Source organism: Saprospira grandis str. Lewin, from assembly GCF_000250635.1.
Classification (GTDB): Bacteria; Bacteroidota; Bacteroidia; order Chitinophagales; family Saprospiraceae; genus Saprospira; species Saprospira grandis.
Genome location: NC_016940.1, coordinates 807,399 through 865,069 on the forward strand (window position 1 = coordinate 807,399; position 57,671 = coordinate 865,069).

Annotated in this window: 47 protein-coding genes and 1 tRNA gene (1 of these 48 only partly in view); 23 read left to right on the forward strand and 25 right to left on the reverse strand. The window is 43.3% G+C overall.

Features of this window, described 5'->3' with window-relative positions; all coding sequences use genetic code 11:
• Together nth and SGRA_RS03460 are read right to left on the reverse strand one after the other, a co-directional pair.
• On the reverse strand, positions 1-213 hold the start of the coding sequence (gene nth / locus SGRA_RS03455; protein ID WP_015691179.1) for an endonuclease III. Its footprint begins 471 nt before the window's first position; 213 of the gene's 684 nt are visible here — the first part of the coding sequence; it begins with the start codon at positions 211-213; its stop codon lies beyond the left edge, outside the window.
• 262 nt (positions 214-475) lie between these two features.
• Positions 476-1,348: a sigma-70 family RNA polymerase sigma factor gene (locus SGRA_RS03460; protein ID WP_002659956.1), complete on the reverse strand. Its 873-nt coding sequence runs from the start codon at positions 1,346-1,348 to the stop codon at positions 476-478.
• Positions 1,349-1,744: 396 nt separating this feature from the next.
• Here SGRA_RS03460 and SGRA_RS03470 point away from each other — a divergent pair, with 396 nt between their 5' ends.
• The 5 genes from SGRA_RS03470 to SGRA_RS03495 all read left to right on the forward strand — a co-directional run bounded on the left by SGRA_RS03470 (position 1,745) and on the right by SGRA_RS03495 (position 7,853).
• A complete protein-coding gene (locus tag SGRA_RS03470; protein ID WP_002659955.1) occupies positions 1,745-2,119 on the forward strand; it encodes an START-like domain-containing protein in 375 nt (124 codons plus the stop codon).
• A gap of 77 nt (positions 2,120-2,196) precedes the next feature.
• Positions 2,197-3,252: an SPFH domain-containing protein gene (locus tag SGRA_RS03475; RefSeq protein WP_015691181.1), complete on the forward strand. Its 1,056-nt coding sequence runs from the start codon at positions 2,197-2,199 to the stop codon at positions 3,250-3,252.
• A gap of 72 nt (positions 3,253-3,324) precedes the next feature.
• Positions 3,325-5,739: a penicillin-binding protein 1C gene (gene pbpC / locus SGRA_RS03480; RefSeq protein WP_041329832.1), complete on the forward strand. Its 2,415-nt coding sequence runs from the start codon at positions 3,325-3,327 to the stop codon at positions 5,737-5,739.
• Between the two features lie 286 nt (positions 5,740-6,025).
• The gene (locus SGRA_RS03485; protein WP_015691184.1) at positions 6,026-6,991 is read left to right on the forward strand and encodes a polymorphic toxin type 23 domain-containing protein; all 966 of its coding nucleotides are present in this window, start codon (positions 6,026-6,028) and stop codon (positions 6,989-6,991) included.
• Positions 6,992-7,397: 406 nt separating this feature from the next.
• Positions 7,398-7,853 (forward strand): hypothetical protein, encoded by a 456-nt coding sequence (locus tag SGRA_RS03495; RefSeq protein WP_015691186.1) that lies wholly within the window; start codon positions 7,398-7,400, stop codon positions 7,851-7,853.
• Between the two features lie 7 nt (positions 7,854-7,860).
• Here SGRA_RS03495 and SGRA_RS03500 read toward each other — a convergent pair whose 3' ends face one another.
• From SGRA_RS03500 to SGRA_RS22735, 4 genes are read right to left on the reverse strand one after another with little or no spacing between them, the layout of a single operon-like run.
• A complete protein-coding gene (locus SGRA_RS03500; RefSeq protein ID WP_015691187.1) occupies positions 7,861-8,418 on the reverse strand; it encodes a hypothetical protein in 558 nt (185 codons plus the stop codon).
• Positions 8,419-9,279, reverse strand: a complete 861-nt coding sequence (locus SGRA_RS03505) for an ATP-grasp domain-containing protein (protein WP_015691188.1) — start codon at positions 9,277-9,279, stop codon at positions 8,419-8,421.
• Positions 9,272-10,378, reverse strand: coding sequence for an IS3 family transposase (locus tag SGRA_RS03510; RefSeq protein WP_015691189.1), 1,107 nt, complete (start codon positions 10,376-10,378; stop codon positions 9,272-9,274). Before SGRA_RS03510 ends, SGRA_RS03505 begins: the two co-directional genes overlap by 8 nt.
• A 27-nt stretch (positions 10,379-10,405) precedes the next feature.
• Positions 10,406-10,591, reverse strand: a complete 186-nt coding sequence (locus SGRA_RS22735; RefSeq protein ID WP_148268257.1) for a hypothetical protein — start codon at positions 10,589-10,591, stop codon at positions 10,406-10,408.
• Between the two features lie 344 nt (positions 10,592-10,935).
• Here SGRA_RS22735 and SGRA_RS22740 point away from each other — a divergent pair, with 344 nt between their 5' ends.
• Positions 10,936-11,307, forward strand: coding sequence for a hypothetical protein (locus tag SGRA_RS22740; protein WP_148268258.1), 372 nt, complete (start codon positions 10,936-10,938; stop codon positions 11,305-11,307).
• A 165-nt stretch (positions 11,308-11,472) separates the two neighbouring features.
• Here the strand turns inward: SGRA_RS22740 and SGRA_RS03520 are convergent.
• A tRNA-Phe gene (locus SGRA_RS03520) sits at positions 11,473-11,545 on the reverse strand.
• 373 nt (positions 11,546-11,918) lie between these two features.
• Here SGRA_RS03520 and SGRA_RS03530 point away from each other — a divergent pair.
• Positions 11,919-13,364 carry an IS4 family transposase gene (locus SGRA_RS03530; protein WP_015691192.1) on the forward strand — a complete coding sequence of 482 codons (1,446 nt, stop codon included), beginning with the start codon at positions 11,919-11,921 and terminating at the stop codon, positions 13,362-13,364.
• Between the two features lie 89 nt (positions 13,365-13,453).
• Here SGRA_RS03530 and SGRA_RS03535 read toward each other — a convergent pair whose 3' ends face one another.
• Entirely contained in the window at positions 13,454-14,260 is an 807-nt protein-coding gene (locus SGRA_RS03535) for a hypothetical protein (protein WP_015691193.1), read from the reverse strand.
• 9 nt (positions 14,261-14,269) lie between these two features.
• On the reverse strand, positions 14,270-15,067 hold the full coding sequence (locus tag SGRA_RS03540; protein ID WP_015691194.1) for a UDP-2,3-diacylglucosamine diphosphatase: 798 nt from the start codon (positions 15,065-15,067) through the stop codon (positions 14,270-14,272).
• Between the two features lie 426 nt (positions 15,068-15,493).
• On the opposite strand from SGRA_RS03540, the gene SGRA_RS03545 reads away from it, so the two are divergent.
• Positions 15,494-16,384 (forward strand): hypothetical protein, encoded by an 891-nt coding sequence (locus SGRA_RS03545; RefSeq protein ID WP_015691195.1) that lies wholly within the window; start codon positions 15,494-15,496, stop codon positions 16,382-16,384.
• 440 nt (positions 16,385-16,824) lie between these two features.
• Here the strand turns inward: SGRA_RS03545 and SGRA_RS03550 are convergent, their stop codons facing one another.
• On the reverse strand, positions 16,825-18,714 hold the full coding sequence (locus SGRA_RS03550; protein ID WP_015691197.1) for an MG2 domain-containing protein: 1,890 nt from the start codon (positions 18,712-18,714) through the stop codon (positions 16,825-16,827).
• Between the two features lie 352 nt (positions 18,715-19,066).
• Between SGRA_RS03550 and SGRA_RS03555 the strand changes: the two genes are divergently transcribed.
• Positions 19,067-19,972 (forward strand): NAD(P)/FAD-dependent oxidoreductase, encoded by a 906-nt coding sequence (locus SGRA_RS03555; RefSeq protein ID WP_015691199.1) that lies wholly within the window; start codon positions 19,067-19,069, stop codon positions 19,970-19,972.
• A gap of 708 nt (positions 19,973-20,680) precedes the next feature.
• Here the strand turns inward: SGRA_RS03555 and SGRA_RS03565 are convergent.
• From SGRA_RS03565 to SGRA_RS03575, 3 genes are all read right to left on the reverse strand, one after another.
• Positions 20,681-22,126 (reverse strand): IS4 family transposase, encoded by a 1,446-nt coding sequence (locus SGRA_RS03565; protein ID WP_187288190.1) that lies wholly within the window; start codon positions 22,124-22,126, stop codon positions 20,681-20,683.
• A 194-nt stretch (positions 22,127-22,320) separates the two neighbouring features.
• Positions 22,321-23,052, reverse strand: coding sequence for a DUF3226 domain-containing protein (locus tag SGRA_RS03570; RefSeq protein ID WP_015691203.1), 732 nt, complete (start codon positions 23,050-23,052; stop codon positions 22,321-22,323).
• Complete coding sequence (locus tag SGRA_RS03575) at positions 23,045-27,712, reverse strand: AAA family ATPase (protein ID WP_015691204.1); 4,668 nt, start codon at positions 27,710-27,712, stop codon at positions 23,045-23,047. Before SGRA_RS03575 ends, SGRA_RS03570 begins: the two co-directional genes overlap by 8 nt.
• 759 nt (positions 27,713-28,471) lie before the next feature.
• Here SGRA_RS03575 and SGRA_RS03585 point away from each other — a divergent pair.
• The 12 genes from SGRA_RS03585 to SGRA_RS03645 all read left to right on the forward strand — a co-directional run bounded on the left by SGRA_RS03585 (position 28,472) and on the right by SGRA_RS03645 (position 38,416).
• Entirely contained in the window at positions 28,472-29,095 is a 624-nt protein-coding gene (locus SGRA_RS03585) for a hypothetical protein (protein WP_015691206.1), read from the forward strand.
• Positions 29,096-29,102: 7 nt separating this feature from the next.
• On the forward strand, positions 29,103-29,708 hold the full coding sequence (locus SGRA_RS03590; protein ID WP_015691207.1) for a hypothetical protein: 606 nt from the start codon (positions 29,103-29,105) through the stop codon (positions 29,706-29,708).
• Positions 29,709-29,717: 9 nt separating this feature from the next.
• Positions 29,718-30,263 (forward strand): hypothetical protein, encoded by a 546-nt coding sequence (locus SGRA_RS03595; protein ID WP_015691208.1) that lies wholly within the window; start codon positions 29,718-29,720, stop codon positions 30,261-30,263.
• A 1-nt stretch (position 30,264) separates the two neighbouring features.
• Entirely contained in the window at positions 30,265-31,050 is a 786-nt protein-coding gene (locus SGRA_RS03600; protein ID WP_015691209.1) for a class I SAM-dependent methyltransferase, read from the forward strand.
• A gap of 202 nt (positions 31,051-31,252) precedes the next feature.
• A complete protein-coding gene (locus SGRA_RS03605; protein WP_015691210.1) occupies positions 31,253-31,621 on the forward strand; it encodes an RNA recognition motif domain-containing protein in 369 nt (122 codons plus the stop codon).
• Between the two features lie 227 nt (positions 31,622-31,848).
• Positions 31,849-32,112 carry a hypothetical protein gene (locus SGRA_RS03610; RefSeq protein ID WP_015691212.1) on the forward strand — a complete coding sequence of 88 codons (264 nt, stop codon included), beginning with the start codon at positions 31,849-31,851 and terminating at the stop codon, positions 32,110-32,112.
• On the forward strand, positions 32,109-32,702 hold the full coding sequence (locus SGRA_RS03615; protein WP_015691213.1) for a hypothetical protein: 594 nt from the start codon (positions 32,109-32,111) through the stop codon (positions 32,700-32,702). The genes SGRA_RS03610 and SGRA_RS03615 overlap by 4 nt, the downstream gene beginning before the upstream one ends.
• Positions 32,703-32,751: 49 nt before the next feature.
• Positions 32,752-32,976 carry a preprotein translocase subunit SecG gene (secG, locus tag SGRA_RS03620; RefSeq protein ID WP_015691214.1) on the forward strand — a complete coding sequence of 75 codons (225 nt, stop codon included), beginning with the start codon at positions 32,752-32,754 and terminating at the stop codon, positions 32,974-32,976.
• 157 nt (positions 32,977-33,133) lie between these two features.
• Positions 33,134-34,387, forward strand: coding sequence for a hypothetical protein (locus tag SGRA_RS03625; RefSeq protein ID WP_015691216.1), 1,254 nt, complete (start codon positions 33,134-33,136; stop codon positions 34,385-34,387).
• A 43-nt stretch (positions 34,388-34,430) separates the two neighbouring features.
• Positions 34,431-35,600 carry a TlpA family protein disulfide reductase gene (locus SGRA_RS03630; protein ID WP_015691217.1) on the forward strand — a complete coding sequence of 390 codons (1,170 nt, stop codon included), beginning with the start codon at positions 34,431-34,433 and terminating at the stop codon, positions 35,598-35,600.
• A 226-nt stretch (positions 35,601-35,826) separates the two neighbouring features.
• Entirely contained in the window at positions 35,827-36,546 is a 720-nt protein-coding gene (locus tag SGRA_RS03640) for a YdcF family protein (protein WP_015691219.1), read from the forward strand.
• 358 nt (positions 36,547-36,904) lie between these two features.
• The gene (locus SGRA_RS03645; RefSeq protein ID WP_015691220.1) at positions 36,905-38,416 is read left to right on the forward strand and encodes a GH3 auxin-responsive promoter family protein; all 1,512 of its coding nucleotides are present in this window, start codon (positions 36,905-36,907) and stop codon (positions 38,414-38,416) included.
• A gap of 73 nt (positions 38,417-38,489) precedes the next feature.
• Here the strand turns inward: SGRA_RS03645 and SGRA_RS03650 are convergent, their stop codons facing one another.
• The 10 genes from SGRA_RS03650 to SGRA_RS03700 form a co-directional block, all read right to left on the reverse strand.
• Positions 38,490-39,641 carry a vWA domain-containing protein gene (locus tag SGRA_RS03650; RefSeq protein ID WP_015691221.1) on the reverse strand — a complete coding sequence of 384 codons (1,152 nt, stop codon included), beginning with the start codon at positions 39,639-39,641 and terminating at the stop codon, positions 38,490-38,492.
• Between the two features lie 283 nt (positions 39,642-39,924).
• Positions 39,925-40,779 (reverse strand): DMT family transporter, encoded by an 855-nt coding sequence (locus tag SGRA_RS03655; protein WP_015691222.1) that lies wholly within the window; start codon positions 40,777-40,779, stop codon positions 39,925-39,927.
• A 75-nt stretch (positions 40,780-40,854) separates the two neighbouring features.
• Positions 40,855-42,282, reverse strand: a complete 1,428-nt coding sequence (locus SGRA_RS03660; RefSeq protein WP_015691223.1) for a hypothetical protein — start codon at positions 42,280-42,282, stop codon at positions 40,855-40,857.
• Positions 42,283-42,647: 365 nt separating this feature from the next.
• The gene (locus SGRA_RS03670) at positions 42,648-44,027 is read right to left on the reverse strand and encodes a hypothetical protein (protein ID WP_015691225.1); all 1,380 of its coding nucleotides are present in this window, start codon (positions 44,025-44,027) and stop codon (positions 42,648-42,650) included.
• Positions 44,002-44,745: a type III pantothenate kinase gene (locus tag SGRA_RS03675; RefSeq protein ID WP_015691226.1), complete on the reverse strand. Its 744-nt coding sequence runs from the start codon at positions 44,743-44,745 to the stop codon at positions 44,002-44,004. The genes SGRA_RS03670 and SGRA_RS03675 overlap by 26 nt, the downstream gene beginning before the upstream one ends.
• Positions 44,746-44,873: 128 nt before the next feature.
• Positions 44,874-45,398 (reverse strand): 50S ribosomal protein L9, encoded by a 525-nt coding sequence (rplI, locus tag SGRA_RS03680; RefSeq protein WP_015691228.1) that lies wholly within the window; start codon positions 45,396-45,398, stop codon positions 44,874-44,876.
• A gap of 35 nt (positions 45,399-45,433) precedes the next feature.
• Positions 45,434-45,703 (reverse strand): 30S ribosomal protein S18, encoded by a 270-nt coding sequence (gene rpsR / locus SGRA_RS03685; RefSeq protein WP_002659924.1) that lies wholly within the window; start codon positions 45,701-45,703, stop codon positions 45,434-45,436.
• Between the two features lie 51 nt (positions 45,704-45,754).
• Entirely contained in the window at positions 45,755-46,132 is a 378-nt protein-coding gene (gene rpsF, locus SGRA_RS03690) for a 30S ribosomal protein S6 (protein WP_015691229.1), read from the reverse strand.
• 127 nt (positions 46,133-46,259) lie between these two features.
• A complete protein-coding gene (locus tag SGRA_RS03695; RefSeq protein ID WP_015691230.1) occupies positions 46,260-47,552 on the reverse strand; it encodes an amidohydrolase family protein in 1,293 nt (430 codons plus the stop codon).
• 295 nt (positions 47,553-47,847) lie between these two features.
• Positions 47,848-50,874, reverse strand: a complete 3,027-nt coding sequence (locus tag SGRA_RS03700) for an amidohydrolase family protein (protein WP_015691231.1) — start codon at positions 50,872-50,874, stop codon at positions 47,848-47,850.
• Positions 50,875-51,432: 558 nt separating this feature from the next.
• On the opposite strand from SGRA_RS03700, the gene SGRA_RS21210 reads away from it, so the two are divergent.
• Complete coding sequence (locus tag SGRA_RS21210; RefSeq protein WP_015691233.1) at positions 51,433-51,954, forward strand: hypothetical protein; 522 nt, start codon at positions 51,433-51,435, stop codon at positions 51,952-51,954.
• A 21-nt stretch (positions 51,955-51,975) separates the two neighbouring features.
• On the opposite strand, the gene SGRA_RS03715 is transcribed toward SGRA_RS21210, so the two are convergent.
• Positions 51,976-52,467 (reverse strand): hypothetical protein, encoded by a 492-nt coding sequence (locus SGRA_RS03715; protein ID WP_015691234.1) that lies wholly within the window; start codon positions 52,465-52,467, stop codon positions 51,976-51,978.
• A gap of 42 nt (positions 52,468-52,509) precedes the next feature.
• Positions 52,510-52,896: a hypothetical protein gene (locus SGRA_RS03720; protein WP_015691235.1), complete on the reverse strand. Its 387-nt coding sequence runs from the start codon at positions 52,894-52,896 to the stop codon at positions 52,510-52,512.
• A gap of 243 nt (positions 52,897-53,139) precedes the next feature.
• Between SGRA_RS03720 and SGRA_RS03725 the strand changes: the two genes are divergently transcribed.
• Positions 53,140-57,168 carry an AAA domain-containing protein gene (locus tag SGRA_RS03725; protein WP_015691237.1) on the forward strand — a complete coding sequence of 1,343 codons (4,029 nt, stop codon included), beginning with the start codon at positions 53,140-53,142 and terminating at the stop codon, positions 57,166-57,168.
• Positions 57,169-57,671: the final 503 nt, after the last annotated feature.

Below are 57,671 nucleotides of genomic sequence, written 5' to 3' on the forward strand. Positions count from 1 at the left end.
CGTGCTGGCCTTTTCAAATAGAATGGGCGTAACCGTATTTACCCTAGCGTCTGTACATTGGGCCGAGAGCAAAACGGCCACCAACAAACTATAATTATCGGTATGTTCTAGGGGGATGGGCGTTTCTGGATAAAGCTCTTCCAGCCATTTCCGTATATTTTTGCTCACTGTTTTATGGCTAGGATAACGGCCGGGACGTTTTCTTTTGGGCATAAGTTAAAATCTTTTGAGTGCAGAGCAAGATACAATTTTTTGTGCAGATAGGCGGCTTGCACTAAGGGCAGAGCGGAGATGGTCCATTTGGCCTAGCGATGTGCAGCAGTGGCCGTCAGGCCAGACCGAGCCGCTGAAAGCGGCGAAGGGCCGAGCAGACCTGCGAGCTGCGAAACGTAGCGCCGCAGCTTTGCTGCGGAGGCCCCAAAAAAAAGGCCTCCTATATATCAGGAGACCTTTAGATTTTTTGGGTTGGCTAAACTTAGCGGCCGAGATAAGCCTTGAGCAACTTACTTTTAGAGGTAGAGGTTCTCAATTTATTGATGGCTTTATCTTTAATTTGGCGAACGCGTTCGCGGGTCAGGCCAAACTTATCGCCAATATCTTCTAGCGACATAGGGTGTTGGTAGCCGATACCGAAATAGAGTTTGATGACATCTCTTTGGCGGTCGGTTAGTGAGCAAAGCGAGCGCTCGATCTCGTTGCGCAAAGACTCCATATATTCCAGATTGGCATCTGTTTGCGGAGTATTGGTATTTTCGAGTACATCGAGTAGCGAGTTATCCTCACCTTCTACGAAGGGGGCATCCATAGAAACGTGGCGGGCGGCTACGCCTAGGGTAGTTTCTACTTCATTGGAGCCGATAGAAAGGACCTGAGCGAGTTCATCGGCAGAGGGTTCGCGTTCGTATTCTTGCTCTAATTTAGAGAAAGCCTTATTAATTTTGTTGAGCGAGCCCACCTTATTGAGGGGGAGGCGCACGATACGAGATTGTTCGGCTAGGGCTTGGAGGATAGATTGGCGGATCCACCAAACGGCATAAGAGATAAATTTGAAACCGCGGGTTTCGTCGAAGCGTTGAGCGGCTTTGATTAGGCCGAGGTTTCCTTCATTGATCAAGTCACTGAGGGAAAGGCCTTGATTTTGGTATTGTTTGGCCACAGAGACCACGAATCGGAGGTTAGCTTTGGTTAGGCGTTCTAGGGCGATTTGGTCGCCGGCCTTAATGCGTTTTGCCAAATCCACCTCTTCCTCAGGGGTCAACAAATCCACTTTACCGATCTCTTGCAGATATTTCTCTAGCGATTGACTTTCGCGATTGGTAATGGATTTGGTAATTTTTAACTGTCTCATGAACCTACTATTTTGAGAGGCAACCGATTAGCCTACAGTTGCGCTGTATTTTGATTAAGATAGAAAATGCCCAACTACAAATATAGGGCTTTTTTGTGGTATTCGCTTCTTTAACTGCTATAAATGCCTTTTTTGTTCATTGCTTAGCAATTTTATGAAAAAATAAAGGGTTTAGGGGCTTTTGTGCCTTGGGAGGCCATAAGTTTTTAAAGCATTCGTTTGCAAAAGTTGTTTTTTTATTTTTTATTACGAACGGAGATCGTTCTGTGGGTTTAAACAGCCACCCAATTTTCTCCCTAATCAGAAGATGCCCCATAGAGAAGAAAAAATAGGGCGTTGGTCACAATGAATCTATGTAGTTTAGGCTGCTAGCTTCAGAAAAAAGAGAACATCCTTATGGACAGAAAAAAATTTAAGGTAGAATTTTTATTTCGGGCATCTCCGAAAATTGTATATAGTTTTCTTTCTACTCCGGACAATTTGACTCGTTGGTTTTGCGACGATTGTAATTTAGTTGATGGTCAATTTAGTTTTGACTGGGAGGGAAATGAAGAAATTGCCTTTTTGCTCGAATCTCAGGAAGATAGTTATTTGCGTTTGCAGTGGGAGGATTTCCCCGATGAGTACTTGGAGTACAAAATGAGTCGTTCTGAAGTCACTGCAGAAACTATTTTGGAGATTACCGCCTTTTGCGATGAGGACGAAGTAGAGGAGGAAAAAGATTTTTGGGCTACTCAGATGGAATCTCTTCGTAGAGCCATGGGTGGCTAACTTTTTGCTATTTCGTTTGCTCCCTTATTTTAGTGGTATTTTAGATGATTATCCCAATGACTTAAAACTTAAATACTATGTTTGGTTTCCTCAGAAATGAGATGCTCGAAGTGATCGAGTGGAAGGAAGACAGCAAAGACGTTGTGCTTTGGAAGTTTCCCGATAAAGATGCAAATATTAAATACGGTGCACAATTGACCGTTCGTGAGTCGCAGATGGCCCTTTTTCAGAATGAGGGGCAGATTGCCGATGTATTTTTTCCGGGTCGACATAAGTTGATTACGGAGAACATGCCGATTCTCACGACGATTAAATCTTGGAAGCACGGCTTCAACTCTCCTTTCAAGTCGGATATTTACTTTGTTAGTGGCCGACAGTTTACGAATATGCGTTGGGGCACGCCCAATCCTATTTTCATTAAGGATCCGGAGCTCAACCGAGTTCAGGTGCGGGCCTTTGGGGTGTATTTCATCCGTATTAAGGACCCCAAGAAGTTTTATCAGGAGTATGCGGGCACCAAAGACATCCTTTACATCTCTGAGTTGGAGGATTCGCTAAGAGGTTTGATTGCGCCTAAATTTGCGGAGGCTTTGGCCAAGAGTGGCGTTTCTGCTTTTGATATTTATGCCAATTACTCGACTTTGGGTGATACGATTGCGCCTATTTTGCAGCAGGACCTAGATCCTTTTGGTATTGAGTTGACGAAGTTCCAAATTTCTAGTGTATCTCTTCCTCCTGAGGTAGAAGAGCATATCAATGAAATGGCTAAGGTAAATTATACCTCGGATGCCAATTTGGATAAAATGCAGCGCATGGCCAATATTGAGGCGACAAAAGAATCGGCCAAACATGGCATTCAGCCTCAGCAGCTTCAAAATCAGAATCAGCAACAGATGATGCAACAAATGATGATGCAGCAAATGATGCAACAGATGATGAATCAAGGCGGCGGCATGATGGGTAACAATAATATGCAGCAGCAACAGCAGCAGCAACCTCAGGCCCAAGCCCCCAAGCTTAGCCGAGAGGAAGTGATGAAAAACCTTAGAGAATTGGGAGAACTCAAAGAAATGGGGATCCTCACTGAAGAAGAGTTTAATAGTAAGAAAGCGGAGCTTTTGGCCCAACTTTAAGCCAAAGCAATTTCCCTTATTTAGTCAATCTTATCTTTTGAGGTAAGATTGACTTTTTTTAGCCCCTATCCTATGAAGATTTTCCGAGCTTTTGGCCGTTTTTTATATCGCTGGCGCTACCTCTGGCTGCTGAGTTTTTCGGCGGCACTCTTATTTTATATTTTTTGCCTACCCAAAACCCTATTTAAAGATCCTTATAGCTTTGTTTTATTGGATCGCAAAGGACAGTTTTTGGGGGCCAGAATTGCCCAGGATGGCCAATGGCGTTTTCCGCCTACAGATAGTTTATCTCCAAAATATGTTCGTTGTTTATTAGAATTTGAGGACCGACGATTTTATTCGCATTGGGGCATTGATATTTATGGCTTTGGTCGGGCAATTCGAGATAATTGGCAGGCGGGAAAAGTGGTTAGTGGGGGCAGTACAATTAGTATGCAGCTGATGCGCTTATCGAGAAAGCGCAAAGGGCGGGCCTTTAGCCAAAAGATTATGGAAAGTATTTTGGCCTCTCGTTTAGAATGGTCTTATTCTAAGGATGAAATTTTGAAGCTTTATGCTAGCCATGCCCCTTTTGGAGGCAATGTGGTGGGTATAGAGGCTGCAGCCTGGCGATATTTTGGAAAATCGGCCCAAGAACTGAGTTGGGGCGAAGCCGCCACCTTGGCCGTCTTGCCCAATAGTCCGGCCCTGATTCATCCAGGAAGAAATAGGTTGGCCCTAAAAAATAAGCGAGATCGATTATTACAGACCTTGGTCAAACGAGAAGTTTTAGACAGTTTAGAAGCAAGTCTGGCCCAAAAAGAACCTATTCCCGAAGCCCCCCTGCCCTTGCCTCAAGAAGCCCCGCATTTATTGGAGCGGGCCCGCCAAGAACTAGGCGATGGCTTACAACTTCAAAGTTCTGTAGACCGACTGCTACAGCTGCAGTTGTCGGCGCTTTTACAGCGCTATCATCGAGATTATCGACAGCAAGAAATTTACAATATAGCGGCCTTGGTTGCCGATATAGAAACGGGAGAAATACTGGCTTATGTGGGGAATATTCAGGATGAGGACCAATCTGATGCCCATGCCGATGATGTAGATTTAATTCGAGCCGAACGCAGTACGGGCAGTATTCTCAAACCATTTTTGTACGCCTTTATGCTAGAAGAGGGCTTATTGAGTCCCAAAAGCTGGCAATCGGATGTGCCGATTTCCATAAAAGGCTATCGGCCCACAAATTATAGTGGGCAATATATGGGTTTGGTCCCTGCGGGCCAAGCTATTGAGCGCTCGCTCAATATTCCTTTGGTCCTGATGCTACAAGAATATGGGGTGGCCAAATTTAAGCAGCGGCTGCGCAGTCTGGGCATGAGTAGTTTGCATCGTTCGCCACAAGATTATGGCCTCTCCCTTATTTTGGGTGGGGCCGAGGGGCGTTTAGATGAAATGCTGGGCGGTTTTGCCAGTATGGCCCGTACCTTAAAAGCTTATGAAGAGCGGCCCTATTGTCCTTATTTGCCCGATCAGTTTCGCCCGCTCTCCTATCTGCCTAAGGGGGCCAATGAACAGCCCGCTTTAGAAAACTGTAGTGCCCAACCGCAGCTTTTATCGGCTGGAGCAATTTATCATTGTTTTCAAAATATGCAGCGTTTAGAGCGACCCGCTTCTGAGGGAGCTTGGGAATATTTTGAGTCGGCCCGACCTTTGGCCTGGAAAACAGGCACCAGTTTCGGCTTTCGAGATGCTTGGGCCATGGGCGTAAATGGTAAATATGCCTTAGGCGTTTGGGTGGGCAATGCCGCTGGTGAAGGTCGGCCCGAATTGGTGGGCGTACAGACTGCGGCCCCTATCCTATTTGATATTCTAGACCTCTTGCCCGCCGATGAGGCCGAAACATTTGTTTTGCCCAAAACAGAGTTGCAGCCGTTAATGGTTTGTGCGCATTCGGGTTATCGGGCAAAAGAAAACTGCATCAAAAAAGAGCGCTTATTGTTGCCGCCTTCGGCCCAATCGCAATTGCCTACTTGCCCTTATCATCAGCAATTGGTGGTGGATAGTACCGAGCAGTACCGCCTACATGCCAACTGTGCCCCTTTGGCCGAGAGTAAACAAAAATCTTATCTGATGTTGCCCCCTTTGGAGGCCCATTATTATCGCTTGCGGCAGCCTTTGTATGAGCCGCCTCCAGCTTACCGCCCCGATTGTCTGGCCGATTTGCCCGAAGCGCCTAGCCGCATGCAATTTATTTACCCCAAACAAGATTTAAAGGTATTTTTGCCCATTGATTATGATGGCCAGCGCTCTAAATTGGTCCTTAAGGTCACGCATCAGGATAATAAGGCCAAATTGCACTGGCATTTGGACCAGCTTTATTTGGGCAGCACCGAAAATTTTCACGAAATGGAGGTGCAGGCGGCCAAAGGACAACATACGATTGTGGTGATGGATGAATTGGGCCAAAGCATTAAGCGAAATATTGAAATTTTATCTGAAGGCGATTAGGTTGTGGGTCCGCCCCCTTGGCCGAAGGCCAAACGGCCTAGCGATGTGTAGGGGTGGCCAAAGGCCAGACCGAGCTTTTGAGCGCAGCGAAAAAAGCGAAGGGCCGAGCGAGCAGCGAGCCCCAAAACGTAGCGCCTGCCGAAGGCAGACAACAAGGCTACAAGCCGCAGTTCGACGACTGAAAGGAGTAACGCCCCAAAAAAACAAAAATTTAATCTCTACATTCTGTCTTCAGGGACTAAAATAAAATGGGTACTTTTGAGCTTTTGCCACAGAATAATTTCACATGAAACGCCCTCTTTTTTTTCTTTTCTTTTTATTGAGCAGTTCATTTTTGTCTGCCCAATCTTTGTCGCCACATTTTGGGGGACAATTGGGAATTAGTTTTAGTTTGGGAACGCATTTGCGGCGGATGGGCCTGATGGGGCATTTATATTATGCGGGCGATTTTTATCAGTTGAATTTGCAATGGCATCAGCACTATAATTGGTCGGCTAGAGGGACGGATCAGCGGGCTTGGGAGAGCCAGATCAAATTGGGGGCGCAGGGAAGTTGGGGCCCAAAATATCAGCAAGTAGAGCAAATACATCCTTTTTTGACGGCGGCGGGGCAGCAAACGGCTCGGCCTTATGCCTTGGGCTATGCCTATATTTTTTATTTGGACCAATGGAAAACTTCGCAGCGTTCGGGTATTTTTTCTGCTCAGATTAAAGATTTTCGCTTCTTTTTTGAGAATGATTTTTTGGCCTTTCAAAGCTTAGATCGTTATCGAACGGGGGCCATGGGCCTGCATTATCGCTATAAAGATTGGCAATTTGGCTTTAGCAACATTACGTACACGGGCGATGCCTACAGCCCTTATAGTCCCTGGATTAGCAATCCGAATTTTCCTTCTGCTTCGGGCTATATCGATATGGCTTCGGCTCCTTATGGCGATAAATCTTTGGGTGTTTTGGCTTTAAAAATAGATTGGCGACCCCATTTTGAGGCCTTATCGCATGACTTTTTAGTGCATTTGCAACCGCAATTATCTTTGCGTTTGGGCGTAGATGCCGAGCAAATTCGCAATTTGGTCCAAAATAAATGGATTCATGATTCTAAATTGTTGCCATTGAACTGGAATGAAGAAAAAAACCCTCATATTCCAATGGTAGACAGCGAGGGCTGTTCTTATTTGTATTTGCCAGGCCAGAAAATTCGTCGGCCCCGCTTTTTTGGCGAGCTTCAACTCAATGAAGTAGAATTTTATTGATTTTTTTTGATCTTTTTTTTTGGGGCTGCCCTTCACTTCGTTCAGGTCGGGCTGTGCACTGGCTCGCAGGTCTGCTCGGCCCTGCAGTTTTTTCGCTACGCTCAAAAACTTTGGTCTGCGGCTGCGCCGCCCCAGTTTCCATCCCTCAGCCGCTCATCTTGTTTTTTTCAGTCTATCTTTTTTCTTCGGCAGTTTAAGGACAAGAATTTTTTTCTAAAATAAATATGGCCAAGATATTTTACTGGCCCACAAAAAAAGGGCAGCAAAAACATTTAGTTTTTGCTGCCCTTCCCTATTTGAAAGCCGCTAATTGAAAGGCCCTAAAAAAAGCTAAACTTTTATGAGCGAACCACTTGCGCTTAGCATAAAAAAGACTTAACTTTAGTGAGCAACTAAAAAATAAGCCATGATTCAACTCGATCAAAAATTACAAGACTATAAATTGAGCAAAAAAATGCTCAAAGCTTTTTACGGCATTTCTTATCCCACCCTACGCAAACGCTTGCGCACTGCAGGCCTGCAGCATTTTATTGGCCGCAGAAAATTTCTCTTTGCCGAATTCCTACTCATTTTTAAGGCTTTGGGCCAGCCCCAAGAAATCGAAAAAGAAATTGAAGAGCTCGCCTTTATTTATGAGCAACTCCTACAGCTTGGACTTATCAAAGGCCAAAGCCAAAAAGCATTGCCCCAAAAAAAGAAGAAAAAACAAGCCCAAAACAAAAATCGCCCTGCATTACGGCCAATTTCTACGCCCTTGGCCCTCTGGCAAAACTTTTTGCAGCAGTATTATCAAGTACTGCTGCTGGGCTTGGAGCTGTTGTATGGAGAGAAAAAGGAAAAATGGCTGGCGGAGGTGGCGTAGGGGGAAACTACCGATTCATAGACCAACGAGGATCAATATCAAATAAGATAGTTTTCCCATATTTTGTTTTCATCAAATTATTATCTCCTACATAAAATGTCTTTTCAGGATATTTATCTTCCCAGCCAATCCCTAACTCACGCTCATTTTTAAACTCTCGTTTTTTTAGAGATTTAGTTCGTTGACAGAATTTCCTAAAGTCGTCTTTATCAAAATAGGTTCTACCTCCTGCAGAATAAAAAGCATGTTCTACAATTAGCCCATAGTGCAAATTCTCATTATAAATAAAAGGAAATAAATCAAAGGCATTATTGGTCCAATTATGCTGATACAAATATTGGTGAATCAATTGAATCTCTTCAATTTTTGATTTGGAGTAACAAATATTTTTACGAATCCAGAATTTATAGCCTATTTCAAGTTCATCATCCTTTTGCAGAAAATAAGCATGATTTCCAAAAGCAAACTTATTATTAGTTCCTATAGCAGTTTTTTCTGGATAATAGGCACTTTTATCCCAGAGAATAATTCCATCTTGAACCTCAATTTTAGGATAGTTCTTCATCTAAAAAGAAATGTATTTTGTTGTTGAAGAAAGATCCTCTAGGGTTGATATATTTGGGAAAATGATATCTTTAAACCCTCTAAGAGCACAACCTTCAGTAAGTTCTGGTTGAGGTAATTCTTTGCTCCAAAGATATTCACATAGAATATATTCAATATCTCTAAAACCAAAGTGGTGTCTTATACTTGAAGACCCAGACAACCTACAGTTTACTTCAAATGGAATAATTTCATCATTTTCAGTAACTATACATTGTAAATTACAAGGGCCTTTTATTGGTATAGTATCAACTATTTTCTTTAGTATATCTGAAATTTCATCTTGGTGTTGAGTATAAACAGAATAAGCATTAGCTGGAGGACTGCCAAATTTTGATAAAGCCATAAAACCATGTAATATATTGGCTTTTGTGACGTAAAACCCAATTGTTAGTTCTGTCCCCTCATACAATCTTTGAATTATATAGTCATCTCCAAAATCGTCTATATTTGTTGGGTTGAAATATATGTTTTTAGATCCATACCCCTTTCGAGGCTTTAATATAAATGGGAAATCAATATTTTTCTTTTCAGACGGTAAATATGAATCTGCAAAAGGAATTGAAGCCTCTGAAAAGAGTTTATATGTCAAATATTTATCACCGAAAATCTCTAATGTTTTGGGTTCAGAGCTTATTATAGAAGGTAATCTATTTTGATTTATAGATAAGATGCTTACTTCACTTTCATTAGAAGGAATGATCAAATCTATATTATTTTCAGTGCAGAAATTTGCTAATACACTAATGTAGTCTTGATCCCTTGCAAAAGGAACCTCTAAGTGTAGCCTACCCGTAAGGTGCAACCAAAAAATACTATACATCTAACATCGTCCTTTCAAAGTCATATGGGCTAATATTTCCCAGACTTTGGTGGGGACGATTAAAATTGTAGTGCTGAAACCAATTTTGAATTTCCTCATTTAGTTCTTCTAAAGAGTGGAACCAAGATAAGTTTAAACACTCTGTTCTCAAAGTTTTATTTAATCGCTCAATAAATGCATTTTGGGTAGGTTTTCCTGGCTGGATGAACTTTAATTCAATATCATGTTTTTGGGCCCAAGCAGCTAACTTTTTAGAGATGAATTCTGGCCCATTATCGCAACGAATATAGTCAGGTTTACCTCTGTAATCCAGTACTTTATCAAGTACATCAGTAAGCTTTTTTGCAGAGATACTTTGATGGGCTTCTGTCCACAAAGCTCGCCTTGAGGTCTCATCCATAATGTTGATAATTCGGACCGATTTCTTATCTGAGCTCATGACCCAATCGCTTAAAAAATCCATAGACCAACCCTTATTTACCTCCTTGGGCAAAGAGATAGGTTCAAATTTTCGGCGAATACGCTGACGCTTTGGGCGCTGTCTTAAGTTTAATTTTTCTCTCTTCCAGATTCTATACACCTTCTTATGATTGAAGATAACACCTTGATTTCTAATGTAATGAAAAACCTTCCAAAAGCCCCAAGCTAAATATTCTTTCGTGACTTCATGCAGTAATTTAGCGATTTGATCATCGACTACTTCTGGCCGATGACCTGACTTTCGTTTATAGTATGTTTGACGACGAAACCCCAAAACGACACAGATTCGACGCACACTGTACTTCTTGGACAGCTCGTCTATGACTCTTTCTTGTCTTTTGGGGTTAAGTGCTTTTTTGCCCATTACATAGCCCTCTTCTAAAATTTCATAATTCATGCTTAAGTCTGCATACATCTTTTTTAAACGAGTATTTTGGGCCTCTAATTCCTTGATTAAACGCTCTTTATCGTCAACTTCTTGCTCTTTGGATCTTTTCCATTTATAGAAAGTGGCTGGGCTTATTTGGTGCTTTCTACACAAATCTGCCACGCTAAGGCCGCTGTCGTGCTCAGCTAAAATTGATAACTTCTGCTTTTCCGTGAATTTACTTTTTCGCATCCTTTTAGTTTTTGTTCTTTAAGATAATTATTTTCTATAACTAATGGTTGCTTTTTTGGGCAGGCTACATAAGCACTTTTCGCACAGGTGCTTGCCTAAATAAGGATTGATAGCATCTACTCCAAATAACACAACTTCACTAGAGATACTTTTGATAGTATTTAACACTCCGAACCCTAGATTTCCACTAATCGCCGTTACTAAAACATTCATCTTTCTATATTTGTATTCATCACTTAACCACAGGACAAAAAAAACGCTATTAAAAAGTTAATATTTACTCTTACCCCAAATGAAAGATACAGAAAAAGAGTTAAAGAAAAAACTAAGCGCAGCTTTAAGCTACCACTATGAGCAAATACTTCGCACTCCTAATAATTAGCCTAAGCATTCTAAACGCTTCTTGTACTATTTTATATGGGATCAAACAGAGGCCTTTTGACGATAAAAGCATAGCAGAATTTGTTAAGGAATTTGATGCAGATGAATCTCTAATTCTTAAAGATTCACTATACAGCATCTACTACTATGCTATAGACAGTTGTAGCGACTCAACATTGGTCAAAAATTTATTTCAGCCGCTACAGGTCCATTATTTAGATGCAAATTTTCAACATCTTGCTACGCATATCAATTGCTATGCATCGCCAGGATTAACAAAACTAAATTGGTCCGCAAAAGGAAAGCTAGCTAATTTCCCTCCCCTTTCTGATGTCGATGCAAAAAGTTGTACCCAAGGCTTAGAACACCTACTTTCTCCTTACCCTTTAAAAAATGAGGAGCAGTACTATGTCGTTATTTTTTGGAACCTCTACATGAAGAAACAATCTAAGCACTTAATCAAAACCGTAGAAAAATACATCCGAAACAAAGCTTGCAAACTTGTTTTAGTGAATAATGACATCTGGTATGCTGAAACAGAGGATTAAACTCATCCATATTATTTAATCCACCGCTCTACCGCACCCACAAAAAAAGGGCAGCAAAAACATTTAGTTTTTGCTGCCCTTCCCTATTTGAAAGCCGCTATTTGAAAGGCCGCTGCATTTTTTACACAAAAAAAACCTCTAAGCCTAAACTTAGAGGTTTTGAAGTGGTTTCGGGCGGACTCGAACCGCCGACACACGGATTTTCAGTCCGATGCTCTACCAGCTGAGCTACGAAACCAGCCGTTTGCTTTGTCAGCGACACAAATATAGGACATCTATAGGCAGAAAAACAAATTTTATCCGCAAAAAAATTAACCGCAAAATATAGTCTCCTGATTATGAGACAGAAAAATTTTATTTTTTACATAAAAAAGAAAAATAGCGCCATTTTTCCACCCCATTAAAGCAAAAGCCGAAGGCCAGGCAACAATGGGCTGAGCGCTGCGAAAGGGTGGCCGAAGGCCAGACCCAGTTTTTTGAGCGCAGCGAAAAAAACGCAGGGCCGAGCAGACCTGCGAGCCCTGAAGCCTTGGGTTGACCCACTTTTAAAAATAAGCTTAACTTAGCTCTAAATCAAGATTTATATGGACAGTACAAAGGTATCTTCATTTATGCTAAATAAGCAATCAGTGAGAGTATGTTATAGATTAGCAGAGAGTCTAAAAAATAATCCTAACCCACATTTAACAAATGTAGCAAAAACTGATGCAGACCGTAAGGCTTTCATGAGGTTGTTATCAAACAAAAATCTTACTGAGGAATACATTCAATTTGAGTTTATTGGCAAAAGTAGGGAGTCTATGAAGGTGGTTGAAGAAAAGCTTCTGGCCTTTCACGACACCTCTGAAGTTGTACTGAATAAGCAAAGAAATAGACTAACGGACAAAGAGGGTTTAGGCCCTGGAGGTCGGGAAACAAATTTGTCTGTATTTCTTCACATGGCTCTACTATATGGTCGAGAAAGCTTTCATTATCATGGCTTAGGAGGTGTTCAGCTTTATAATCGATATAAAAATAGAGTAACTTGTAAGGAGGCTGAAAATAGAAATACGGGTCATTTTAGAGGTGAAATTACGAGGTGGAAAATAAATGTAGAAGAGACAGAATCTGCGTTAAAAATAATTAACGACCTAATTGATATTTTACATGTTTGTGATCGAGAAGGAGATGTTTATCCTATGATGGAAAGTTTTTTCAGACAGCATATTAAGTTCTTGATTCGGTCTCGAACAGATAGACGAGCAACGATTTGGGAGGATGGCAAAAAGATTCCATTATGTGATGTCTTTGAACATTATCCAGCAGACTTTGAGACGACAGAAACGGTCAAGAGTAGCCGTAAAAAACTTAACGGGAAGAAGCTAGTTATTCGATCTAAAAAAGTGACTTTTGCCGTTCCCAAATCTTGTAAGTATGTTCTTGGCGAACCAAGGCCTAAACCAATGACAATCAATGTTATTGAGGTCTTTGAAAAGGGCAAAGGTTTTTCAAAATCTGCCGCTAGAAAAAGAAGCCGAACAAAAAAAGATCATGATGATGAAACCATCAGTTGGCGCTTACTCACAAATGAAGAAATCAACAGCGAAGAAGAGCTCTTAGAGCTTGTTCTTTGCTACCGCAAGAGGTGGTTAATTGAAACATACTTTAAATATTTAAAATCAGATGGCTTTGATATTGAAAACATATGTTTAAAAACAGGTAAAGCTATCCGCAAAATGATACTTATGGCAATCAGTGCATCTGACAAGGTCCTTAAGCTTAAAGAAGCTGGACTTAACCAAGATAATGAGACTCCAGCAACCTCTATTTTCACAGAAGATGAAGTAGAAGTCTTAGATCTTATATTTAAACAATATCTAAAAGGCGAAAGCCAAAGCCCTTCTTTGCGTAACCCATTTACCTCTAAATCAATAGCTTGGGCCTATTGGATCATAGCAAGGTTGGGCGGATTTAATGGCGCAGTGAAGAAAACTAGGCATGCCGTATCCGTCAAGAAAATAGGACTAGGGTTAGAGAGATTCATATTTATGTATGATGGATATCGATCCCTAAATTGACACCGCTATAAAAAGTGGGTCAACCCAAGCCCTGAAGCATAGCGACCCAAGGCCGTAGGCCGCAGGGACTGCCCCAAAAAATAAAAAAATTATTCCTCCCAACGATATACCCGTATTTCATTTTCGTAGGCCAAATATAAACGGTAGGCCTGATAACGCAAGGCTTTGAGGCCCTCTGTGGGAATGCCCGACTTTTTTAAATCAATTTTTCGCTGCTGAAAACTTTGAAGATGAATGCGCTGCCAATACTGCTGATGATCCAACCAAGATAAATAAGGGCCCGTGAGTTGGAGGCTGCGCGCATCGGGCAAAGGAATTTTGCGCAAAAAATTGCCGAATAAATCGAAGAGGTATAAAGCATTGCCCTCTTCCCAAAGTGCTAATTTATCTTGGCTCTCCCAAAGACGAGTAGGCAAAAAATCATCTCGCAAAATGGACCATAATTCGGCCGTTTCGATTAAAACTTGGCCATCGGGAGCCATCTTTTTGAGTTGGAAGTCAATGGCATCGAACAACCAAATTTTTTGGTCCGAACTGCCCGAAAGCGCATCCACCTGCAATAAATCCCAATCATTGAGATCTAAACTTTGCATTTGGCCCAATCTGCGGTCCAACAATAAAACTTCTTGAAAATCGGAAAAGAAAATGAGAGGCTGAAAGGGATTACTCACATCCAATTCCTGTATCGCCCCCTGATTGTTTTGGCTAAAACTGTATAACTTTTGGCCCTCGCCATCGTATTTGTCGATTTTTTTGCCGTCCGCCGATACTATATATAGTTGTTGCAGATGATCGAGGCGAATCAAACTACTTTTTTGCGGAATGCTCCAGAGTAATTCTTGGCCCTGAGCCCAAAAAGAGAGGAAAAAAAAGAAGAGCAGAAAAAAATGGCGCATAAAAAAGGATTAAGTCGGAAGCTCGGCCAAATTTTGTTCAGCTAAAATATCCAAGCCCTCCGGATGTTCAAAATAATGCAAACGCAACTTTCCATCTTCTAAACGAGCAAAAGTGGGCTGCGAAAACCAATCGCCCAAGTTAATATAACGGCGACCGCTTTCATCTAAGCGCAGGTCTTGTGCCAAATGTCGGTGACCAAACATAAAAAAATCAACTGTCGGGCAACGCTCTTTTTTTCGCTGGCAATATAAAATTAACCACTCTTTTTCGCTGCCTAAAAATTTTTGGGGACCATCTTGGGCGGCTCGACTAGAATGCGAAAAAAATTGCGCCAAAGCCGCTCCAACATCAGGATGCAACCAACGAAACAACCACTGGCAAAAAGAATTTCTAAAAATTTTCTTGATGAATTTATAGCCATGATCGCCTGGCCCCAAGCCATCGCCATGCCCAATCAAAAAGTTTTGGCCTTGCAAACAAACTTGAATCGGATCGCGATGAATTTTTGCGCCCAACTCTTTTTCAAAGTAATCAAACATCCAAACGTCATGATTACCCGTAAATAAATGTAAAACTACTCCCCGATCGGCCAATTGCGCCAATATTCCCAAACTTCTCAAAAAACCTTTGGGCACCACCGTTTTGTACTCAAACCAAAAGTCAAAAATATCGCCGACCAAATAAAGGGCTTCGGCCTCTTCGTCTGCTAAAATAGTTTGTAACCAACGAACAAATTGTCGTTCTCTTTTTGCAGAGTTGGCTACTCCTAAATGAATATCTGAAGCAAAATAAATACGAGCGGACATGATTTTTTATAGCTGTTTGCCGCAAGATACCAAAAAGCAGTGGCGACTTCGATATAGATTCCTTAAAATAAAGAATTGACCGCAGCCGTTAAAATTGAACTCATTTAGAAATAGTTTTCTTCTAAGAATAGAATAATAATCCCCCCTTTTGGTTAACTACCTGTCTTTTATAAAAAACATCCACTACAAGCAATCAATTTTAAGGACAAGAACAATTATTGTTCACTTAATTCCTTAACTCTCAACCCCTAACCTTATTAAGGAATTGCTAATTGTGACCGAAGAAAAAAAAATGCATCACATTTAAGGCTTTTCTTCCGTTTCTTTGCGAAACAAGCAAAAGTTAAGTTTTTGAGTTATCCCCCCACTATTTTGGCGCCTTTTTCGCACTAAAATAGTTTATACAGCAAAAAATACACTACCACTATGAATTTAAGCATGAAGCAGCCTTTTCTGCAGCTTGTTTACCTGGGCGCCATGATGAGTTTACTGTACATCAGTTATTTCCCCGGCGATTCTGCCTTTGCCCAAAAAATTGCCGCCGAAAGCCTAAGCATTATGTTTGGTCTTTTTTTAGTTGGCGGAATTTTTCTTTTTCTCAAGCGGCCCTACCTCATGTTGCAATCTTGGTTGGCTTGCATGAGTTTTTGTTATTTTCTAAAAGGCAGCAGCGATAGTTTTTATTATGCTTCTATGCAACAGCAACAGCCTGTTTTTCAGTTGCTTCAACTCGATCTTAAAAGCATTTCTTCTGAAGAAAATATATTGCTTTTAGAAAAGTTAAGCCAGTTAGAGGCCGATTTAATTTACCTGCAGGCTGATCAGAGCGCAGATGCTTGCTTGAGCGAAATTGAAAAAAAATATAGTCATAAATATGAGTTGGAGACTAAAAACTCTTGGGTTTACAGCCAACGCCCTTTAATTATAGACTCTAGCAACTGGACCTTTGCGCCCCTACTTATTGATACGCAAGCGCAAATTCGCTTGCTTTGTTTGCCTCAAAACAAACAAGAGCCGCTCAATTCAAAAAAATTACAACAACTGAGCAAACATTCTGCTTTTATTGGAGCCGCACCTCTTTTTGTTGTTAGTTGGAGCCAGGACCTCCCTTGGTCCGAAGAATTGCGCAATCTTCGCCAAAGTTTAGAACTAGAAGATAGCCAGCTCGATATTAACTGGCAAACGGAAGGGCAACATATTTTTCACTCCAAAGAATTGCGCTGTCTCGAACTAAACTCGCCCATTGAAGCCCGTTCTTTGTTTGGCCGCTACCAAATGCAAAAAACAACAGCCACTGCCGCTGCATCTTATCTATAATTTCTCCTTTTTTATAGGAGCCCGCAAAGCCAAGCTTTTTTAAGTTTGGCTTTTTTTATTTTATTTTTTTGGGGCGTTACTCCTTTCAGTCGTCGAACTGCGGACTAAAGTCCTTGTTGTCAGGGCTCGCAGGTCTGCTCGGCCCTGCGCAAAAAAACAAGTTTTTTGCTTGGTCTGCGGCTGCGCCGCCCCCTTTCGCATCGCTAGGCCGCAAAAGGCCCTTTCAATTAGCGGCTTTCAATTAGCAGCTAGGGTAAAAAGAGAGTTATTTTTGGACTTGTTTTTTATTTATGGAAGATTAAGCTCTGGGGTAAAATCTTTCCCTTTCAATTAGCGGCTTTCAATTAGCAAGCGGTAGAAAAATCAGAAAGATTTTTCTACCGCTTTTTTTCTTTGGTCCAAAAAAATGGAGGAAATTTTTTGTTTGAAAAAAACTGGCCTTAATTTACCCAATAAGGCAAAACAGCTCGAAAAGGCTGGCCAGCGCAAAATCCTTCTATTTCGATCAAGAACAATCCTTTTTGCTCATTATTATAGTAGCTAATTTCTGCTTCTCCTTTTTCATCGCTGCTTAATGCAGCTTGCCAGAAAAGAGTGGGACTTAAATTCCCTCTCGGAATAAGAAGGCCTTCATTTTTACGCTTTTCCTGATGATAGGCCGCATAATCGGCCACAAAAAATTGGCGGCTACTATCCAAATCAACAAAACTTTCTGAGTTGTAAAAAATCACCAGTTTGTTTTTCTGTTGTTTTTTCCCCTGCCTAATATTTTGGTCCATTTTGAACAAGGGCTGCTTCTCCAGCTTTTTTTCCCTGATTACCGAAATCCCTTCTACATACACATCCCTTGAGCGAGAACGATCTGCCGAAGAAACCAAAGAAAAGTAAGCCTCCGCTAGGCCTTTATTTTCTAACAAGGCCCGAAAACTAAGTCGACTCCCTAAATTTTGAAAATCGAGGGGCAAACTATCCTGCTCAAAATAAAAAGGCAGCACTACACTATCTCTTTCTAAAGGATATTCTGAAGCAATACGCAAATCTTCCTCTCTCAAGGCTATATCATGGGGCAAAAAATCTTTTTGATAAACTTCTCCAGCCAAAATGCTAGTTAAGCAATAGGAATACAATACATTGCCCGTTTCTGGATAATAAGTATGAATGTAGTAGTCTCCCTCTTTTAGTCCTAACAAAAGCAACTCCCCATCGGCATTGGTCAAAAAAGTATCTATTAGTTCGGTATTCTGGCGAACAATTAGGGCGACTCCTGGCAGAGGCAAAAAATCATTCCCCAAACAGCGAAGGTATAATCCGACATCATCCCCAGATAAACTATCTTTTAGGGCTTGTTTTTTTTGGGCCAAGGCCAAACTATCTATCCATTTTTCGCTGCGAAAAACAACCTCTTGTTTCTGCTCTGGCCTACTGGGTCGTAGATCAATTATTCTTTGTTCTTTAAATCCATGATAGCGCCCGACTAAGCGAATTTTTCTAGCTTTTTTGAGTGGAAAAGAAAAATTTCCCTCTTCATCTGTTTGAATTTTATCCAATAGCTCATCGGTTTCCGCATCAAAAACACTCAATTTTCTTTTGGCCAAAGGCAGATTGGGCCAGGCCCAATAAAAACTGCCATTTAAGACGGTCCAAGCGCCTTTCTCTATTTTTTCTGTTTGATTTTCGCCTAAAAAATATTGAATGATATTGGGGTTATTCCAATCCTTTAGGCTGGCCAAATGCACAGCAACCGAAAAATCGGCAGATAGGGGTTTTCCCTTTGCATCTTTAAATTGAATGCCCAAAACCTCTTTTTGTCGAGTTTTATGTTTTTTTGCGGCCAAATTCAAGTCTACATTTATGGCTAAGGGCATTTTGCTCGATTCTATTTTTTTGGCCTCCATTTTAGCCTCTTGCTGCAAATTTTCTAATGTAGTTTTTGCTTTTTTTTCTGTCCCTAACTTTTGTACTAGGGCTGGATCATAAAGCCAAATTGTTTTCTCAAAAAGGGCAGCGCTGTCTACATCCATAAAAATTCTCAAGCGATATGCGCCAGCTGTCGCAAATAATGGCCAACTAAAATCGCCTTCGCCTCTTCCTGCTTGCAAAAGGAAGCGCTTTTTTTTCAACAGCTTTTCATTGGGGGTATAAATTTCTGCATAAAAAACACTGCTGTCGGCCAAAGCTTCCCCATCGGCTTGGGCATAAACAGAAAACCAAAGAATATCCCCTGCCCGATAAATACTTCGGTCTGTTTGCGCATAGATTCTAGCGACTTGTCCTTTCAGAAAGGGCGTAAAAAACAGAGAGATCAATAAACTAAGATAAAATTGCTTCATTTTTTTCTTTTCTATCTAGATGCAGCTTTTTGTTTTTTGGGGGCGTTACTCCTTTCAGTCGTCGAACTGCGGACTAAAGTCCTTGTTGTCAGGGCTCGCAGGTCTGCTCGGCCCTGCGCAAAAAAACAAGTTTTTTGCTCGGTCTGCGGCTGCGCCGCACTGCTGCACATCGCTAGGCCAACAAAACCCATTATTTTTTCGAATTGGGCATAGAAAATCATTATTCACACAAGCAAACACCTAAAAATCAAATAGTTAATATTATTCCAGCATCTGAAAACGCAACAACGTTGCAACAATTTGCCGTATTTTGTATTATTACAATGATTTCTTTTGAACTTCTCAAAAAAATATGATGGATAAAAATTTTGAAGTAATTATCATTGGTGGTAGCTATGCTGGACTTTCTGCGGCATTAAGCTTAGGTCGTTCTCTTCGGAAAACATTAGTTATTGACGCAGGGCAAGCTTGCAATCGTCAAACCCCTTCTTCTCATAACTTTTTAACTCAAGATGGAAGTCCCCCTGCGGAAATTGCAGCAATAGCTAAGAATCAATTAACTAAATATGACTCTCTTCATTTTTACAACGGTTTAGCGTTAAGTGCTCAAAAAAATAAAAGTGGATTTGATGTCAAAACAGAAAATGGCGAATTTTTTACAGCAAAGAAGTTAGTTCTTGCACATGGCTTAAAAGATATAATGCCTAAAATTGATGGCTTTGCAGCAACTTGGGGCATTTCTCTAATTCACTGTCCATACTGCCACGGTTATGAAGTTAGAAATAAAAAAACGGCTATTATTGCAAATGGACAAAGGGCCTTTCATCTAGCAGCACTTGTTAATAATTTAAGCGCTGACATAAAAGTATTAACCAATGGGCCCAGAAATTTAAATGAGCAACAAGTAATACAGCTTAGTAAGCAAAATATTCCGATTGTAGAGAAGGAAATTGTTGCAGTTGAGCAACAAAACGGACAAATTCAGTCCATTTTATTTGCTGACGGTAGCTCGGAAAAATTTGACTGTGCCTATACTTCAATTCCTGTGCAACAATCATCCACAATTGCCTCTGATTTAGGTTGTGTATTAACAGATGATGGGTTAATTGAAGTAGATCAAATGCAAAAAACCACAATAAAAGGTGTTTTTGCCTGTGGAGACAATAGTTCGAGAATGCGTTCTGTTGCTACAGCTGTCTATACGGGCTCTATCTGTGGTGCAATGATTAACAATGAACTAACACTAGAAAATTTTTAGCCTCCTTTCTAAGCAGCTTTAAATTATCGCGTAGCCAAAATTTTAGCTCAAAAGACTGGATCTGGCCTGCGGCCACGGCTTCGCAGGGCTAAACCGAGCACATCTTTTGTTTTTTTCTTTGGCCCAAAATGCCCTTTCAATTAGCGGCTTTCAATTAAGCAGAGAAATAAAAAAAGAGTTGTTTATTTTGTTTTTTTGGGGCCTCCGCTGCGGCTCCGCCTTGCGGCGCTACGCTTCAGGGCTCGCAGGTCTGCTCGGCCCTTCGCAAAAAAACAAGTTTTTTGCTCGGTCTGCGGCTGCGCCGCCCCCTTTCGCATCGCTAGGCCGCACAACTTTTGTTTTTTCTCTCTGTTTTTTTCTTCGGCCGCAAAAGGCCCTTTCAATTAGCGGCTTTCAATTAGCAAGCGGTAGAAAAATCAGAAAGATTTTTCTACCGCTTTTTTTCTTTGGTCCAAAAAAATGGAGGAAATTTTTCTGGGGCAGAAAAAAAGGAGAAAATTATAGTCGAACAGAAAAATGGCCTCAAAAAAATGGTTAAATTGAAATGCGGGACCAATTTGCTAAAAAAATTGGCCAGGCGGTTTTTGGCCCAGCGCTGCGCAGCGGTGGCCGAAGGCCAGACCGAGTTTTTGAGCGCAGCGAAAAAACGAAGGGCCGAGCGAATAGCGAGCTGCGGAGCCTTGGGTTGACCCACTTTTTATAGCGGTGTCAATTTAGGGATCGATATCCATCATACATAAATATGAATCTCTCTAACCCTAGTCCTATTTTCTTGACGGATACGGCATGCCTAGTTTTCTTCACTGCGCCATTAAATCCGCCCAACCTTGCTATAATCCAATAGGCCCAAGCCATTGATTTAGAGGTAAATGGGTTGCGCAAAGAAGGGCTTTGGCTTTCGCCTTTTAGATATTGTTTAAATATAAGATCTAAGACTTCTACTTCATCTTCTGTGAAAATAGAGGTTGCTGGAGTCTCATTATCTTGGTTAAGTCCAGCTTCTTTAAGCTTAAGGACCTTGTCAGATGCACTGATTGCCATAAGTATCATTTTGCGGATAGCTTTACCTGTTTTTAAACATATGTTTTCAATGTCAAAGCCATCTGATTTTAAATATTTAAAGTATGTTTCAATTAACCACCTCTTGCGGTAGCAAAGAACAAGCTCTAAGAGCTCTTCTTCGCTGTTGATTTCTTCATTTGTGAGTAAGCGCCAACTGATGGTTTTATCATCATGATCTTTTTTTGTTCGGCTTCTTTTTCTAGCGGCAGGTTTTGAAAAACCTTTGCCCTTTTCAAAGACCTCAATAACATTGATTATCATTGGTTTAGGCCTTGGTTCGCCAAGGACGTACTTACAAGATTTTGGAACGGCAAAAGTCACTTTTTTAGATCGAACAACTAGCTTCTTCCCGTTAAGTTTTTTACGGCTACTCTTGACCGTTTCTGTCGTCTCAAAGTCTGCTGGATAATGTTCAAAGACATCACATAATGGAATCTTTTTGCCATCCTCCCAAATCGTTGCTCGTCTATCTGTTCGAGACCGAATCAAGAACTTAATATGCTGTCTGAAAAAACTTTCCATCATGGGATAAACATCTCCTTCTCGATCACAAACATGTAAAATATCAATTAGGTCGTTAATTATTTTTAACGCAGATTCTGTCTCTTCTACATTTATTTTCCACCTCGTAATTTCACCTCTAAAATGACCCGTATTTCTATTTTCAGCCTCCTTACAAGTTACTCTATTTTTATATCGATTATAAAGCTGAATACCTCCTAAGCCATGATAATGAAAGCTTTCTCGACCATATAGTAGAGCCATGTGAAGAAATACAGACAAATTTGTTTCCCGACCTCCAGGGCCTAAACCCTCTTTGTCGGTTAGTCTATTTCTTTGCTTGTTCAGTACAACTTCAGAGGTGTCGTGAAAGGCCAGAAGCTTTTCTTCAACCACCTTCATAGACTCCCTACTTTTGCCAATAAACTCAAATTGAATGTATTCCTCAGTAAGATTTTTGTTTGATAACAACCTCATGAAAGCCTTACGGTCTGCATCAGTTTTTGCTACATTTGTTAAATGTGGGTTAGGATTATTTTTTAGACTCTCTACTAATCTATAACATACTCTTACTGATTGCTTATTTAGCATAAATGAAGACACCTTTGTACTGTCCATATAAATCTTGATTTAGAGCTAATTTAAGCTTATTTTTAAAAGTGGGTCAACCCAAGCTGCGGAGCATAGCGGCGGCCAGCAAAGCTGGCCGCGGACCCCAAAAAATTCCCATCACAAAAAATCCCCTAGCAGGAGGGGATCATATTTTTTTAGTGAGCCTTGGGGGCTTATGTTTTTTTATCTAGAAAATAAAATACTTCACGGTCTAAATAATTGACTAAGGGGCTATCATTCAAACCATCTAAGTCCCAAATATCATCACTTATATATTTTCTGTTGGGTGATGCACTTTTCTTACCGCCCTCTCTATGCCCCAGCATCATATAAACATACCACTCGTACTTTTTTTTATCTAGATCTTGCCCCTCCACCTCTTTAGGAAAATTTTCTTTCTCAAGATTTTTAATACAATCCGTATAGCTACTAAGACAGCTAAAAAAAGGTTTTCCTCTTTCGGCAATACAATGCTGCATAACATCTTCTAAATTACCATCCTTTTCGTTGTCTGGAACGATAAAAAAACCTGTATTCTTTAGCTCATACTTTTCTAGTAGTCCTTTCATGTACTCTTTTCTTGCTGCAGCACCTCCTGCTGGTCTATGTTGAGGAGTATCTGCATCAATAAAAACAAAACAGTTGTATCCAATTTTTTCTAGATTTTTAATGTGTTTCATCAATGATTCTATTTTAGTAGAATCAATACCACCTGATTTTAATTCTTTATTGTAGACAGCTAACTCTATAGAATAGTCCTCTGTATTTATTTCTGCCGAAAAATGCTGCTTATTTTCGGTCTCTTCAGCTTCCAATACAACCTTATAGCGTTGTTCTAATATTTGTGTAAATAATGCAAGTTCTCCTTGGCCCTCAACAAAAATTTTTACGTTTTTTTTACTCATGCTTCCGTCCTCTTAAGTCAATTTCAAAATCTTCAGCATATTCCATACTTTCAAAATCTTGTATCAGTGGAACAACTTCATGGCTATCTAAATGCCGCTCTAAAGTAATCACCCTTGCTTCTGCAGTAAATGAAGAAGTGGCATCTTCTTTTTCAGCTTCTAGTTCCCTTAGCGCTTGTATAAAATACTGAATACATTCATCATTATGTGTGCTTACAAATAATTGTACTTTTTTAAGAGCAGCAGCTTTCAAAATTATTTTCCAAAACGTCTTGAATTTACTGTAGTGAATTCCAGCATCGATTTCGTCAATCATTAACCTTTTTCCAGAGCAAGCGTAGAGCTGCACCATAATTCGGAACAATTTATTAGCCCCCTCTCCATAATCATAAAGCGGTAATCTTTGGCCATTCTCTTCTTCTATAATAATCTCATCTCGTTTAGGGTCATGATCTATATCATAGATATTAGGAATAAAAAGCTTCATCACCTCATCTCTAAATTGATCTTTTACTTTTCGCCCTGCACTACCTACTGCTTCATAATAACTTTCAACAAGTTCTTTGGTATACCCTTTTGCAAATGGAATAAAGTACATTGGAGGACCTAAAATTGTATCTAATTCTTCCCTTAGCTGTGCTAGCTTGTAGCTTTTTTTGGTTTTTTCTTGTCCATTCACATGAAGTAGCAGTCGCTCTTCTATCGAAGCACTTTGATCACTAAATTCTTCTTTATTTTTTAATTCATAATTCCATGATCGGCGGTCAGAAGTAATTTTATACTTTATGCTGTCTACCGCTGCACTTTTTGTTCGAAAATGAGGAAAGTATATTTCCTCTGCAGTGAGTTGTTTTCTTTGTCCCAATAAATATACAAAACTCCGCCCCAGTTCATTTACATCATCAGATAAGGTAAAGGCCTCCAGCAGGGATGTTTTTCCAACATTATTATTTCCTAAAATAAGGTTGTACTGCCCCAAATCATGTAGCTCTAAATTTTTAAACCCTTTAAAGTTTTGGAGCTGAAATGATCTATAGAAAGCAGGTGGGTGAACAGGTACTCCTTGAGGAGTTAAAGAAATTTCTTCTAGCTGCTTCTTTGTCCAGCTAAAGTCTTCTTTCTCAAAGGCAAAATTTTGAGCTTGGTACTTTTTATTTAGTTGTTCTAAATTTCTGTCGGCTACTTTTTCAAAATAAATTTTAGCCCATCGCTCCCTGATATATAAGTTTATGCTTTCATTTTCTACTAGCGCACTAAGCCACTTATAAAAAGCTAGTTTTTCTTTGGGAAGAAGTTTACTGTTACTTTCAAAAATGAGCCCCTCTTTTTGGATTCCTTCTAAATCATCCTTCAAAAGACAAGCCGCATAACAATAAGGTTGCTTTTCATCTGTTTCAGCCAGATTTTGCAACCAAGAGGGCTTTTCTTGATAGTAATGATGATATAGTTTATGAACTGCATCCTTAAGATCACTCTTATCAAGAAAAGGATAAAACAACAAACGTCCAGCCCAAAGAAAAATAGCTTGATCATCGCTGTTTTGACTCGCTAATTGTATTTGTGCCTTAGTATATTTACCATAGAAAGTTGTTTTTTCTATAGGGGTTTCAAATTCATTTTCTACATAAGACACTTTATCCCAGAAAGTAATAGCCAGCCCATGCAAATCAGCCTCATAGTAAATATCAGCTATTTTTTCATAGATTTTATTTTCTCCTTCAAGCACAATATGCTCTAGAATACTTGCTACAAGTCTTTTATTTTCTGATGTTTTAGCTTGACTAAATGCCAATATTTTATCAATAAAATCTAAACGCCAAGTTTGCTGTCTGGTCAATCCGTATAAAGTATTCTGGGAAGAAGCAACACTTGAAAGTTCATCTATGCTCCAGTTCCCTGTATACATTAAGCGAGCAATTTTTTCTTCTAAAAGACTTTGCTCATCATTAGCTCCTAATTTTAAGAGTGCGGACCAAAAGGCATTGCTAAAATAGATGTCTCTTGCTTTTCTTTTTTCTCCTGCCTTAGCAAAATATTCTCCTGCTTGCAAAGGGCGACCTACTAATGCTTCTTTTTCAGCAAGTGCCTCATAAGCTAATTTATTTTCACCTAATTGGAAAAATATATTAGCTGCAACAGTTAAGCGGGCAACATTAGCATTCTTTTTCCCTAAAGTTAAATCTGTATTTGCATTTTCAAAAGCATCTTCCTTAGAAGACATACTGATTTCATTCAGTGTCTTGGGTTCAATAAGTGCAATATCATCAATGCTCAAATCGACCCAGGGGTCCTTAATCTCTTTTTGTTCAAGCAGCGTTTTCCAAAACTTTTCTATTGCTTCTTCGCTATCAACAATAACCAATTCTCGCTGTGCTCGAGTTAGGGCCACATAAAGCTTATTAAAAAAGAAACGGAGCTTAAAATCATTTTGACTCCCCTTATTCCTCTCTAATGGTCCATATTCTTGGATAAAATAAGTACCAAAGCCATATACTACTACCTGCCCATATTCAGCTCCTTTTGCTGCAATGCTACTCTTAATGTCTTTAAACTGTCCTTCCACTAACAAAGGTTGTGTTTGAACATAGGCTTCCTCTTCATTTAAATCTATAGGGACAATAAATGATTTATAGGTAAATTTTTGAAAGAAGATCTCTTTTTGAGGTCGATCAGATAACCACTCTATAGAGTATAGAGCAGGAAGCTTTTCATTTTTTTTATTGCTTTTTATCTTGGCTTCCTGTTTTCGACCTGCTTCTTTAAAAATTTCTGCCCGATAGTTCTGAATAATATTGGCTAGTCGAACAACTGTATCTATTGAACGATAATTATACTTAGGATCATAGTTAGATGCCTTCTTTTGATATTTAAATTTATTTTCTATTAAAATATCATAAATCATTTGATGTAGACGGTTTACCGAAAAGCCCAAAGGATTTACTGTTTGCAAGGCATCTCCAGCAAATACTAGTGGCACCTGCTGATGTGACTGCGATAAGTCATAGTTTATATAAATAGAAGACTCTATAATTAGCCTCAACTCAATTCTTGAAAAATCCTGTGCCTCATCACAAAAAATAGCACTATACTGCTTGGGCAACTGTTTCGGAAAAACTTCACGGATTTTTCGAACCAACTGATTTTTATCCCAGTAATTTTCTTTCTGTAAGTTTTTATAAAAACGTATAGCCTCCTCAAATAATCTTTCTAAATATTTTCGGTCTTCTAACAAGCGAAATTCTTTAGGCACTTTTTCAAAATAGGCAGAAACAGTATCAATAACCTCCTCTTCAAAATACCCATATATATATGTACTCAAAACAAACCAAAGTTCTTCGGCAGAAAACTGTCTTCTGCTAAAGTCTTTGTTATACCTACTTTTAAATTCTCCAAAATCTAAGTAAGGACGATTATCATACTCTTTCCGCTCCTTTTCTGGCAATAGATCTAATAAAAAGCCTTTAAAACTTTGTAGCTGTTTGCCTACCTTCCCTTTTGTACGATCTTCAGCTGGAATTCCACTAAATTCAGGATTTAATTGCAAAAGACTCATAATAGCCTTATTCGTATCCGCAATTAAATTTTCATTCTCTGTCAGAAAAATAATGTCCCCTTCAAACTCCTCTGCTACCTTATAATAGTAGACATTGGCAAATACATAACAAAGCATGGTAGATTTACCACTTCCTGCTTGGCCATTGATATAATGAGGAAATCTTAAGCCCTCTAAAAAATTAACTTGCTCAGGTAACAATGATAAATTGTTAATCCCTTTTGATCGTTGAATGATACACCAGTAATCCTCATTATCAAGAACCCAACTAGGGTAAGCTCTAAACGCCAATTCTCCAATAGCTTGTTTTGTAGGCTCTTCATAAACAGTATAGTTTTTAGCCTCCTCTAAGCGTTTTTCCCACTCCTCTTTTTGCTGAAGAAGATGGGCGCCAGCATATATTAAAATTCTTTTCCTCCCCTCTATCTCCAACTCACTATATAGTAAACCCAATTGTTCTCTAGCGTCTACAGCTTGTTTTAACTTTCCAGCTGTTTCAGGAAGAACTTTAATATCCAAAAGATGTGGTTCTTCTATTAGCTTTTTATACATCCGAAGAAAAAATATGATATACTTTTCTGCCAGACCATTTACCCCTAAATCAGTTGCATAATTAACCCAATTCTCCGTTTCATATACATCAAAAGAAATTTTTAGCTGATAATTATTCAACCAATTATTTAATGTATGAGGCGGATAACTAAGCTTTTTGCTTGAGGCCACTAGCTCTTCTTCCAATGAAGACCTAAAATTCTCTTCTTCTAAAGTATCTAAAGGATTTTCTTTTAACCAGCTCCCATCCTTTAGCTGAATAAATGCCTTTTTACTCCAATGAAAATCTAAATCTTGCCCATGGATAAGATCTCTAAAAAAAAGAACTACATAATTTTCCCCATTTACTTCAACTACTTTTTTTTGTATGATCAACCTAAACTCATACTGCTTCCGATAGACATACATATCCTTAGGAAAGCTACTAATGCTTCCGATATATTTTAAGTCAGATACTTTACGAACAAAATGCGCCAACTTTTGGACAACATCATTCACTCGTTCTAACCCTTTCACCTTTTTTTTAAAGGACTCCGTCTGTTGTATGTAGTACATATATTTATCTCTCTTGATTTTAGCTCTGCGTTCAAGTCTATTACTCTAATATCATAATACTAAACTGTATCACAGCTATCTATTGTCATCAATAATATTGTTTTTTTCTCCCCTGACAAAATTAGTCCTCCGTTTTTTAGCAGGCAAAATGCCTCCCTTTCTATTGGCCACTTTTAATTAAGCAGAGAAATAAAAAAAGAGTTGTTTATTTTGTTTTTTTGGGGCCTCCGCTGCGGCTCCGCCTTGCGGCGCTACGCTTCAGGGCTCGCAGGTCTGCTCGGCCCTTCGCAAAAAAACAAGTTTTTTGCTCGGTCTGCGGCTGCGCCGCCCCCTTTCGCATCGCTAGGCCGAATAAACGTCCTGCGCTTCGGCCGCAAAAGGCCCTTTCAATTAGCGGCTTTCAATTAGCAAGCGGTAGAAAAATCTTTCTGATTTTTCTACCGCTTTTTTCTTTGGTCCAAAAAAATGGAGGAAATTTTTCTGGGGCAGAAAAAAAGGAGAAAATTATAGTCGAACAGAAAAATGGCCTCAAAAAAATGGTTAAATTGAAATGCGGGACCGATTTGCTAAAAAAATTGGCCAGACGGTTTTTGGCCCAGCGCTGCGCAGCGGTGGCCGAAGGCCAGACCGAGTTTTTGAGCGCAGCGAAAAAACGAAGGGCCGAGCGAATAGCGAGCCGCGGAGCATAGCGGCGGCCGACCGAGGCGAAGCCGAGCCGGCCGCGGGCCCCAAAAAATTCCCATCACAAAAAAAATCCTCATGAAAAAAAGTAGTTTATTTTTACTCTCCCTCTGTTTTGCTAGCTTTTTGGGCGGCTGCCAAGAAAAAAAGCCTGCCAAAGCAACTCCCGTGAAAGAAGAAAGTGCCGACAGTAGCCAGCAAGAGCAGCCAAAAAAACAAAAAGGCATAGACGAAAAGTATCGAAAATGGATGGAAGCGCAATTTGCAGCCGGAAAAGCTTGTCCAGAAGCCGATTGTAATCCAGAAAGTTGGATGAAAAAAATTGAGGCGGGCGAAGAAGCCTGCAATACGGGCCTACCCGATGAAATTCAGAACTGGATGCAAGCCGATATCAATGGAGATGGAATTATGGATGCAGTGGCCAATGTGCCGCTTTTGCAGTGCGATGGCGGAAAAAGCCAAGCAACCGCCGTACATCTTTTAGTCTTTTTATCTGATGGCCAAGGAGATTTTGCCGTTTTAGACGACCCTAGCATTTTGCGCAAAGGAGCCTCGGTAGAGCGTATAGATAGTTTATTTGCGGATGGTCGTTTACAAATGTATTATGGAGATTTTGCGCAAGAAGATCCACTTTGCTGCCCTTCTTTGGAAGAGCGAAAGCAATTTAAATATGAAGCCGGATTATTTAAATTATTAAAATAAAACCCTTATGCTAAACCCTAAAGTTTTGGCCATGGGTCTTTTGGCCCTAAGTCTTGGCGCTTGTAGCCCCGAAAAGCAAGCAGAAAAAAGCAGTAAAAAACAAGAAGTGCAACAAAAAGAAACGCCCAAAAAACAAGCAGAAAAAATTCCGTTTAAGGAATTATATGCGGGTTGGCGCTCGCTTCAAATTTCTGCTAAAAAATATGAGTCAGAAAAAAACTGTACGCCAGAAATCACCTTAGCCGATGATTATAAAGGGCCAGGAATTGGTTTGCCGCTGGCGGCAGAATTGGAGGCCAAATTTATAAAAGGCGATATGAATGCCGATGGGCAAGAAGATGCCGCCTTAAATGTGCCTTATTTGCAATGCGATGGTGGAAATGCCCTGCGTTATGCGAGCATCTCGCTTTTTTTTGTTTCTCAGCCCGATGGTAGCTACCAGATTGTAGAAGATCCTAAGGCTTTAGAAAAGCTGGCAGATATTCTAAAAATCAAAGCCCTTCGATCGGGAGAAGTAGATATAGAATGCTTTTATCATCGGGATGAGGCCAGTATGGGCTATGCGCCAGACAGCAGTTTGGTCAAAACCCTTTCTTTTCAGGATTTAATTTAAAAAACAACTATGCAGCCCTCTAAAAAATTGAGTATACATAAAATTTGCAACTACTTTACGGGCTATGAGCTCATCAACTACATTTATTGGCAGGAGCAGGCCGTAGGTAAGAACAAAAGCATCTTGTCTAAAAAAGCGGCAGTTTCGGAAAGTTTGCCTCAGCTTTGGATACATAATAAAGAGAAGGGGCAACAATATGATCTTTTGGGCCAATTGGATTTGGTTGAGGGAGAATATGCCGAAGGCTTTTTGATTCAGCATTTAGATTTTTCTGATGAGCGTTCTTGGCGATTTAATGGCTACGCTTATCAGCAGCACATCTTAAATGACTACAATTTTATGCACAAAGATTTTTTGGAGGGCCAAATTTTGGTTTGGAGTCGAGCGGAAGAGCAAAGACGCTTTTGGTTGCTGGATAGTTTGGGCCAAAAGCATCAGTTCTTGCTCAGTACTGCGGCAAAAGTAGATTGGCGAATTGATGTGCGCAGCCGAGAGCTACAGGTCTATCAGCTGGATGCAGAAAAAGGATTAGTCATAAAAACGGTCAAATTATAATATGCGAGATTGGGTAGCCGAATTTTATAAAAAGCAGAATGATTGGCTGGGCGTTTATTTGGGTCCGGTTACAGAAGAAGATCATCGAAGAGCCCAACGTTTGCAAGACTTGGCAGAACTTAATGGTAAAAAAAAGGTCCTTGAACTAGGTGGTGGTGGTGGACAAACCGCTTTGGCCATTGCCCAATTGGGTCATGAGGTAGATATGGTAGAACTTTTGGAAAGCTCTGCCAATTGGGCCAAAAAATTGGCAGAACAACATGCTCCTCAACGCCTAAATATCATTCAGGCCGATTTTTATGATTGGGAGGGGCCAGAAAAACAATACGACCTCATTTGTTATTTTGATAGCTTTGGCATTGGCAGCGATTTGGAGCAAAAAGAGTTGCTCCAAAAAATGCATCATTGGCTGGCGCCCGATGGTTTAATTGTAATAGAAGTTGGGGCGAGTTGGTATTGGTCGGGCCAAGCCTGGGGGCAAGAATATGATTTTGAGTTGGGCATCCGCCGGCATGAATTTGACCCCATCAATTGTCGTTTGCTTGATAAATGGTGGCTAAAAAATAGTCCGAAAGAAGTTTATCAACAATCTTTGCGTTGTTATACCCCTGCGGATTTTGAGCTACTACTAGAAAATATTCCTTTAAAAATCAGCAAATTACAAACTGGGCCCGCATTTGACGAAGCGCAAAACATAGTACAAGAGCAGGCCGATTGGGCAGATTGTATGACTTACTTTGTTTGTTTACAAAAAGAAAGCGAAAAAAGTTGGACAGACCAAAAATAAAAGCCTATCTTGTGCATACGCTTTTGCTTTGACCGGCAAACTGGTAAGCTACGATAAGGTAAAAATTAGGTTGTAATAAGTGTAGTATTAGCTTTTGTGTGTGCCTTTTTTCTTTTGTTGTTATCTCCCCTGTTTTGGTCTTGGGCCCTAGGCCGCAAAGCTTTTATATTACATTTTATTCATTCTATTTAATATTTTTTCTATGAACATTTTCGTAGCGAAGTTGAACTTCAGAACTACTTCTGAAGAGCTAGAAGAGCTGTTCGCTCAGTTTGGTACTGTGGACTCTGCTAAAATCATTATGGACCGTGAAACGGACCGCTCAAAAGGGTTTGGCTTTGTTGAAATGCCTGACGAAGAGGATGGCCAAGCAGCTATCGACGCTTTGAACGAAACCGAATTCCATGAGCGCACTATCGTTGTTAAGAAAGCTCGTCCCCGTGAGGAGCGTCCTCGTAACAACAACCGCGGTGGCGGACGTGGCGGTTACGACCGTGGCGGACGTGGTGGTTACGACCGTGGTGGTCGTGGCGGTTACGATCGTGGTGGCCGTGGTGGTTATGACTACTAGACGACAACACCTTCTAATATAGTTGGCTAGTCCAACTGATAGAAACAACTAGGCAACTCCTTTTTTAGGAGTTGCTTTTTTTTGTCTTGGCTTAGGCAAATTACCTACAAATAAGAAATGGGGAAAATGCAATTTGTCCGCAAAAAGTTTATTTTGTAAATTTACCATCTTGAAGTCGCCAAGCAGATTTGTTTTTACCTACTATTTACTTCCCAAAACAGAAAAACATGACTGCCGAACAACTCCAACAACTGATAGAAGAGCCCGAGGCCCTAAGAAGTTGTAGCTATGAACAACTGGAGCAACTCTTGCTTCACTACCCTAGTTGCAGCCTCATTCGTGCCCTGCTCCTTATTAAGTTGGGCCAAAACCAAGGCCGAAATTATTACAGACAACAGCAAATTTTTGCCTTTTATGATCCAAAAGTTAAAGGATTGCGCAGCAAACTTTTAACAAAAGGCCTAAAATTGCAGAGCAAGCACAGCCTATGAGAGAGTATGTAGAAGGCCCCTCCCAAAAGGAGCCCCAAAACAATATCCATCCAAGGCAAGGGCAATCCCTGCTAGAGCGGTTTTTGCAAGAAAATGCAGCCGCCCAAGGCGAGCCCCTGCCCCAAGATGAACCCATAGGCGAAATTCCAATTCCAGACCGCAAAAAACGTTTTAAGTTCTTGAGATTTCCAAAATTAAAAGCCCTGCTCGATCAACTCCAAGAGGAGGACCAACAACCCGCAGATGGCTATATCATTACTGGCGAGGAGCAAAGCAGCCCGCCCAAAGGCCTAGAACAAGCCGCCCAAGAGCAAGACGATACCCAAGAGTTTTTGGATAAAATTGACCAAAAGCTGATCGACCTTAGAGCCAACCGCAAACAGAAAAAAAAGAACGCTTCTGAGCAACTCGAAGAAGATATACAGCAAAGTATCTTAGCCGATAATCAGTTGGCCTCTGAACGCTTAGCCGAAATTTTGGCCCAGCAAGGAAAAAAAGCGGAGGCAATTGCAATGTACCAGCGCCTAAGTTTGAAATTTCCTAAAAAAAGTCTTTTCTTTGCCGAGAAGATTAAAGAACTCTCTATCTAAATCTAGCGAGTCTCTCCATTAGAAGCCTACTAATAGTAAGATATAAATTATGACACTGCTCACTATCCTCATCGCCCTGATCGCCCTACTACTCATTCTCGTTGTTATGGTCCAAAACCCCAAAGGAGGAGGACTTAACTCGGCATTTGGTGGTACTCAAGAAGCCCAAAAAATTATGGGCGCCTCTAGATCAGGAGACATCCTAGTAAAGGTAACTTGGACGCTAGGCGGCCTGCTCATGCTGCTTACCCTTCTTGCTGGCCTCATTGTCTAGGTTTTAAGATTGATTGTATTCATAATAAGCGCTAAGCCCCGTTCTCGGGGCTTTTTTTGTCCCTAAACCCGAATTTTGCCCCAACACCCCCAAACAAGAGCCCCCCTTTTTTTGTCTAGCTGATGTATCGCCCATTCCCCATCAAAACGTTTTTAGCATGCGCAACTTTCTCAAAATACTGCTTCGCATACTTCCTATTTTGGCCCTGCTAGGCCTCGGATTTTGGATTTTTTTGCAGTTCTATGGCTCTAGAGAACAAGAAAGCTGGTTCTCTTCTCAGTATTGGGGACAAGAAAATAAGGCCCAAAGAGCCGCTGCCCAAACTTTTATGCAACACTATAAAGATAGTCTGCAAAACAATAGACTCAGCCCCCAATTCCTCCGCTGGGCCGCCAATTATAGCCAAGATAGCCTGCAAATCTCGGCCCTAGAAGCCGAAGAAAAACTGAGCATCCAACTGCTCCAACGACATATTCAAAACCAAAGGAGCCAACGCCCCACACTCATCCAGTTTTTGCAAAATCCCCAATACTGCCCCCCAGATTCTATCGCCCTTTTGACCCTAGAAAAAAAATGGCTGCGCCAAACTGCCCCCGATAGCCTGCAAGCTTGCCTCAAAAAACTCCCCAACTGCCAACAAGCTAGCCCATCAGAAAAACAATACTTCAATAACCGCCTCCAACTGCTCATGGGCAAAGAGGTCCAAACAGCAGCCCTTTTTGCCGTTTTTCAAGAAGAACTAGATAGCCTCTATACCCAATTGACCCAAATCGATAGCCTTAGCCCATCTCCCAACTACTGGAATCAACTCCAAAAACAAAAAGGCCAAATCGATAGCCTGCCCAAACTCCCCATAGAAGATATTAGCGCCCTATTTCTGCCCCCATTCGTCCGCCAAGACCAAATTCTTGGCCTGCAAAAATTATCCGCAAAAAATAGCTGGCCCCAAAGCCTACTCCCCCTCGCCCCCCTACTAGAAAAAGAACTCCCCAAAAATGATAGCCTCATCCTCTCCCCTTTTAACCCCCTGCCCTTCCCCAATCTAATCGAACTTAACCCCCAAAATAAAACAGAAGAAAAAGCAATCCTGCTCGCACAAATCTGGCAAACTAAACTGCTGCTCGCCGAATTAGGCTGGTACGACCAAAATTGGACTATCCAAGAATTAAAAACCTTTCTCCAAAAAAATAGCCCCCTGCCAAACTACTTCCAAGAACAACTAATTCTCTATCTTCGCTCTCAACCCGGCCAATTGGTCCGAGCAAAACTCCAAAATGAGGTCCTCAAAGAACTAGCCTACAAAATGACGAAAAATGAAAAAGCCCTCAATAAAAAACAATTTCTAAAACAATTTGCCGCCCTCCCCCTAGACCTCTGGGAGGAAGCCCTAGACCTCTACTCTCCCAAATAAATTAGCCTTATTTTTAGCCTCTACTTAAATCATTTCTCTAATTATGTACAAACTCTTTTTGCATAGCAGCCTGCTCGCAGCCGCCTTCTTTCTGACCAGCTGTGGCAGCGAAAATAGCCCCGCGGTAGAATCCAATACCCCCCAAAACATAGAAAAAGAAACTACCACAACCCCAAAGGAAGAGAAAAAAGGCCTGCCCGTCCAAATCTCTGGACGTATCAACGGAATCGCCCCAAAAACCAAAATTTTTCTGGACCAAAGAGGTACCAATAGCGTCGAATCCCTCTCCTCTGTAGAAATTGACGAAAATGGCCAGTTCCAACTAAAAGCCGATCTTGCCCACCCCAATATCCTTCGCCTACGATTTAATGCCCAATATATCTGGCTGGCCCTAGAAGGTAAGGAAAACCTCCAAATTGAGGCTACTGTCAACGAAAAAGCCCTCAGCCAAATCAATATCGAAGGCTCTCCCTTCTCTAGCGAACTCAATAAACTCGTCCTGGCCAAAGCTAGCCAAGAAGAACGTGCAAAATACCTAGAAGATAAAACCGAAGAGCAAGTCTTAGTCAACCTTTTTGTCGTCGAAAGCCTCGATATTAACAATTATTTGCCCCTCTACGAAAAGGTCCGCGACCAACTTACTAAGGTCTACCCCAACTGGAACTATACCCGCGAGTTTAACAACCGCATTATGCTTACCGCCCAAAAGAAACAACAACAACCCTTTGGTATCGGTAACCCCATGCCCGACATTAAACTGCCTAACCCCTCCGGCGAACAAATTGCCCTCTCTTCACTCAAAGGTAAGGTCGTTTTGGTCGATTTCTGGGCTAGCTGGTGTGGCCCCTGCCGCCGCGAAAATCCCAATTTGGTCCGCATCTATAACAAATATAAAGATCAAGGTTTTACCGTCTATAGCGTCTCTCTAGATGGACTCGATGACCGCAAAATGGCTTTCTTTAAAGGCAAAGGCGATATGCTCAAAATGCAAATGGAACAACAGGCCCAACGCTGGAGACAAGCTATCGAACAAGATCAACTCAGCTGGCCCTATCATGTGAGCGAATTGCGCGGCTGGAGCAGCCTCGTCGCCCGGCAGTTTGGTATCAATTCTATCCCCAGAGCCTTTTTACTCGATAGAAATGGCGTGCTCCGCTATGCCGACGGCCTCCGTGGACCCGCCCTAGAAGCTAAGGTCAAAGAATTACTCTAATTTTTGTTCTTTGCTCCCATTCTCAAAAGCTAGTGCTATTTTTAGTGCTAGCTTTTTCTTTTTTTGGGGCCCGCGGCCGGCTAGGCTCCGCCTAGGTCGGCCGCCGCTATGCTTCGCCGCTCGCAAGTCTGCTCGGCCCTGCGTCGCTTCGCTCCTGGGTCTGGCGCTTCGCGCCACGGCTGCGCAGCGCTGGGCCAACTGACTCACCTCCTAAATCTGTTTCCTTATGCCTCTTGACCGTTGGGATCTTCTTGGCCTACTAGCCATGCCGCTCTTTATTGTTTTGGGCCAAAGCTTTGGCCTGGCTTTTTTAGTCTTCTTGCTCTTGGCCCTCCGCTGGGGAAAACGCTTGTATAAAGCTTGGCCCATTTGGGGCAAACTCTACTTCCTCCTCTTTGCTTTGGGCTTTGCCTCTTGGCTAGGCTTTAGCTTTTGGCTAATAAATGGTGTTTATCAACCCTTAGATCAAAATTTTTCTCCCCAATATATTTTGGTCCTCGGCGCTGGCGTTCGAGAAGATGGCCAACCCAAAAATCAATTGCGCTACCGCCTAGAAAAAACCTATGAACTGGCCCAAATCTACCCCCAAGCAAAACTCATTTTATCTGGTGGCCAAGGCCCCGATGAACCCCTAAGCGAAGCCCAAGCTATGCAAAACTATTTGGTCCAAAAAGGCCTAGCCCAAAAACGCATCCTCCAAGAAGATCAATCTACCTCCACCCAAGAAAATCTAGACTTCTCCGCCCAAAAGTATCCCCAACTAAAAACAGCTGCAAGCATTATCATTAGTAGCGACTATCATCTAAAACGCGCCCGCTTTTTGGCCCAAAAAAAAGGCTTCCAAAATATTAAAGCACAAGCCGCCCCCACCCCCTCTCTCTGGCTGCTCAACCAACTGCCCAGAGAGTATCTGGCTTTTCTTAAAGACTTTTTATTCTCTCTATAAGAAGACTAAAAAGCCAAAAACTTCACTATTTTAGCCGCCTAATCTATCTTTTTTTGCGTGTAGAGGCGAGCGCAGCGAGCCGGCCTAGCGATGTGAAAGGGGGGCCGAAGGCCAGACCGAGTTTTTGAGCGTAGCGAAAAAACTACAACAAGGCTGAAAGCCGCAGTTCGATGACCGAAGGGAATAACGGCCGAGCAGACCTGCGAGCCCTGAAACGACAACAAGAACTTTAGTTCGCAGTTCGACGACCGAAGGGAGTAACCGCCGCAAGGCAAAGCCGCAGCGACAACAAGACTGAAAGTCGCAGTTCGACGACTGAAAGGAGTAACGCCCCAAAAGCCTATTAAAAAAGAAATTTATGAAGATACTGAATAGTCTTGTGCGTTTTGCATTTTCATTTCGGGCCAAAAAGATTCATTATTTCATGCAGCATCCGCATGAGGTACAAGAACAATGGCTACAGCATTTAATTAGCAGAGCAAAAAACACCCACTGGGGACAAGAGTTTGGCTTTCAACACATTAAAACACATAAGGATTTTCAAAAACAGCTCCCCCTAAGCGATTATGAAACCCTAAAACCCTACATTCGACAGATGATGTTGGGCCAAAAAGATGTACTCTGGCCCGGGCAAACTAAATGGTTTTCAAAATCTTCAGGAACCACCAACGATAAGAGCAAATATTTGCCGGTGTCTATGGAAAACCTCAAAACATGCCATTTGCAAGGTAGCCATGACGCCCTAGCACTTTGGTATCATAGCCAACCCCAAACGCAGGTCATGAGCAATGCCAAAAGTTTGATCATGGGAGGAAGTTTGGAGCGTTTTGCCGAATTTCCAGAAAGTCAAATTGGCGATATTTCGGCCATTATGCTGCTCAATATGCCCTTTTATGGCAAGTACTTTTATACGCCCTCTATGGAAACGGCCCTGATGAAAGACTGGGAGCAAAAAATTGAATTGATGGCCCAGGAAATCTGCCGAGAAAACCTGACAACCATTGGCGGCGTGCCCACTTGGACCATCGTGCTCTTTCGGAAACTACTAGAAGTGACCGGCAAATCTAATATTCTGGAGATTTTCCCCAACTTTGAGGTCTATATGCATGGTGGCGTTAGTTTTGAGCCTTACCGCCAACAATTTAAAGCCTTTTTGCCCTCAGAAAAAGTCCAATACCGAGAGAATTACAATGCTTCTGAAGGCTATTTTGCCAGTCAATACGATGGCCAAAATAAAGATATGTTGCTCTTGCTCGATAATGGGGTCTATTATGAATTTATGCCTCTAAGTGAATTGGGCTCGGCTCAACCAATTGTTTTGAGTTTGGCTGAAGTGGAGTTGGACCAAGATTATGCCTTGCTCATTAGCAGTAATGCCGGCCTTTGGCGCTACCAAATTGGCGACACCATCCGCTTTACGAGTTTGGCCCCCTACCGCATTCAAATTAGTGGGCGAACTAAGCATTTTATCAATGTTTTTGGCGAAGAGGTCATGGTCCAAAATACCGATAAGGCCCTGGCCATTTGCTGCGAAAAATGGAATGCTCGAATTAGTGAATATACTGTTGGTCCCATCTTTTTGGAAGAAGGCAAGGGCGGACATGAGTGGTGGATAGAGTTTGAACAACAACCGAAAAATTTGGCCGCTTTTGCCCAAGATTTGGACCAAACGCTGCAAAGCCTCAACTCTGATTATGAGGCCAAAAGATACCGCAACATGGCCCTGCAGCCACTAAAATTACATACTTTAGCCAAAGGGAGTTTTCATGCCTGGCTAAAATCTAGAGGAAAATATGGGGGCCAAAATAAGGTCCCTCGCCTATCCAATAGCCGAGAATATATCGAGTCCCTCGCTCAATTTGAGCAGTAAAAACAAAAAAAGAGGGCTGCCGAAAATTCGGCAGCCCTTCTTTTGGGGGATGGGGGGACCTTAAGGTCTGACTTTATTTCTCAAAAATGAAGCCTTCTTTAGTGGCTTGCTCTCGAACGGCTTTGAGCATGACATCATCTAGGCTATTGCCCTTTTTGCCCGCTTGTTTTTTCCGCTCTGCACTAATGTAAGCCGAACGCTGCTTACTTAGTTCCTGAATTTCGTTTTGAATGCGTTCGCGTTCCTTCATTTTGGCTTCTATCACTTCCTTGCGCTTGTCTTTATCTAACCCTTGGAGTTCTTCAGGTAGCTCCTCTTCATCAGCCTCCAAAATGACATCTTCATTCTCTACATAGGCATCTACAGCATCCCAAGAAGAGTTTTTGTAGGCCCCAGAAGATTTAGAAATGGCCCGCTCGGTTAGACTAAAAGCAGCGGCATTGACATCCTGTTTCTTTTGTCGAGCTTTCATTTCGGCCCCTTTGCGGCCACCATAACTCATATAGGTCTGGTTGAGCTCTTCATTGAGGCGAAGAATTTCTGCATCCTGAGGCGCTTCGATATGGGCAATCTTTTCATTTTGGTTGATGCAAAGGTACTTACCCTCGGCCCGATCAGCGCCATCTTTCCAGGCAAGCTGTACGCCTTGTTCGCAGGCCCCGCAAAAAATGGTATTGACTACAACATTGCGTTTTACGGCTGCTTTGCAAACCTCTTTATAGTTTTTTGGGCCTTGGGTAAAACGTTCATTGCCTGCAATAAAAATGAGTTTGAGGTCTTCCTCTCTATCCGACCAATTCAAATTATCCAAGGCGTCTTCTATGGCCCAACCACAATACTCAGCGCCACCATTGGTGCGAATTTCAAAAAGTTTTTCCGAAACGAGGTCCAAATCTGTAGTCAATGGAGCAAGCTGAAGCAAATAACCATTGCTACTAGGGTGATTGTCTTTTCCATACTCATAAAGGGCCAGCTCAATATTTGGAGCTTTGCCATCTTTACGGCTACGGGCCAATTCATTGACAATTTTCCAGAGCTGAGCTTTGGCCTGCTCAATAAGGCCGTCCATGCTGCCGCTGGCATCCAGTAGGAGCGCAATTTGAATTTTGGGTTCGACTGTCTGCTGTCGCGATTTTTCTACTAGGGGGGCTGTTCGGGGAGTTTGGGCTTGGAGAGCGCCAAAACTGAGCAACAGCCCAAAGACGAAAAAATGAAGAATTTTCATAGGTTCTAGTTTTTTGTTAGTGGGGAATCCTTTGGGCTTAATAGTCTTATTGATAAGATGTAAGCAGTTGCTTTTTTGGTGTTTACTCTTTTTTTTGGTCCAATATGGAAGGCGGCGAAGCCGCCGCTGAGGCGCGCAGCGCCTGGCTGAGGGATAGATAGCAGTGGCCGAAGGCCAGACCCAGCTTTTTGAGCAAAGCGAAAAAAGCGCAGGGCCGAGCAAACCTGCGAGCTGCGACATAGCCCGACCCGAGCGAAGCGAGGGGCAGCCCCAAAATATCAGTTTATTCTTCCAAACTATTTCTGGGCCAAAAAACAGCGCCTAGAATAACCACCGCCGCCAAAAGCTCTTCCCAACTGGGCCAATCGCCTAATAAAAGGAGGGCCCAAAAGATGGCATAAAGCGGTTCTAAGCTGGCCATCAAGCTCACTTTTTCGGTCCGTAAATGCCCCAAGGCCCAAATGTAGAGGAAGTGAGCCCCTGCGGTAAAAACCAGGCCCAATAAAAGGAGATAAAAGTAGGGCAAATAGCGGCTAGGCCAGCTTTCTAGCTGCCAAATTTGCCAAAAGGCCAAGCAGATAAAAGCCCCAAAATTTTGCAAAAAGGCCAAGGCATTGGCGCCTAAATTGGCCAAAGCCCTTTTGTTGGTCCAACTCAATAGGGCAAAAGAAAAAGCCGAGCAAAGTCCCCAGCCCCAAGCTTGTACATAGAGCAAGTCGCCTGCATTTAAGGAGGGAAAAATTAAGAGCATCACCCCTAAAAGCAGCCAAAGCGAGCGGCCCAAATCGCTGCGCAGCCAAGGGCCCTGCCCCAATAGGGGCCGCAAAAGGACCGTAAACAAGGGAAAAGCCGCAAAACTAATAACGCCTAAGGCCAAACTCCCCTGCTGTATGGCCATAAAAAAGGACCACCAATGCAGGGCCAAAAGTGCGCCTAGGCGCAGACTCAATTGGTAGTTTTTTTTGATTAAGGCATAGACATTGGGCAAAAAAAAGAAGAGGCAACAGGCCGCAAAAAACGTTCGTCCCAAAACCAACTGACTAGCCGAAAGGCCCGAAAAACGAGCAAATAAACCCGCTCCACCAAAGAGCATCACCGCCAATTGTAGGCCCAAATTGGCCTTAATTTCTATTTTCATTTTCTATACATTAAAAAGAGCCAACTACTCCTTAGCAGTTGACTCTTCAGTGCAAATTTATCTTTTTTCTACGGCTTAGCGTCCGCGAATAGTGGTTGTTTGCTGAATCCAGCAAGGCACCTTAATGCTAGCCCCCTCTTTGAGTTGGCGCTGGAAAATCTCCGTTTTGGTAGGCATAAATGCGCTATATTGACCAATATATTTGTTGGCTTTAGACGCTACAGAAGGATCGACAGATTTAGCTTTCACCCATTCGTCGATAGCGGGCCAAACACAAATCTGAGCATCCCAACCCGTTCCTTTGGCGCTACAACGTCCACCGCTAGAAGCGTACATAATCCCTACCAGCAAATAAGGCTCTCCCCAATTGGGACGGAATTTAGAGGCCTTGCGGCAATAGCTACGAGCAGAACCAAAACTACCTGCACGGAAAAGGCGGTCGGCATAGCGATAAGCCAAATCAGCTTTTACTTCATTGCTTACCCAACCCTCTTCATCAATGGCGGCAGGATAAAACTCCCAGGCTTTGTCTTTTAGCTCCTGGCTCTCTTCACGAGCGCCCTTAGAGCGATACATCAAAATTTTGGTGTAAGCGGTAGTCGTATCACTATTAAGGATTTTGTCAAAGTTGGCCGCAGCAATACTGTCCGCCACTTCTTCAAAAGCCTTTCGTACTTCCAGATAGAACTCATCTTCCCCACCACATTTTTTACCGATTACGGTCAAGATTTCGGTATTCTGTGCCTGGTTACGAGGATCTGCTTCAAACTTGGGGCGCCAGATTTTGGTATAATAAGCACAACCAAAAATGGCATCTTTGATGGGCTCAAACTGCGCATCTACTTCGGTCCAAGCTTTTTTGTAATCATCTTTGGGGTTCTTTTTGGCCAATTCCTCCAAACTTGCATAAAGTTTACGCATATACTCGGCATCAATGCCTTCTACATTCGAGCGGAAAGCATAAACGGTGAGGGTAGCCAAAGGCGTCATAATCATTGCTGGCGCCTTATCTTTGCCCAACTCCAAACTGCGCTCATAAGCCTTGATGGTCTGCATCATGGGCGCCTGATTGGCGTATAAATAATAGGCCTGATAGGCACGCACCAGAGCATCTTCCCCATTACAGGCGGCATTTTGCTCATAAAGGGCATCCCCTTTTTCAAACCATTCTTTTTTCTTTTCTGCATCTGCCTCCTGGCCCGCAAAATAGTAAGCCATTACGGCCCCATCTTCAAAGTGGCGGGTCTCCGCACCTTTGGGCGCCTTCACATGCTGAAAAAGCTCCTCCCAAATCGGATAAGCATCTTTATAGTTTTGCTGATTAAATCGGTCGCGATAAATAACATGCTGCTGCCGGGCCGCTTTTCGCCCCTTGGGGTAACTCTCCCAAGTTGTACAGTTATTGTCGGCTGCGGCATCTTGCGCATAAGCCGTTTGCAAGCTAAAAAGCCCGAGCCCAAGGAAGAGGGCCCATTTCATCATTTTTTTTGGATGCAATTTCATAATCTAATTTCTTTTTAGTTAGCTAAGAGCTAGGCTCTTATTCTGTTTTGTTTCGAGCTTCTTTTCTTTTGGGGCTGCCCCGCCCTTTGGGCGGGTCGGGCTGTGTCAGGGCTCGCAGGTCTGCTCGGCCCTGCGCAAAATTCGCTAGGCTCATTTTGCTGGGTCTGCGGCTTCGCCGCCCCCTTTTCCATCCCTCAGCCGAGGCGCTACGCGCCTTTGCGGCGGCTTCGCCGCCTGTCCGCTGCAAATTTGGACCTCGGGGGCCAAAAAAACAACATTCTAAAGAATAGAGCAAAGATTTAAGCTAAAAAAGCGGCGGCGGGCCGCTTTTTTCTTGTTCCTGCTCCTCTTTTACAAATAATGTTCTATCTAAACTTAGAACGGCGGAACCAGCTACCATCATTGAGCGTAAAGGCCAGATTAAACTGCCAGTAATTCTCTTTGATTAGTTCGCTATGGCCCAAAAATCCATATTCTATACCTAGTTGCACATGGCCCAACAAAGGCGATTTTAGGGGCTGTATGGGAAGTCCCAAGCCAAAAGCTATGCCATACTTCTGCAGCTGATAATCGTTGCCTCCGCTCTCAATTGTTCGAGCATCGGTTCCATAAAAGAGGCCTGCACGGTATCTGGCCCGCTTTAGCAGATGTCTGGTTTTATAGTTGGGGGTATACTCTGCGCCTAGGGCAAAGGTATAGCTATCCTCCATGCGGATATTAGAATTATCATGAGAAAAACCAGAGGACCAAAGGCTCTGCTCAAAGTTGAGGCCCAAGCGCCAATGCAAACCTTTGTTCAAGGCAATTCCAAAACCATAGGTTAAGGGCATTTGCATGCTGCTCACGGCATCTTCGGTATTAATGATGGTATCTCGGGCATAAATGGCGCCATAGCGGATCACTTTTTCTTGAGAAAGTAGCTGAATTTTGCTACTTCCACTCGCATAAGCCCCTACGGTCAGCCGTAAATCCTCAAAAAGTAAGGGATCATCATCTAGGGGAGAGAAAAAGTGCTCATACTGCAAACCAACATCCCAGAGCAAACCAGAGGCATTCTCTTCTAGCTGAAACTCTTCGTCATAGCCAAAGGTATAGACACTATCCTGAAAATCGATATAGTTGTTTTGGTAAAAGTTGCCAAAGAGGTAGCCCAGATTCACCCCAGCCGACAGGCCTTTATACTTAAAGCCATTGGACCAATTTGCTCTAAAGCGGCTTCCTTCGCCCTCATACTGATATTCAATATCACCAAATTGGGCATCAGAACGCAGTACCCGCACATCATAGGCAATCGAGCTATGAGGCAGTAGGCTCAGGCCCATCCCCCATTGGATCGGAATCCCTTTTCGGAGGCTGTCTTTTTCTAGCTCCCAAGCTCTAGTAATTGGAAAAGCAATAGAAAAATAGCTCAGGTTGCCATCATTTGCTGTGGCCGAAAGACCAGAGGCTTTCTCGCTCAGGCTAGAGCGCTTATAATAAATCCCCGTTTCTAGGGCAGTCGTTCTGAGGTGGCCCAAAGAAGCCGGATTGCTAAGATCTACTTCCCAGATACTATTAAAGGTAGCGCTAAGTGCTCCTGCAGAGCCCTGCACCACCTGCAATTGATTGCCTTGTAAATCTCCCAAACCAAAACGAGAATAAGGCGAATTGGCCCGAGTATATTCTTGGGCAAAAAGAGAGGAAGTCAAAAAAAGAAGGGCAAAAGCCCAGCAGACTGCATTAGTCGGCAGTGTGTTGTTGCACATGATAGTTTAAAATTTGATTGAGGCCCATAAGGACCAGATTGGGCACCTTGAAAAGTTGACTGCTCAGGCGCTTTTCAAAAAAATCGGCATCGCCCCCAGTAATTAACACCCGAAGTTCGGGATATTCTTTTTGGTATTGGGCAATAAAGCCTTGCATCTCGTAAACGACACCAGACTGCACTCCGGTTTGTATAGAACTCAATGTGGTGTTGCCTATTTCTTGGTCCAGATCTATTCTTTGGACCAAAGGCAGCTTGGCCGTAAAATGCTCTAAGGCAGCAAAACGCATTTCTATACCTGCTAATATACTGCCTCCCAAATAGTTGCCCCCCTCTGTAATAAAATCATAGGTAATGCAAGTGCCCGCATCTATGACCAATACATTGGAGTCAGGAAATAAACTATGTGCAGCCACTACAGCAGCAATGCGGTCGTTCCCTAGGGTTTCTGGAGTAGCATAACTATTTTCTATAGGCAGCCCAAGCTCCCAATTGAGCCGAACAAAATGCTGCAACTGCCCGCTGAGCTGTCGCTCTATCCGGCTGTTTCTTCGGCGTACAGAAGAGAGAATCGCCTGCCGAATAGGGTACTTCTTTAAGACCTTATCCAGCTTCTTTTGGCTAAAACGTTCTCTAGTCACCAATTGCAAAAGCTCTCCCTCCTCAGAAAAAACCGCCAATTTTGAGCGGCTATTGCCAATGTCAATGCAAAGATTCATATAAAAAATCAACTAGTTTTGAGCGGCCAAGATAACTATTTTCATCCGAAGCAGTTTGGCCTTTTAGGCCAAAAAAAAAGGCCACTACCCCATTATAAGTAGTGACCTTTTAGGCGAAGAACAGCAAATTACTCTGCAGTTTCTTCTGTATTTTCAGCAGCGGCTTCAGTTTGGTCTACAACCTCATCAGCAACAACAGCGTTAGGATCATCATTGTATACCTCGAAAGTAGCTGTAGCACGTACATCTTTCATCAAAGTGATGATTGCGTTGTATTTACCCAACATTTTTACCTCCTCAGGCATTTTGATTTTCTTCTTGTCTACTTCTAGACCGAACTCTTCTTTAAGCGCATTGGCAATCTGTACAAAAGTAACAGAACCAAAGATCTTACCGCTAGTTCCAGCCTTAGCCGCAATACGAAGCGTAGCCGCCTCAATTTTGCCAGCCAATTCCTGAGCTTCAGCAGTCATCTTAGCCAAACGAGCTTCTTGCTCGCGGATTTGCTCCATTAGAGAGTCTTTGTTTTCTTTATTCGCAACAATAGCAAATCCCTGAGGGATAAGGAAGTTACGAGCGTAGCCAGGCTTTACAGTCACCAAAGTGTTGGCATAACCTAGGTTCTCTACGTCTTTGATAAGGATAATTTCCATAACAGGATCAGTTTTGAACAATCTTCTTTAATCAATTACTTCTTCATCAAGTCAGCTACATAAGGTAGCAAAGCCAAGTGGCGAGCACGCTTAACAGCAGTAGCCACTTTGCGCTGGTACTTCATTGAGTTACCAGTAATACGACGAGGCAACAATTTACCTTGCTCGTTGATGAAGTTCATAAGGAAATCGACATCTTTGTAGTCTACGTACTTGATGCCGTAACGGCGAAAGCGGCAATACTTTTTGCGCTTTTGGCCGATTTTAGGATTGCTCAAAAACTTGATATCTTCTCTACTTGCCATAACAAGTTAATTTTAAATTGGAATAAATGAATGATTCTAGAAAGACTTAGACTACTTCTCAGCAGACTCTTCTTTCTCCTCTTTTTTCTTACCGATCAAACCGTTGCGCTTGTCGTCATTGTATTTTACGCCATGCTTGTCCAACTTGACAGTCAAGAAACGCAAAACACGGTCATCACGACGGAAGGCCAACTCTAGGTCCTCAATCAAATTTCCAATTACCTCTGCAGTTTTGAACTCTACTACGAAGTAGGCTCCAGAACTGCGACGGTTGATGGGATAAGCCAATTGCTTGATACCCCACTCATCAACATTTACGATCTCGCATTTGTTGTTTTTCAAATGCTCTACGTAAAGCTGAGCTGTCTCTTTGATTTCATCACCTGACAGAACGGGATCGACGATGAAAGTACACTCGTATTGTCTCATTAAGATTTACAGTGTTAAATATGGTTAGATAAAAATAAAAAACCGCCCCTCTGAGCGGAGGAGCGGCTGCAAAAATAAGCTTTTATCTCAATTATCAAAAACTATTTGGTCCTTATTGCTAAGGTTTTTAGTTTTTGCTGGCTGGCGTTTCTAGCTCATATTTATCCATATACTTTTTGTAGAGCTGCTTTTGCTTGTCTTTATCCAAATCCAAAAGCTTCCCATCCAAATAAGCAGCCGTGATCTGACTGCTTCGCATATCCAATAAATCGCCCTTAGAAAGGATGAAGCTAGCCGCTTTGCCCTTTTCCAAACTGCCAATCTGCTCCGATACGCCCAAGATTTCTGCTACATTGCTGCTAATAGCCGCCAAAGCTACATCCTTGGGCAAACCGTAAGCCACCGCTTGGCCCGCCTGAAAGGCAAGGTTGCGCTGGTTCCAGCTCCCTTGCATGCTCAAAGCGAATTTAACACCCTTTTCATGCAAGATGGCCGGCGTTTTATAAGGCTGGTCCACATCATCATGCTCCAAACGAGGCAAAGCGTGTAAGTTGCTTAAGATGACGGGAATCTTTTGCTCGGCCAAGAAGTCGGCAATGCGCCAGGCCTCTGCCGCCCCAACAAAAACCAACTTTACCCCATAAGGCGACAATAATTGATGGGCCTCTAACATGGCCTTGGCCTCATTTACATGCACATACAAACGCTTATCTCCAAAGAATAAACCCCGCATGCTCTCCATTTTGATGTTCTTTTTTTCAGGCGCCTCTTGCTGACAATAAGCCGCCGCCTCGGCCAAATAGAGCTGCAACCCCTCTATAGTGGGCCGATATTTCTCATTGAGTTTGGTAGGGCCAGGAGCCGCCCACCAACCCGTAAACTGAAAGCGATTGGGCCACCACAAATGCGTGCCCTCATCCAATTCTACAACCGCATCTTCCCAATTGAAGGCCGATAGGCGCAAAACAGATGATTGCCCCGAAATCCGTCCGCCTTCTGGTACAACCTGGCTATACAAGATGCCATTGCTCAATATAGTGGGCAAAATCTCCGAATCGGTATTGTAAGCCACCACAGAACGAATATTGGGATTGAAGTAGCCGACTTCTCTAAAGTCTAGGGTGGCCCGAACGGCCTCTACCTCGACCAAACCCAATTGGGTGTTGGCAGCAATTAAGGCCGGATAAACCCACTGCCCTTGCCCATCTATCTGCTCTTTGTAGTTTTTCTGGGCCAGTTCTTTGGTCAGACCAAGCTCTACAATTTTGCCTGCCTTCACAGCAATGGCCCCCTCTTCTATAATTTCTCCTTGGCCCGTATGAATACGAACGTTTTTCAGGAGATAATGATCTGTTTTCTGTGCCCAGACCGAGGCAGTTATGGCCCAAAACAAAAGGACCAATAAACTCCATTTTTTCATCTATATATAATATGTATCATGTTAATAATTAGTGCTCCCCTTTTCTGCGGCTAGAGGCGGGCGAAGCCCGCCGGCCTAGCGATGTGCAGCAGTGGCCGTAGGCCAGACCGAAGCCCGAAGGGCTGAAGGGCCGAGCGAACAGCGAGCTGCGAAACGTAGCGCCGACGAGCGCAGCGAGGCGGAGGCCCCAAAACAGCAGCGAGCTGCGCAACGACAACAAGGTCTTTAGACCGTCTTCGACGACCGAAGGGAGTAACCGCCGCAACATTATATTCAGCGGAGGCCCAAAATCCTCCTAATCTACTTTCCAGCCTCCTAAGGCATTGAGCTGCACATCGCCACAATGATAGTGCTTGTCTTCTGTGGGCATAGCAGGCTGCGTAGGTTCTCCCTTGGATTTTGCGCCCAACATCTTCTGAATCAGACGCTGACGCTCAGCCTTGAGCTCGGCACGGAGACGCTGATCCCGCTCCAAAGAGTAGTAGCAAATGCCGTCTACATAGGTTTGTTCGGCCTTGGCGTAGATAGAGAGCGGATGATCGGACCAAAGGACCAAATCCGCAGATTTGCCCTTTTTGATGCTGCCCAATTGGTCATCGCAACGGAGCAGTTTGGCGGGATTTAGCGTGACCATTTTCCAGGCTTCTTCTTCGCTCATCTGGCCATATTTTACCCCTTTGGCGGCTTCTTGATTGAGGCGGCGGCCCATCTCGGCATCATCCGAATTGATGGCCGTGACCACATCCATAGCATCCAAAATCTTGGCATTATAGGGAATCGCATCCCGAACCTCTGCCTTATAGGCCCACCAATCCGAGAAGGTAGAGCCTCCGGCCCCATGTTCCTTCATCTTATCGGCCACCTTATAGCCCTCCAAAATGTGGGTAAAGGTGTTGATGCGGAAATTATAGCGCTCGGCCACTCGCATCAGCATGGTAATTTCACTTTGCACATAAGAATGGCAGCTAATGAAACGCTCCTTATTCAGGATTTCGAGCAGGGCATCCAACTCAATGTCTCGACGGGTATTTTCGGGATCCTTTTTTAGGGCTTCGCCATAGGCTTGGGCCCGACTAAAATAGTCTTCATAGACCTGTTCTACCCCCATACGGGTTTGGGGAAAACGTTTGTTCTGACGATCGCCCCAATTGGACTGCTTTACATTTTCGCCCAGCGCAAATTTGATAAAAGGAGCCGCATTTTCATACTTGAGCTCTTCGGGCAAAACGCCCCAACGAAACTTAATCAAAGCCGCTTGCCCCCCGATAGGATTGGCCGAGCCGTGTAGCAATTGGGCCGAAGTCACGCCCCCAGCCAACTGTCGATAGATATTGACATCATCGCTATTGAGTACATCTCCAATGCGGACTTCTGCAGAACTAGCCTGTGTGCCCTCATTGACCCCGTTTTGGATAGCAATATGCGAGTGTTCATCAATAATGCCCGTTGTGAGGTGCTTGCCTTGAGCATCCACCAATTTGGCCCCCTTAGGTAGCTTGATGTTCTTGCCGATCTTCTTGATTTTCCCATTTTCAATCAAGACATCGGTATTTTCCAAAATGCCTTGCTTTTCATTGGTCCAAACCGTGGCCCCCTTAAAGAGAACGACCTCCTGTTTGGGCGCCTGCTCGGCCGTATGACCAAAGGCGGTAAAGGGATAGCGCAATTTGCTGGCCCAGTTCAGGCTGCTATCTCTTTTGGGTAATTCGGCGGCTTTTTTAGGCGCAAAAGCGGCTTGGCGTTGGCCTTTTACATTTAGCCAATTGCCTTTTTCATCCTCGGCATAACCGATAATGCTGCCCTCCTTCCATTGGGCACTAATGCGAATAATGGGCGCTGTGCTATCTGCCGTAAATTTACCTGAAAGGCTCAGGCTAGGATAATGATAATCCAGCTTTAGTTTGATGGGCTTTTGCGTGCTATCGGCAAAAGTTAGTTTTGCTGTGGGCTTAAAGGCTTTGCCCTCTATGCTAATTTGATAACTTTTTTGCGCCAAATTGAGGCTGTAGGTCCCGCGAATGTCTGCCGCTTGAAGGTTGGCCTCGCTATAGACCTTACCCTTGACCCAATGTTGCAACAACTGGCTATTTTCCATCAAGATCGGGGCTGAGCTAATAAAGAAATTGGCCCATTTACCCGCTTCTAAGGTCCCCACTTGCTCCGATAGGCCCAAAAAGCTAGCGGGTTGAGTGGTAAGGGCCGCCAAGAGATCCTCTTCACTTAATCCAGCCGCATAAGCTTTGCGCAAACTGGCCCAAATGGCTGTTGGCTTTTTGAGTCCCTCTGTGGTCAAGGAAAAGGCTAGGCCTGCTTCGGCTAGTGCGGCGGGATTGGCGGGGGCCAGCTCCCAATGTAGCATTTGGCCCAATTTGATGAAGTTGGCATCTAGTGGGTCGCTCACATCATAGGCCTCTGGAAAGTTTAGGGGCACCACCAATTTGGCCTTTGCGGCCTGCAAGGCCTCTAAACGGCGATACTCATCTCCTGCCCCCACAAAGATGTATTCCTTGCCAAATTCTTGGGCAATTTTATGCGCTCTCAGAATATTAAAGCGCTGCTTGGCCTCAAAAAACTGCGGCAAGTCTTGTAGCTCATTAAAGCGAGCCAAAGAGCGGTTGTATTCTAGTCCAGCCTCCTGCTTTTGGTAATAATCCGCATCATAATAGGTTTGGCGAAGCAAGGCAATGGCCCCCATCAAAGAGCTGGGGTAATCTTGCGAGGAACTCCCCTTAGAAAAAGAGTAATGGGCCGCTGCCTCTCCTTTGAGAATCATCTCTTGAGCCGATTCTTCGCCTAGGAAAACAAGGGCCGAGCTTCCTCTGGCAATGCCATCCTTTTGTTGGCTCAGGCAAAGGCCAAAACCTGCCTGCCGCAAGGCTTTAGCCGCCTTTTTATCGGGAGAAAAGAGCTGGTCGGCTCTTTGTTCTGGCCGAATCGCTTCGTTCCAGCTAAAGGGCCCCTTTTTATCCGATAGAAATTGCGGACGGCCCTGATTATTGTCCTTTTTAGGCTTGGCCGAAAGACCGTAATTACTACTTAACTCAATAAAGGAGGGATAAATATATTTGCCCGCCAGATCAATTTCCACGGCCCCTTGAGGGAGCTTAAGGTTTTGGCCCACGGCCACAATCTTCCCTTTTTTAATCAGCAACTGGGCATTTTTGAGCAACTGCTTAGGCCCCGTCTGAATATGGGCATTGGTAAATAGGTAGCAGCCCTCTCTTTGGTCTACCACCCCATTTTCTGGAAAGCTAGGCCGCTGAGCCAGCAGACTTGCCCCTAGTCCCAAATAAAGCAGTAAACATAAATAGACTATCCTCATACGAAATAAAATTTGGTTTTTTGATATAATTCCTAAGCGAAAGATACGCTATTTGGCCAATATAGGACTGTTTTTAGGCTGCTGCATTTTTTTTAGATAGACGCTTTTCTCTTATCCACTAAATGATTTTTATTTGGGGCCTCCCGCCTGCGGCGGGCGCTACGCTGCAGGGCTCGCAGGTCTGCTCGGCCCTGCGCAAAATTCGCTTTGCTCATTTTGCTGGGTCTGCGGCTTCGCCGCCCCCTTTCGCATCGCTAGGCCGTTTGGCCTTCGGCCATAGCTGCAGGTTAAAACCCGCAGCCAATTAACAAATGCATTTTCATGTTCAATGGAGGGTTGAAACCCTCCATAAATAAACATCTTTTAGCCCTTCTTTGCGGCTAGGGCTTGGGCTCATTTTCTTGTTTAGTGAATAGCCTCAGGAGTAGAAAAGCGAACAAGGACTTTAGTCCGTCAGTTCGCTCAGTCAATAACCCTGGGCTTCAGCCCAGGGCCTTACAGCATGTTACAGTTGCGCTAAGCTATTCTGCAGATGCAGAACACCCCATCAAAACCTTTTTGTCCTATTCTGCAGCTGCAGAACACCTCATCAAAACCTTTTTGCCCTATTCTGCAGATGCAAAACACCACATCAAAACCTTTTTGTCCTATTCTGCAGCTGCAGAACACCTCATCAAAACCTTTTTGCCCTATTCTGCAGATGCAAAACACCACATCAAAACCTTTTTGCCCTATTCTGCAGATGCAAAACACCACATCAAAACCTTTTTGCCCTATTCTGCAGATGCAAAACACCACATCAAAACCTTTACGCCCTATTCTGCAGTTGCAAAACACCACATCAAAACCTTTTTGCCCTATTCTGCAGATGCAAAACACCACATCAAAACCTTTACGCCCTATTCTGCAGTTGCAAAACACCTCATCAAAACCTTTACGCCCTATTCTGCAGTTGCAAAACACCACATCAAAACCTTTACGTCCTATTCTGCAGTTGCAGAACGGCATCTCGAAAGCTTGGTCCAGAAAAGTAGAAAAGAGGGACAAAAAAAAGCGCCCGTCGGTAGACGGGCGCTTTAGGTCTAGGGCCAGAGGGCCTAATTAGTTATCCATAAAAATGTTTTCTTCTTCGGCGGGGACAAAATACCAGCGGCGGAGATTCCCCTCATGCAATTGGTCTACGACCAGTTTACCATCTTCTAATTTGATGATGCGCATATCGTTCCAGCCCTTTACTTGTAGAAACTGGATAGAGTCCTTTCGGACTTGGAAATCAAAGATGCGGTCACGGCCACCGATATCCATCTTCCATTTATCTACCTTTTGTTTTTTGTACTTGGTTTTTTTTCCTCTTTTGACCTGAACTTTTTCTTTGAGGTCATAGAAATACATGACGATAGGGCCAGCTTGGGCGTTACAATCGATATATTGACCATTGAGTTCTAAGTACTCCGTTTGCCAGGGGTGGCTTTTGAGTGTTTTCATGGTCTGTTTTTCTTCTTTGCTGGGCTTGTATTTTTTATTTTTCTGGGCCTGTAGCGGAAGGACCAAAAGGGCCAAAAAACAAGCAATGAATAATGATCTAAGGGGCATAATAAGCGTTTAAGATTGATAAAAATGCGGTATGTAAAAGGCTTATGTTGCAGGTTTTTGCAATTTCCATTCCGCCTTTTCGCTCTGCAAAATTAGCAAACTATCGCTAAGTTCTATAATAGCGGTGGGGGGCAATACTTTTGTAGGGTGTTGGTAGAAGAGGCTATCATTTCTAAAAAAGAAGCGAACGCTATCGGCATGAGGGGGAGTAACAAAGCTTTTGATGCGGAAGCTATCGCGGGTAAAGGTATAGATGGGGTCGCCCATGGCTTGTCCAGCGATTTGCATTTGGGGGGTTTCGATATAGACCACCTCCCAAGAGCGGTAGAGCAGGTCTAGGTCAAACTTAGAGGATTGGGCTATTTTTTTTGGGCCAGAGCAGGCGCCGAGCAGAAAAAGCGCCATAGCGCTAGAAAGTAGGTACTTCATAAGGTATAGTTTAAAATTAAGAGCAAAAGAAAAGCCTGCCTTAGACTTTTGCGTCTAGAGGCGAGCGCAGCGAGCCGGCTGAGGGATGGGCAGCAGTGGCCCGCAGGGCCAGACCTAGGCGGCGCAGCCCCAAAAACGGCAGAAAAACAAGAAGGTATTCATTTAGGGATAGAAGTAAAGCATTTTCTAAAAAAACTCGCTATCTTCCTGCTATAAAATTCCTTGGAAAAACCGCCCAATCTTATGCAGGCCTCATCACTTGATTTACGATTTTTAGAGCAGCTCAAGCAGCGATTACAACTATCTAACCGCCGATCCATTTATTTGAATGCCTTGGCGGGGCGTTCTCGCAACCGTTTAAATTTGACGGATCTCAATCAGATTGAACCTCGTTTGGCGGAGCGATTTGTTGAGTTATTATTGAGCAAGCCTAACTTCCGTTTACAGTTTCGGCCTACGGCAGAGCGTTGGCAGGAGGAGCCTGAATTGGGTCGAGTGATGCGTCGGCTCAACAATATGTTATTGGACCATCAGGATCATTTGGCGGAGCAGGGAGTGGCTACTTTTGGTTTTGGTTTTCCGATTATATTAAAAAGGGACCAAGAGGACCCTAGTCGGATCATCAAGGCGCCGCTTTTTGTTTGGTCTTTGGAGTTAAAGCGCAATTGGCGCAAAAGTAATGAGTGGACCTTAGAAAGAAGTGATGAATTTGCGCTTTCTAGCAATCGTTCCTTAGCGGCACATTTGCTCAAGGACATGAAAATCCGTTTATCTCCGCTCTACGATCATTTTATGGAAGATGGTTTATTGGATGAGCGAGAAGTCATGCAGACGGTCGTGAAGCAACTGGCCCAATTGAGTCCAGAAAAGCAAGAAGCTGAGGTTCGGGAAGCGCTTTTGGCGAGTTGGAAAAAGGGCTTAGTTCCTTTGCCGACCCTTAAGGATGAGCTATTGGAGCTGACGGAGAATGGGCCAAAATTGGTTTGGGGTGGTTTATTTGGTTTGTACAAGGGGCAAAAAGAGAGTTTGGCCCAGGACATACAGGAATTCATCCAACGATTTGATGAATTAGGGCAATTATTGCGGCCCATTGGGCAGGGAGAGTTTGGCGAGCAGGCGGTGCCCAAGCTCATGCAGCATAGCTTTCCGATGGTACCGACCGATCCTAGTCAGCAGCATCTTTTGCATGACCTATTTCGAGGAAAGCAGATTATTGTGCAGGGCCCTCCGGGTACGGGAAAGAGCCAGAGTTTGACGGCCGTATTGAGCAACCTACTCTCTAATGGGGCCCGTTGTTTGGTGGTTTGTGAGAAGAAGACCGCCCTAGATGTTTTGTACAACAACCTCAAGGAACTGGGTTTAGAGGAATTGGCAGTCATTGTGGAGGATTTATATCGAGACCGAGGGCCCTTAGTTCGTTCTATGCGGGCGCGTTTGCAGCAAAAGCAAAAAAGCTATAAGCCTTCTAGTCATTATTTGCGGACTTTGCAGAGCATGGCCGCTTATAGTCAGCAACTACAGGGCTATCATGAGCAACTATTGGCGCAACTATCGGGAGAAAAGCGTTGGAGTGATTTGGTGGATGAGTATTTGGAGCTATCCAGCAGCTATGATCGCAGGCGGATTGCGGGCAAATTGAACCCCAAAGCCTTTAGCTTTGAAAATGTCGAGTTGGAAGAAATACTTAGAATTTTGGAAGAGGGCGAACCTCTTTTTAGGGCCTTGGGCAGCCTACAGCATCCATTTAATGCCTTTAGTGATCATTTTTTTAGCAATGGAAACACGCATGCGGTCAAGCAAGAGCTAGGCAAAAAGCTAAGAGGCTTGCAAAACGCCTTGGATGCTGCGCAGAGCGATCTACTCTCCTACCTTTATGAGTATGAAAAGCTATTGGAAGATCATTATAGTGAGACCATGAGCTTTAAGGGCAAGGCCTTGGAGGAAATGCGTGACCTTATAGAAGATGGTTTTGAGACCAGCAAATACTTCTTTAATAAAAACACGGGTTTTTATCGCTCTTTGCTTCGTTCGGTGTCTAGCAAGTATAAAAAGCTACAAGACGATAAGGAAAAAGTAGTGGCCCATTATAAATTATTGCGCAGCTTTCATCAGCGGTACAACTACTTTGACTTTTCGTTTTTGAAGTTGGATGATATGGACATCATCATTTTTGAGGAAGTGCAGAAAAACATAGGGCAATACAGCAAAAAGTTGAGTGATTGGTACTTTGAGCGGACCAAAGACATCCAGCGTTTGGTGAATGAGCTGTCTTTGCAGAATGTGCATCCGCATGTAGATTTTAAGGGGCGGGTGCAAGAGCTCAGTCGCAACTTAGATGTTTTTGCAGAGAGTTATCGCAAGAGTAAAATCTTCAAGGTTGGCTTTCGTTTTGACAGCCCTATTTTGCGGCAGCGGCTCAATCATTTGGAGAACCTTTATGAGAACTTGGGGAAACTCTTGGAGCGTTTTGAGGCTGAATTTGAGGCCTATCATCGCTTGAAGTTTTTCTGGGAGCAGCTCAATACGGCAGAGCAGCAGGCCTTTCGGGCCCTTTCAGAGGCCGACCCGCCTGATTGGCAGGGGCATTTTAGATGCTGGTACATCTATGAGCTTTTAGAGCGGCAAGATAAAGAGCGTTTACCTCAGGCCGAGAGCTATGCTCGTTTGCTCAAGTACTATGAGGAAGAGCAGGAGCGGATGCGCAAAGAATTGAAGCAGCATACCCTATTGCATTGGCGGGCCAAGCAGGCGCAGGCCGTAGATCAATTTAATCGAGAGAAAGCGCCCTTAAAAGTGCATTCCATTTATAACCTCAGGGGGGCCAATGGGGGCAAGCGCACCCCATTGCGGCAAATCTTTGAGGCCGATCCGCAGCTATTTAGCAGTTTTTTCCCAGTATTGATGGTCAACCCTTCGGTAGCGGCGGCCATGTTGCCCTTAAAGCCCCATCTATTTGATGTGGTCATTTTTGATGAGGCCAGTCAATTGCGTTTGGAGGACACTTTTTCGGCCCTATTGCGGGGGCGGCTTAAGGTCATTTCTGGAGATAGTCAGCAGATGCCGCCCTCCGACTACTTTGCCAGTCGAGAATCGGCCTTTTTGGAAGAAGAGGAAGAGGATGAAAACGCCTGGGAACTAGAAAAAGAGGCGGTGGATTATTTGGCGGGCAGTGAGTCTTTACTGGAGTATTCTGTAGCTGATGGGCGTTATGAAGAGAGTTTTTTGCAGATTCACTATCGGAGTCGGCACCCCTACCTCATTGACTTTTCTAATGCGGCCTTTTATGGGAAGCGCCTGCGGCCAGTGCCGGCCCAGGAAGACTATTGTCCCATTGAGTTTCGGGCGATAAATGGTTTGTATGAAAACTCGACAAATCCGACGGAGGCGGAAGCGATTTTAGAAGAGTTATTGGCCCTTTATGAGCGACATAAAGCGCAACTGCCGGCTATAGGCGTGGCTACTTTTAACCTCAAGCAGCGCAACCTCATTTTAGAAAAAATGCAGGAGCGGATGAGTCAGTCAGAGAGCGAGGCCAATGCCTTTGAGGCCTTACAGGCAGCGGGTTTATTTGTCAAGAACTTAGAGAACATACAGGGAGATGAGCGAGACATCTTGCTTTTATCGACCACCTTTGGGCAGCGAGAAGATGGGCGTTTCATACAGAACTTTGGTCCGATCAACAGAGAGCGGGGCTATCGTTTATTGAACGTATTGATTAGTCGGGCCAAGCAGAAAATTGTTCTTTTCTCGAGTATTCCGCAGCAGTACATTTTGCGTTATCGGGAGTTGATTCCTGAAGAGGGCAACTATGGCAAGGCCATATTTTATGCTTATTTGGCCTATGCGCAGGCCGTTAGTGAGGGCAATGAGGCATTGCGGCAGCAGATTTTGGAATTAGTCTATACGCATTCGGACCAAAAGCAGCTAGAGGAATTTAATCCGGAGAGTCGTTTGGCGGGTTTTGCCCTGCGGTTCCATCGTTTTTTGTCCAAGCATTTGCCCGAGGGTTATCAGTTAGATTGGCAGGCGCAATTGGCGGGTTTGCAGATTCCCTTTTTGTTGAGAGATGGGCAGGGGCAGCCTAAGCTAGCCTTTTTCATAGATCTCTATCATGCGGATTATTCGGAGGAGGCCTATGCATGGGACTTCTTCCGTCGCGATTATTTACAGCGGATGAATATTCCTTTGGAGCGGGTTTGGACCTACAGTTGGTGGAAGCAGACGGAGGCAGAACAAGCCAGAATTCGGGCGATTTTGCAAGATTTGGGGTAGTTTTGGGGCCTCCGTCTCGCTACGCTCGTCGGCGCTACGCTGCGGGGCTCGCAGGTTTGCTCGGCCCTGCGGCGGCTTTGCCGCCTAGGTCTGGCCTAACGGCCACCCGCTCCGCATCGCTAGGCCGTCGGGCCTTCGGCCCTTATAAAAAGCAAAAGCCGCTTTTCTGTATAGAAAAGCGGCTTTATATATTTGGCTTAGTTATAGGCATAAAAAAAGAGCCCGACCTGCACGGAGCGCTCAACCACCTACCCTTGCTTCGTTTCCGACCTGGGGGAGTTCAGTAGGAGCTGCTCCTGCCTCTTGGCTCGGTAGCAAATATACGTTCATTTTGCGGAATTGCAAATTTTGCTTCCTTTTTTTTGCGGATTGGTCCAATTTGCGGGTTGGGGGCGGCGCAGCCGCCTGGCCCGCAGGGCCCTTGGCCTACCGCTGCGGAAGGGTGGCCTGAAAGGCCAGACCGAAGCCCTCAGGGCTGAGGGCCGAGCAGGCTTGCGAGCCCT

Bases quoted from the DNA above. Each gene is read 5' to 3' on its own strand.
- SGRA_RS03460 (WP_002659956.1), bottom strand. From the start codon at position 1,348: ATGAGACAGTTAAAAATTACCAAATCCATTACCAATCGCGAAAGTCAA.
- SGRA_RS03470 (WP_002659955.1), top strand. From the start codon at position 1,745: ATGGACAGAAAAAAATTTAAGGTAGAATTTTTATTTCGGGCATCTCCG.
- SGRA_RS03475 (WP_015691181.1), top strand. From the start codon at position 2,197: ATGTTTGGTTTCCTCAGAAATGAGATGCTCGAAGTGATCGAGTGGAAG.
- pbpC (WP_041329832.1), top strand. From the start codon at position 3,325: ATGAAGATTTTCCGAGCTTTTGGCCGTTTTTTATATCGCTGGCGCTAC.
- SGRA_RS03485 (WP_015691184.1), top strand. From the start codon at position 6,026: ATGAAACGCCCTCTTTTTTTTCTTTTCTTTTTATTGAGCAGTTCATTT.
- SGRA_RS03495 (WP_015691186.1), top strand. From the start codon at position 7,398: ATGATTCAACTCGATCAAAAATTACAAGACTATAAATTGAGCAAAAAA.
- SGRA_RS03500 (WP_015691187.1), bottom strand. From the start codon at position 8,418: ATGAAGAACTATCCTAAAATTGAGGTTCAAGATGGAATTATTCTCTGG.
- SGRA_RS03505 (WP_015691188.1), bottom strand. From the start codon at position 9,279: ATGTATAGTATTTTTTGGTTGCACCTTACGGGTAGGCTACACTTAGAG.
- SGRA_RS03510 (WP_015691189.1), bottom strand. From the start codon at position 10,378: ATGCGAAAAAGTAAATTCACGGAAAAGCAGAAGTTATCAATTTTAGCT.
- SGRA_RS22735 (WP_148268257.1), bottom strand. From the start codon at position 10,591: ATGAATGTTTTAGTAACGGCGATTAGTGGAAATCTAGGGTTCGGAGTG.
- SGRA_RS03530 (WP_015691192.1), top strand. From the start codon at position 11,919: ATGCTAAATAAGCAATCAGTGAGAGTATGTTATAGATTAGCAGAGAGT.
- SGRA_RS03535 (WP_015691193.1), bottom strand. From the start codon at position 14,260: ATGCGCCATTTTTTTCTGCTCTTCTTTTTTTTCCTCTCTTTTTGGGCT.
- SGRA_RS03540 (WP_015691194.1), bottom strand. From the start codon at position 15,067: ATGTCCGCTCGTATTTATTTTGCTTCAGATATTCATTTAGGAGTAGCC.
- SGRA_RS03545 (WP_015691195.1), top strand. From the start codon at position 15,494: ATGAATTTAAGCATGAAGCAGCCTTTTCTGCAGCTTGTTTACCTGGGC.
- SGRA_RS03550 (WP_015691197.1), bottom strand. From the start codon at position 18,714: ATGAAGCAATTTTATCTTAGTTTATTGATCTCTCTGTTTTTTACGCCC.
- SGRA_RS03555 (WP_015691199.1), top strand. From the start codon at position 19,067: ATGATGGATAAAAATTTTGAAGTAATTATCATTGGTGGTAGCTATGCT.
- SGRA_RS03565 (WP_187288190.1), bottom strand. From the start codon at position 22,126: ATGCTAAATAAGCAATCAGTAAGAGTATGTTATAGATTAGTAGAGAGT.
- SGRA_RS03570 (WP_015691203.1), bottom strand. From the start codon at position 23,052: ATGAGTAAAAAAAACGTAAAAATTTTTGTTGAGGGCCAAGGAGAACTT.
- SGRA_RS03575 (WP_015691204.1), bottom strand. From the start codon at position 27,712: ATGTACTACATACAACAGACGGAGTCCTTTAAAAAAAAGGTGAAAGGG.
- SGRA_RS03585 (WP_015691206.1), top strand. From the start codon at position 28,472: ATGAAAAAAAGTAGTTTATTTTTACTCTCCCTCTGTTTTGCTAGCTTT.
- SGRA_RS03590 (WP_015691207.1), top strand. From the start codon at position 29,103: ATGCTAAACCCTAAAGTTTTGGCCATGGGTCTTTTGGCCCTAAGTCTT.
- SGRA_RS03595 (WP_015691208.1), top strand. From the start codon at position 29,718: ATGCAGCCCTCTAAAAAATTGAGTATACATAAAATTTGCAACTACTTT.
- SGRA_RS03600 (WP_015691209.1), top strand. From the start codon at position 30,265: ATGCGAGATTGGGTAGCCGAATTTTATAAAAAGCAGAATGATTGGCTG.
- SGRA_RS03605 (WP_015691210.1), top strand. From the start codon at position 31,253: ATGAACATTTTCGTAGCGAAGTTGAACTTCAGAACTACTTCTGAAGAG.
- SGRA_RS03610 (WP_015691212.1), top strand. From the start codon at position 31,849: ATGACTGCCGAACAACTCCAACAACTGATAGAAGAGCCCGAGGCCCTA.
- SGRA_RS03615 (WP_015691213.1), top strand. From the start codon at position 32,109: ATGAGAGAGTATGTAGAAGGCCCCTCCCAAAAGGAGCCCCAAAACAAT.
- secG (WP_015691214.1), top strand. From the start codon at position 32,752: ATGACACTGCTCACTATCCTCATCGCCCTGATCGCCCTACTACTCATT.
- SGRA_RS03625 (WP_015691216.1), top strand. From the start codon at position 33,134: ATGCGCAACTTTCTCAAAATACTGCTTCGCATACTTCCTATTTTGGCC.
- SGRA_RS03630 (WP_015691217.1), top strand. From the start codon at position 34,431: ATGTACAAACTCTTTTTGCATAGCAGCCTGCTCGCAGCCGCCTTCTTT.
- SGRA_RS03640 (WP_015691219.1), top strand. From the start codon at position 35,827: ATGCCTCTTGACCGTTGGGATCTTCTTGGCCTACTAGCCATGCCGCTC.
- SGRA_RS03645 (WP_015691220.1), top strand. From the start codon at position 36,905: ATGAAGATACTGAATAGTCTTGTGCGTTTTGCATTTTCATTTCGGGCC.
- SGRA_RS03650 (WP_015691221.1), bottom strand. From the start codon at position 39,641: ATGAAAATTCTTCATTTTTTCGTCTTTGGGCTGTTGCTCAGTTTTGGC.
- SGRA_RS03655 (WP_015691222.1), bottom strand. From the start codon at position 40,779: ATGAAAATAGAAATTAAGGCCAATTTGGGCCTACAATTGGCGGTGATG.
- SGRA_RS03660 (WP_015691223.1), bottom strand. From the start codon at position 42,282: ATGAAATTGCATCCAAAAAAAATGATGAAATGGGCCCTCTTCCTTGGG.
- SGRA_RS03670 (WP_015691225.1), bottom strand. From the start codon at position 44,027: ATGTGCAACAACACACTGCCGACTAATGCAGTCTGCTGGGCTTTTGCC.
- SGRA_RS03675 (WP_015691226.1), bottom strand. From the start codon at position 44,745: ATGAATCTTTGCATTGACATTGGCAATAGCCGCTCAAAATTGGCGGTT.
- rplI (WP_015691228.1), bottom strand. From the start codon at position 45,398: ATGGAAATTATCCTTATCAAAGACGTAGAGAACCTAGGTTATGCCAAC.
- rpsR (WP_002659924.1), bottom strand. From the start codon at position 45,703: ATGGCAAGTAGAGAAGATATCAAGTTTTTGAGCAATCCTAAAATCGGC.
- rpsF (WP_015691229.1), bottom strand. From the start codon at position 46,132: ATGAGACAATACGAGTGTACTTTCATCGTCGATCCCGTTCTGTCAGGT.
- SGRA_RS03695 (WP_015691230.1), bottom strand. From the start codon at position 47,552: ATGAAAAAATGGAGTTTATTGGTCCTTTTGTTTTGGGCCATAACTGCC.
- SGRA_RS03700 (WP_015691231.1), bottom strand. From the start codon at position 50,874: ATGAGGATAGTCTATTTATGTTTACTGCTTTATTTGGGACTAGGGGCA.
- SGRA_RS03715 (WP_015691234.1), bottom strand. From the start codon at position 52,467: ATGCCCCTTAGATCATTATTCATTGCTTGTTTTTTGGCCCTTTTGGTC.
- SGRA_RS03720 (WP_015691235.1), bottom strand. From the start codon at position 52,896: ATGAAGTACCTACTTTCTAGCGCTATGGCGCTTTTTCTGCTCGGCGCC.
- SGRA_RS03725 (WP_015691237.1), top strand. From the start codon at position 53,140: ATGCAGGCCTCATCACTTGATTTACGATTTTTAGAGCAGCTCAAGCAG.